General features: G+C 70.3%; 52 protein-coding genes and 4 tRNA genes (2 of these 56 only partly in view). 25 read left to right on the forward strand and 31 right to left on the reverse strand.

Annotation, left to right across the window (positions count from 1 at the left end):
• Positions 1-68, reverse strand: partial view of an MBL fold metallo-hydrolase gene (locus ACFWCH_RS14575; protein ID WP_378803715.1) — the 5' portion only. The gene continues 685 nt to the left of window position 1, outside the view; the window shows 68 of its 753 coding nt (coding positions 1-68); it begins with the start codon at positions 66-68; its stop codon lies beyond the left edge, outside the window.
• Positions 65-565, reverse strand: a complete 501-nt coding sequence (locus ACFWCH_RS14580; protein ID WP_240745332.1) for a DUF6098 family protein — start codon at positions 563-565, stop codon at positions 65-67. Before ACFWCH_RS14580 ends, ACFWCH_RS14575 begins: the two co-directional genes overlap by 4 nt.
• Positions 566-745: 180 nt before the next feature.
• On the opposite strand from ACFWCH_RS14580, the gene ACFWCH_RS14585 reads away from it, so the two are divergent.
• Together ACFWCH_RS14585 and ACFWCH_RS14590 are read left to right on the forward strand one after the other, a co-directional pair.
• Positions 746-1,894, forward strand: coding sequence for a zinc-dependent alcohol dehydrogenase (locus tag ACFWCH_RS14585; RefSeq protein ID WP_378803716.1), 1,149 nt, complete (start codon positions 746-748; stop codon positions 1,892-1,894).
• Between the two features lie 3 nt (positions 1,895-1,897).
• Positions 1,898-2,464 carry a hypothetical protein gene (locus ACFWCH_RS14590; RefSeq protein ID WP_136036113.1) on the forward strand — a complete coding sequence of 189 codons (567 nt, stop codon included), beginning with the start codon at positions 1,898-1,900 and terminating at the stop codon, positions 2,462-2,464.
• A gap of 60 nt (positions 2,465-2,524) precedes the next feature.
• Here the strand turns inward: ACFWCH_RS14590 and ACFWCH_RS14595 are convergent.
• From ACFWCH_RS14595 to ACFWCH_RS14605, 3 genes are all read right to left on the reverse strand, one after another.
• Positions 2,525-2,599 (reverse strand) — tRNA-Val (locus ACFWCH_RS14595).
• A 26-nt stretch (positions 2,600-2,625) separates the two neighbouring features.
• Positions 2,626-2,696, reverse strand: a tRNA-Cys gene (locus ACFWCH_RS14600).
• Positions 2,697-2,748: 52 nt separating this feature from the next.
• A tRNA-Gly gene (locus tag ACFWCH_RS14605) sits at positions 2,749-2,821 on the reverse strand.
• Positions 2,822-2,972: 151 nt separating this feature from the next.
• Between ACFWCH_RS14605 and ACFWCH_RS14610 the strand changes: the two genes are divergently transcribed.
• Positions 2,973-3,048, forward strand: a tRNA-Val gene (locus ACFWCH_RS14610).
• A 27-nt stretch (positions 3,049-3,075) separates the two neighbouring features.
• Here ACFWCH_RS14610 and ACFWCH_RS14615 read toward each other — a convergent pair.
• Together ACFWCH_RS14615 and ACFWCH_RS14620 are read right to left on the reverse strand one after the other, a co-directional pair.
• Complete coding sequence (locus ACFWCH_RS14615; RefSeq protein ID WP_378803717.1) at positions 3,076-4,740, reverse strand: alpha-amylase family protein; 1,665 nt, start codon at positions 4,738-4,740, stop codon at positions 3,076-3,078.
• Positions 4,737-5,702 carry a TIGR03885 family FMN-dependent LLM class oxidoreductase gene (locus tag ACFWCH_RS14620; protein WP_247638817.1) on the reverse strand — a complete coding sequence of 322 codons (966 nt, stop codon included), beginning with the start codon at positions 5,700-5,702 and terminating at the stop codon, positions 4,737-4,739. Before ACFWCH_RS14620 ends, ACFWCH_RS14615 begins: the two co-directional genes overlap by 4 nt.
• Positions 5,703-5,843: 141 nt before the next feature.
• On the opposite strand from ACFWCH_RS14620, the gene ACFWCH_RS14625 reads away from it, so the two are divergent.
• The 3 genes from ACFWCH_RS14625 (at position 5,844) to ACFWCH_RS14635 (ending at position 7,129) form a co-directional block, all read left to right on the forward strand.
• Positions 5,844-6,269, forward strand: a complete 426-nt coding sequence (locus tag ACFWCH_RS14625; RefSeq protein ID WP_136033078.1) for a GIY-YIG nuclease family protein — start codon at positions 5,844-5,846, stop codon at positions 6,267-6,269.
• A gap of 111 nt (positions 6,270-6,380) precedes the next feature.
• Positions 6,381-6,554, forward strand: coding sequence for a hypothetical protein (locus ACFWCH_RS14630; RefSeq protein WP_168387310.1), 174 nt, complete (start codon positions 6,381-6,383; stop codon positions 6,552-6,554).
• A gap of 17 nt (positions 6,555-6,571) precedes the next feature.
• The gene (locus tag ACFWCH_RS14635) at positions 6,572-7,129 is read left to right on the forward strand and encodes a dihydrofolate reductase family protein (RefSeq protein ID WP_136036110.1); all 558 of its coding nucleotides are present in this window, start codon (positions 6,572-6,574) and stop codon (positions 7,127-7,129) included.
• Between the two features lie 74 nt (positions 7,130-7,203).
• On the opposite strand, the gene ACFWCH_RS14640 is transcribed toward ACFWCH_RS14635, so the two are convergent.
• The 4 genes from ACFWCH_RS14640 to zapE all read right to left on the reverse strand — a co-directional run bounded on the left by ACFWCH_RS14640 (position 7,204) and on the right by zapE (position 10,709).
• On the reverse strand, positions 7,204-7,590 hold the full coding sequence (locus tag ACFWCH_RS14640; protein ID WP_136033075.1) for an SPW repeat protein: 387 nt from the start codon (positions 7,588-7,590) through the stop codon (positions 7,204-7,206).
• Positions 7,591-7,684: 94 nt separating this feature from the next.
• Complete coding sequence (locus tag ACFWCH_RS14645) at positions 7,685-8,284, reverse strand: type II toxin-antitoxin system PemK/MazF family toxin (protein WP_378803718.1); 600 nt, start codon at positions 8,282-8,284, stop codon at positions 7,685-7,687.
• A 19-nt stretch (positions 8,285-8,303) separates the two neighbouring features.
• A complete protein-coding gene (locus ACFWCH_RS14650; protein WP_136033071.1) occupies positions 8,304-9,542 on the reverse strand; it encodes an ammonium transporter in 1,239 nt (412 codons plus the stop codon).
• A 135-nt stretch (positions 9,543-9,677) separates the two neighbouring features.
• Positions 9,678-10,709, reverse strand: coding sequence for a cell division protein ZapE (zapE, locus tag ACFWCH_RS14655; RefSeq protein ID WP_136036109.1), 1,032 nt, complete (start codon positions 10,707-10,709; stop codon positions 9,678-9,680).
• 146 nt (positions 10,710-10,855) lie between these two features.
• Here zapE and ACFWCH_RS14660 point away from each other — a divergent pair, with 146 nt between their 5' ends.
• Positions 10,856-11,746 carry a sulfurtransferase gene (locus tag ACFWCH_RS14660; RefSeq protein ID WP_378803719.1) on the forward strand — a complete coding sequence of 297 codons (891 nt, stop codon included), beginning with the start codon at positions 10,856-10,858 and terminating at the stop codon, positions 11,744-11,746.
• Positions 11,747-11,765: 19 nt separating this feature from the next.
• Positions 11,766-12,197 carry a SufE family protein gene (locus ACFWCH_RS14665; protein ID WP_136036107.1) on the forward strand — a complete coding sequence of 144 codons (432 nt, stop codon included), beginning with the start codon at positions 11,766-11,768 and terminating at the stop codon, positions 12,195-12,197.
• Here the strand turns inward: ACFWCH_RS14665 and ACFWCH_RS14670 are convergent.
• The gene (locus tag ACFWCH_RS14670) at positions 12,181-13,335 is read right to left on the reverse strand and encodes an alpha/beta hydrolase family protein (protein WP_378803720.1); all 1,155 of its coding nucleotides are present in this window, start codon (positions 13,333-13,335) and stop codon (positions 12,181-12,183) included. The two genes, ACFWCH_RS14665 and ACFWCH_RS14670, sit on opposite strands and share 17 nt — an antisense overlap.
• 25 nt (positions 13,336-13,360) lie before the next feature.
• Between ACFWCH_RS14670 and ACFWCH_RS14675 the strand changes: the two genes are divergently transcribed.
• The 4 genes from ACFWCH_RS14675 to ACFWCH_RS14690 all read left to right on the forward strand — a co-directional run bounded on the left by ACFWCH_RS14675 (position 13,361) and on the right by ACFWCH_RS14690 (position 18,547).
• Positions 13,361-13,942, forward strand: a complete 582-nt coding sequence (locus ACFWCH_RS14675; RefSeq protein ID WP_378803721.1) for a DUF3000 domain-containing protein — start codon at positions 13,361-13,363, stop codon at positions 13,940-13,942.
• Positions 13,935-15,128, forward strand: coding sequence for an HRDC domain-containing protein (locus ACFWCH_RS14680; RefSeq protein ID WP_136033058.1), 1,194 nt, complete (start codon positions 13,935-13,937; stop codon positions 15,126-15,128). Before ACFWCH_RS14675 ends, ACFWCH_RS14680 begins: the two co-directional genes overlap by 8 nt.
• 75 nt (positions 15,129-15,203) lie before the next feature.
• Entirely contained in the window at positions 15,204-16,409 is a 1,206-nt protein-coding gene (locus ACFWCH_RS14685; protein WP_136033056.1) for a thiolase family protein, read from the forward strand.
• Entirely contained in the window at positions 16,406-18,547 is a 2,142-nt protein-coding gene (locus tag ACFWCH_RS14690) for a 3-hydroxyacyl-CoA dehydrogenase NAD-binding domain-containing protein (protein WP_136033054.1), read from the forward strand. Before ACFWCH_RS14685 ends, ACFWCH_RS14690 begins: the two co-directional genes overlap by 4 nt.
• On the opposite strand, the gene ACFWCH_RS14695 is transcribed toward ACFWCH_RS14690, so the two are convergent.
• Genes ACFWCH_RS14695 through ACFWCH_RS14705 form a run of 3 tightly spaced genes read right to left on the reverse strand, consistent with a single transcriptional unit; the run spans position 18,548 to position 22,746 of the window.
• Entirely contained in the window at positions 18,548-20,212 is a 1,665-nt protein-coding gene (locus ACFWCH_RS14695; RefSeq protein ID WP_378803722.1) for a GMC oxidoreductase, read from the reverse strand.
• On the reverse strand, positions 20,202-21,116 hold the full coding sequence (locus ACFWCH_RS14700) for a YegS/Rv2252/BmrU family lipid kinase (protein WP_206251200.1): 915 nt from the start codon (positions 21,114-21,116) through the stop codon (positions 20,202-20,204). The genes ACFWCH_RS14695 and ACFWCH_RS14700 overlap by 11 nt, the downstream gene beginning before the upstream one ends.
• 1 nt (position 21,117) lies before the next feature.
• Entirely contained in the window at positions 21,118-22,746 is a 1,629-nt protein-coding gene (locus ACFWCH_RS14705; RefSeq protein ID WP_378803723.1) for an FAD-binding oxidoreductase, read from the reverse strand.
• A 20-nt stretch (positions 22,747-22,766) separates the two neighbouring features.
• On the opposite strand from ACFWCH_RS14705, the gene ACFWCH_RS14710 reads away from it, so the two are divergent.
• Together ACFWCH_RS14710 and ACFWCH_RS14715 are read left to right on the forward strand one after the other, a co-directional pair.
• A complete protein-coding gene (locus tag ACFWCH_RS14710) occupies positions 22,767-23,360 on the forward strand; it encodes a TetR/AcrR family transcriptional regulator (RefSeq protein ID WP_136033047.1) in 594 nt (197 codons plus the stop codon).
• The gene (locus ACFWCH_RS14715; protein ID WP_378803724.1) at positions 23,357-24,814 is read left to right on the forward strand and encodes a glycerol-3-phosphate dehydrogenase/oxidase; all 1,458 of its coding nucleotides are present in this window, start codon (positions 23,357-23,359) and stop codon (positions 24,812-24,814) included. The genes ACFWCH_RS14710 and ACFWCH_RS14715 overlap by 4 nt, the downstream gene beginning before the upstream one ends.
• Before the next feature lie 19 nt (positions 24,815-24,833).
• Here ACFWCH_RS14715 and dxs read toward each other — a convergent pair whose 3' ends face one another.
• The 5 genes from dxs to dut form a co-directional block, all read right to left on the reverse strand.
• A complete protein-coding gene (gene dxs, locus ACFWCH_RS14720; protein WP_136036100.1) occupies positions 24,834-26,774 on the reverse strand; it encodes a 1-deoxy-D-xylulose-5-phosphate synthase in 1,941 nt (646 codons plus the stop codon).
• A gap of 156 nt (positions 26,775-26,930) precedes the next feature.
• Positions 26,931-29,765 carry an aconitate hydratase gene (locus ACFWCH_RS14725; RefSeq protein ID WP_136036099.1) on the reverse strand — a complete coding sequence of 945 codons (2,835 nt, stop codon included), beginning with the start codon at positions 29,763-29,765 and terminating at the stop codon, positions 26,931-26,933.
• Positions 29,766-29,918: 153 nt separating this feature from the next.
• On the reverse strand, positions 29,919-30,656 hold the full coding sequence (locus tag ACFWCH_RS14730) for a DUF3159 domain-containing protein (protein ID WP_378803725.1): 738 nt from the start codon (positions 30,654-30,656) through the stop codon (positions 29,919-29,921).
• Positions 30,653-31,240 carry a DUF3710 domain-containing protein gene (locus ACFWCH_RS14735; RefSeq protein ID WP_136033035.1) on the reverse strand — a complete coding sequence of 196 codons (588 nt, stop codon included), beginning with the start codon at positions 31,238-31,240 and terminating at the stop codon, positions 30,653-30,655. Before ACFWCH_RS14735 ends, ACFWCH_RS14730 begins: the two co-directional genes overlap by 4 nt.
• A complete protein-coding gene (dut, locus tag ACFWCH_RS14740; protein WP_136033032.1) occupies positions 31,237-31,707 on the reverse strand; it encodes a dUTP diphosphatase in 471 nt (156 codons plus the stop codon). Before dut ends, ACFWCH_RS14735 begins: the two co-directional genes overlap by 4 nt.
• A 12-nt stretch (positions 31,708-31,719) precedes the next feature.
• Here dut and ACFWCH_RS14745 point away from each other — a divergent pair, with 12 nt between their 5' ends.
• The gene (locus ACFWCH_RS14745; protein WP_136036097.1) at positions 31,720-32,184 is read left to right on the forward strand and encodes a DUF3093 domain-containing protein; all 465 of its coding nucleotides are present in this window, start codon (positions 31,720-31,722) and stop codon (positions 32,182-32,184) included.
• Positions 32,185-32,255: 71 nt separating this feature from the next.
• Here ACFWCH_RS14745 and ACFWCH_RS14750 read toward each other — a convergent pair whose 3' ends face one another.
• Entirely contained in the window at positions 32,256-32,549 is a 294-nt protein-coding gene (locus tag ACFWCH_RS14750) for a DUF4193 domain-containing protein (RefSeq protein WP_025103572.1), read from the reverse strand.
• A gap of 199 nt (positions 32,550-32,748) precedes the next feature.
• Between ACFWCH_RS14750 and sepH the strand changes: the two genes are divergently transcribed.
• Positions 32,749-33,792, forward strand: coding sequence for a septation protein SepH (sepH, locus tag ACFWCH_RS14755; RefSeq protein ID WP_378803726.1), 1,044 nt, complete (start codon positions 32,749-32,751; stop codon positions 33,790-33,792).
• A 27-nt stretch (positions 33,793-33,819) separates the two neighbouring features.
• Here sepH and ACFWCH_RS14760 read toward each other — a convergent pair whose 3' ends face one another.
• Positions 33,820-34,941: an alkaline phosphatase family protein gene (locus tag ACFWCH_RS14760; protein WP_378803727.1), complete on the reverse strand. Its 1,122-nt coding sequence runs from the start codon at positions 34,939-34,941 to the stop codon at positions 33,820-33,822.
• A 44-nt stretch (positions 34,942-34,985) separates the two neighbouring features.
• On the opposite strand from ACFWCH_RS14760, the gene ACFWCH_RS14765 reads away from it, so the two are divergent.
• Complete coding sequence (locus tag ACFWCH_RS14765) at positions 34,986-37,427, forward strand: DNA topoisomerase (ATP-hydrolyzing) subunit A (RefSeq protein WP_378803728.1); 2,442 nt, start codon at positions 34,986-34,988, stop codon at positions 37,425-37,427.
• Positions 37,428-37,481: 54 nt separating this feature from the next.
• Here the strand turns inward: ACFWCH_RS14765 and ACFWCH_RS14770 are convergent, their stop codons facing one another.
• Entirely contained in the window at positions 37,482-39,593 is a 2,112-nt protein-coding gene (locus ACFWCH_RS14770; protein ID WP_372490596.1) for a type IIA DNA topoisomerase subunit B, read from the reverse strand.
• A 180-nt stretch (positions 39,594-39,773) separates the two neighbouring features.
• Here ACFWCH_RS14770 and ACFWCH_RS14775 point away from each other — a divergent pair, with 180 nt between their 5' ends.
• Positions 39,774-39,992, forward strand: coding sequence for a hypothetical protein (locus ACFWCH_RS14775; RefSeq protein WP_136033021.1), 219 nt, complete (start codon positions 39,774-39,776; stop codon positions 39,990-39,992).
• 32 nt (positions 39,993-40,024) lie between these two features.
• On the opposite strand, the gene ACFWCH_RS14780 is transcribed toward ACFWCH_RS14775, so the two are convergent.
• Positions 40,025-41,065 (reverse strand): alanine racemase, encoded by a 1,041-nt coding sequence (locus ACFWCH_RS14780; RefSeq protein WP_378803729.1) that lies wholly within the window; start codon positions 41,063-41,065, stop codon positions 40,025-40,027.
• The gene (locus tag ACFWCH_RS14785) at positions 41,062-41,760 is read right to left on the reverse strand and encodes an alanine racemase C-terminal domain-containing protein (RefSeq protein ID WP_206251188.1); all 699 of its coding nucleotides are present in this window, start codon (positions 41,758-41,760) and stop codon (positions 41,062-41,064) included. Before ACFWCH_RS14785 ends, ACFWCH_RS14780 begins: the two co-directional genes overlap by 4 nt.
• Before the next feature lie 82 nt (positions 41,761-41,842).
• Between ACFWCH_RS14785 and ACFWCH_RS14790 the strand changes: the two genes are divergently transcribed.
• Positions 41,843-42,859, forward strand: a complete 1,017-nt coding sequence (locus tag ACFWCH_RS14790; protein WP_378803730.1) for a sugar-transfer associated ATP-grasp domain-containing protein — start codon at positions 41,843-41,845, stop codon at positions 42,857-42,859.
• A gap of 57 nt (positions 42,860-42,916) precedes the next feature.
• Here ACFWCH_RS14790 and ACFWCH_RS14795 read toward each other — a convergent pair whose 3' ends face one another.
• The 3 genes from ACFWCH_RS14795 to ACFWCH_RS14805 all read right to left on the reverse strand — a co-directional run bounded on the left by ACFWCH_RS14795 (position 42,917) and on the right by ACFWCH_RS14805 (position 45,957).
• Entirely contained in the window at positions 42,917-43,609 is a 693-nt protein-coding gene (locus ACFWCH_RS14795; RefSeq protein WP_205812673.1) for a coenzyme F420-0:L-glutamate ligase, read from the reverse strand.
• Complete coding sequence (locus tag ACFWCH_RS14800) at positions 43,609-44,847, reverse strand: RNA polymerase sigma factor (RefSeq protein ID WP_378803731.1); 1,239 nt, start codon at positions 44,845-44,847, stop codon at positions 43,609-43,611. The genes ACFWCH_RS14795 and ACFWCH_RS14800 overlap by 1 nt, the downstream gene beginning before the upstream one ends.
• 168 nt (positions 44,848-45,015) lie before the next feature.
• Positions 45,016-45,957 carry a proteasome assembly chaperone family protein gene (locus ACFWCH_RS14805; RefSeq protein ID WP_378803732.1) on the reverse strand — a complete coding sequence of 314 codons (942 nt, stop codon included), beginning with the start codon at positions 45,955-45,957 and terminating at the stop codon, positions 45,016-45,018.
• 114 nt (positions 45,958-46,071) lie between these two features.
• On the opposite strand from ACFWCH_RS14805, the gene ACFWCH_RS14810 reads away from it, so the two are divergent.
• The 3 genes from ACFWCH_RS14810 (at position 46,072) to sucB (ending at position 50,768) form a co-directional block, all read left to right on the forward strand.
• Entirely contained in the window at positions 46,072-47,547 is a 1,476-nt protein-coding gene (locus ACFWCH_RS14810; RefSeq protein WP_136036090.1) for a leucyl aminopeptidase, read from the forward strand.
• Between the two features lie 5 nt (positions 47,548-47,552).
• Positions 47,553-48,926: a dihydrolipoyl dehydrogenase gene (lpdA, locus tag ACFWCH_RS14815; protein ID WP_378803733.1), complete on the forward strand. Its 1,374-nt coding sequence runs from the start codon at positions 47,553-47,555 to the stop codon at positions 48,924-48,926.
• A gap of 66 nt (positions 48,927-48,992) precedes the next feature.
• Entirely contained in the window at positions 48,993-50,768 is a 1,776-nt protein-coding gene (gene sucB, locus ACFWCH_RS14820) for a 2-oxoglutarate dehydrogenase, E2 component, dihydrolipoamide succinyltransferase (RefSeq protein ID WP_378803734.1), read from the forward strand.
• Between the two features lie 8 nt (positions 50,769-50,776).
• On the opposite strand, the gene ACFWCH_RS14825 is transcribed toward sucB, so the two are convergent.
• Positions 50,777-52,213: a hypothetical protein gene (locus ACFWCH_RS14825; protein WP_378803735.1), complete on the reverse strand. Its 1,437-nt coding sequence runs from the start codon at positions 52,211-52,213 to the stop codon at positions 50,777-50,779.
• Between the two features lie 160 nt (positions 52,214-52,373).
• Between ACFWCH_RS14825 and ACFWCH_RS14830 the strand changes: the two genes are divergently transcribed.
• The gene (locus tag ACFWCH_RS14830) at positions 52,374-53,084 is read left to right on the forward strand and encodes a DUF4191 domain-containing protein (RefSeq protein WP_136030306.1); all 711 of its coding nucleotides are present in this window, start codon (positions 52,374-52,376) and stop codon (positions 53,082-53,084) included.
• 57 nt (positions 53,085-53,141) lie between these two features.
• On the opposite strand, the gene ACFWCH_RS14835 is transcribed toward ACFWCH_RS14830, so the two are convergent.
• Positions 53,142-54,329, reverse strand: a complete 1,188-nt coding sequence (locus ACFWCH_RS14835; RefSeq protein WP_136030304.1) for a RimK family alpha-L-glutamate ligase — start codon at positions 54,327-54,329, stop codon at positions 53,142-53,144.
• An 18-nt stretch (positions 54,330-54,347) separates the two neighbouring features.
• On the opposite strand from ACFWCH_RS14835, the gene ACFWCH_RS14840 reads away from it, so the two are divergent.
• The gene (locus ACFWCH_RS14840) at positions 54,348-54,836 is read left to right on the forward strand and encodes an ATP-dependent zinc protease (RefSeq protein ID WP_136036632.1); all 489 of its coding nucleotides are present in this window, start codon (positions 54,348-54,350) and stop codon (positions 54,834-54,836) included.
• 24 nt (positions 54,837-54,860) lie between these two features.
• Here ACFWCH_RS14840 and ACFWCH_RS14845 read toward each other — a convergent pair whose 3' ends face one another.
• Positions 54,861-55,289: an RDD family protein gene (locus tag ACFWCH_RS14845; RefSeq protein ID WP_372490597.1), complete on the reverse strand. Its 429-nt coding sequence runs from the start codon at positions 55,287-55,289 to the stop codon at positions 54,861-54,863.
• Between the two features lie 148 nt (positions 55,290-55,437).
• Between ACFWCH_RS14845 and glnA the strand changes: the two genes are divergently transcribed.
• Positions 55,438-56,239 carry the 5' portion of a type I glutamate--ammonia ligase gene (glnA, locus tag ACFWCH_RS14850; protein ID WP_136030300.1) on the forward strand. Its footprint extends 623 nt past the window's final position, so only the first 802 of its 1,425 coding nucleotides appear in the window; its start codon is at positions 55,438-55,440; the stop codon falls past the right edge of the window.

Here is a 56,239-nt window from a genome sequence, read left to right on the forward strand (position 1 = left end):
TTCACGTCGGCCACGGATAGGCGGAAGAACCCGGGCGCGACCTCTGACCAGCCGCTCCGCTCGCTCATGAATCGCCTCCCGCGTCGTCCGCGGGGCCGCGCCCCGCGTCGAAGTTCCGCTCGTACCGATCCCGCGCCTCGACGAGCACGGACGCGTCAAGGACCGCGATCGGCTCGACGTCGCGCAGCAGCGGTTCGCAATCCGGACCGCGCCCGCAGATCTCCCCGCGCAGGATCCAGGCGATGCGTGTCGGGTCCTTCTCCGCGAGGTGCTGATACTGGCACAGCTGCCGCGCAAGCCAGTCCTCCAGCGGCCTGGTCCACCAGCGCTCCGCGTCGAGGGGGTTCACGGACAGGCCCGGGAGCTCCAGTCCGCTCTCCGAGTCGAGGCTGGAACGGCGCCGGTCGTCCTCCGGCCCGTCGGAGTACCGTACGTGCAGGCCGCGGTAGGCGCGCACCACCGCGGCGAGTTGGGCGAGACGGGTGATGCGGCGAAGGCCGGTGGCGGGGTCACGCTCGGCCGAGATCGCGGGAGTGCACGTCTGCGCCGACGTCGTTTCGGACATGGCCCGACGGTACGGAGGAGGCGCCGGCGGAGCACGGGGATTGACAACACTCGGAGAAGGGCTGCCGTGCCCGGGCGCGTGAAGCTACTCCGGCTGGCTCTCGCCGTCAACGGGCTCTCGTTGCGCACCCGGCGGTCTTACCTTCGGGCCACCGCACCGAGCACTGCTGAGGAGAGAACAATGCGCGCCATGACGTACCGCGGACCGTACAAGGTCCAGGTCGCTGAGAAACCGGAACCGCGGATCGAGCACCCCAACGACGCGATCGTTCGGGTGACGCACGCCGCGATCTGCGGGTCGGATCTGCACCTGTACCACGGCATGATGCCGGACACCCGGATCGGGCACACGTTCGGCCACGAGATCGTGGGCGTCGTACACGAGGTCGGATCCTCAGTGCAGAGCCTCTCGGTCGGAGTCCGGGTGATGGTGCCGTTCAACATCGCGTGCGGCTCCTGCTACTTCTGCACCCGCGGCCTCTTCTCGAACTGCCACAACGTGAACCCCAATGCCACGGCCGTGGGCGGCATCTACGGCTACTCCCACACGACGGGTGGCTATGACGGCGGGCAGGCGGAGTTCGTGCGCGTGCCCTTCGCCGACGTGGGACCCTCCGTCGTGCCGGACTGGCTCTCGTCGGAGGATGCGCTACTGCTCACCGACGCGTTCTCCACCGGGTACTTCGGCGCGCAGCTCGGCGACATCGCGGAGGGCGACACCGTCGCGGTCTTCGGTGCCGGACCCGTGGGTCTGGCCGCCGCCCGCTCGGCCTGGTTCCTCGGCGCAGGCCGGGTGATCGTCCTCGACCACCTGGATTACCGGCTCGACAAGGCCAGGGACTTCGCGTTCGCCGAGACGATGCACATCGGCGAGGTCGGCGACCCCGTGCTCGCCATGAAGAAGGCGACCGGATACCTGGGTGCAGATGTGGCGATCGACGCCGTGGGTGCGGAGGCGGACGGCAACCTCATCCAGCACGTGACGGCGGCCAAGCTCAAGCTCCAGGGCGGCTCCCCCGTCGCCGTGAACTGGGCGATCGACTCCGTGCGCAAGGGCGGCACGGTGTCGCTGATCGGCGCGTACGGTCCGCTGGTGTCCGCTGTGCGTCTCGGCGACGCGATGAACAAGGGCCTCACGATCCGCGGCAATCAGGCACCGGTCCTGCGGCAGTGGCCGCGACTGCTCGAGCACATCCAGGCTGGTCACGTGCGGCCGAGCGAGCTCCTGACGCACCGCTTCCCGCTCGAGCACATCGCCGAGGCCTACCACGTGTTCTCCAGCAAGCTGGACGACTGCATCAAACCCGTCATCACGATCGGAGAGGACTGAGCCATGCCGTACGAAGCGCACAAGCCGACGCTGGCACCGACAGCGGACGAGCTCCGCGACCGCATCCCGGGCTGGGGCACCGACCTTCCCCCCGAGCACCGCCGCACGTGGCAGCAGCTCGAGGACTACGGCGACACGGGTGCGCACTGGACGCGCCCGGATCCGCAGCCCGGCAGGGAGGGACGGGAACACTCCATCGAGCACGCGATGGTGCCTCCGGTGTTCGGTACGGCGCAACCGCTGCACGGCATCTCCGGAAGTGTGCGTCGCTTCGCCTACGACCACTTCAGCGAGACGAAGAACACGCGCTGGCTGCTGCTCGTGATCGGCGACCGCATCGAGGCCGTCGGGGCGCACGTGCGATCCCTGGCAACGCCGCGGCCCGACAACCCGATCACGCAGACCGGCATCCTCGCGGAGCCGCGGCACCGTCCGCTCACCTCGCGGTTCGGGCGGGGACGGGTCGACGTCCGGCACACCTGGCTCGACCCGATCATCGTGGCAGGGCCCTGGGTCGTCGCCGTCGTGATGACGGTCTCCCTCGTACGCACGGTGTTCCGCCGCGGTTGACCAGACGGTCGAGCGCTTCCCTGAAACGCGAAAAACCCCCGGGATCCCGGGGGTTTTTGGTGGTGCGCGATACTGGGATCGAACCAGTGACCTCTTCCGTGTCAGGGAAGCGCGCTACCGCTGCGCCAATCGCGCCCGTTGGGGCTATTCAGTTTCAGGTGAGGTGGCGACGGGATTCGAACCCGTGTAAACGGCTTTGCAGGCCGGTGCCTAGCCGCTCGGCCACGCCACCGTGTGGATTGACCCCACGTGCTGCCGATCTTCGAGAAGACCTACTGCACTCGAGCGGATGACGAGACTCGAACTCGCGACCCCAACCTTGGCAAGGTTGTGCGCTACCAACTGCGCTACATCCGCATTTCGTTCCCGGTTGTCCCGGGCACTCATGAAACATTAGCCGATGAATCCCCGCCTGCCAAACCCGGACCGAATCTCGCGCGTGTCTCGCGGAGTGGTCATCGGAGGCTCCGAGCGTCCGGTAGTATCGGTTGACGTACCCCGCGGGTATGGGCGATTGGCGCAGTTGGTAGCGCGCTTCCTTCACACGGAAGAGGTCATCGGTTCGAGTCCGGTATCGCCCACCACATTCTCCTTCGCAGGCTCACTGCCCCTCAGAGGATTCGTCCGTCTCCCGGTCGCGATACGCGCAGCCAGCGGTAGCCGTAAGCCGGCACCTCGAGCTCCACGGCTCCATCGTCGTCGAGCGTGATGCGCTGCGCCTCCAACAGGTCGACCAGAGCCGTCCCCGCGGGTTCATCCGCGAGGCGGAACCGCGTCGTGGCTGGACGCTCGGCGAAGTTGTGCACCGCGATCATCCGGCCGAGGGCGGCCCGCAGCGAGTGCACGAGGAGCGCGTCCACCGGCTGCTCGACCACCGCGAACTCGCCCCAGCCCAGCTCCGGTGACACCCGGTACCGCGACGTGAGCTCGCGGAGGAAGTGCAGCAGCGACCCGCGGTCCTCCAGCTGCGCGGCGACGTTCACGTGCTCGGGCGCGTAGCCGTCTGCGGGTGGCTTCGACACCAGTCGGGAGGGGGCGGCGTCCGAGAACCCGCCGTTCCGGTCCGCCGACCACTGCATGGGGGTGCGCACGGACTCCCGCCCGGCGATGTCGATGTTCTCCCCCATCCCGATCTCCTCCCCGTAGAACAGCACGGGGGTCCCGGGGAGCGTGAACAGCAGGCTGTACGCCATGCGGATCCGGCGGGGATCGCCCTCGAGCATCGGGGGCAGACGGCGGGTGATGCCACGCCCGAACACCCGCTGCCGCTCGTCCGGGGCGAACGCCTCGAACACCTCCTGGCGCTCGGCGTCGCTCAGCTTGTCGAGCGTGAGCTCGTCGTGGTTGCGCAGGAAGTTCGCCCACTGCACCTCGGGACCCAACGCCGGCCGCGAGGAGAGCGCCTCGATGAGCGGCGCCGGATCGCGCCGCGCCAACGACAGGTACAGCGCCTGCATCGCCACGAAGTCGAACTGCATCGTGAGTTCGTCGCCGTCCGTGCCGCCGAAGTACTCGACCTGCTGGTCATACGGCAGGTTCACCTCGCCGAGCAGGATCGCCTCGCTCGAGCGTCGCTGGAGGAAGCGGCGCATATCCCGCAGGAGTTCGTGCGGGTCGGGGATGTCGGCTCCGACTGGGATCTCCAGGAAGAAGGGCACCGCGTCGACCCGGAACCCGGAGATGCCGAGCTGCAACCAGAAGCCGATCACCTTCGCGATCTCGTCGCGCACGCGGGGATTGGCCACGTTCAGATCCGGCTGATGCTCGTAGAAGCTGTGCTGGTACCACTGCCCCGACTTCTCGTCCTTCGTCCAGATCCCGTCGGCCTGTCCGGGGAACACCGCGTTCTTCTGGCCCTTCGGCGGTGCGTCGTCTCGCCACACGTAGTAGTCGCGGTACGGCGAGTCCACACTGCGGATCGCGGCGCGGAACCACGGATGCCGATCGGAGGTGTGGTTGATGACCAGGTCGACGATCACGCGCATGCCGCGGTCGCGCGCCGTGCGGATCACCTCCACGAGATCGCCGTGCGAGCCCAGGCGCGGATCGACGCCGTAGAAGTCGCTCACGTCGTAGCCGTCATCGCGGTCGGGGGTGGGATAGAACGGCATGAGCCACAGGCACGTCACCCCCAACTGCGCGAGGTAGTCGATGCGCTGCGCGAGGCCCCGGAGGTCGCCCACCCCGTCGCCGCTCGTGTCCAGGAACGTCTCCACGTCGAGGCAGTAGACGACGGCGGTCTTCCACCAGAGGTCGCTCGTGTCGGTGATCTTCACAGCAGCTCCTTCATCCGGGGCAGCACCGCATCGGCCGCGGCGGCCAGAAAGCCGGACTGCTCCTGTCCGACGTGGTGGAGGTACACGCGGTCGAAGCCGATCCCGGCGAGTGCGGCGACCCGCTCCGCGAGCGCCACGGGATCGTGCTCGACCAGTACCGCCGACCGCAGCGCCTTCTCGTCGACCGCGCCCACCGCGGCGTCGAAGTCCTCCGGCTGCTCGATGTTCCACGCGAGTGGCGGCGTCAGCACGCCCTGTCGCCACTGCGTGCGGGCGAGGTCGAGAGCCTCGGCGTCGGTATCGGCCCAGCTGACGTGCACCTGCAGGACGCACGGCCCCTCTCCGCCCGCCGACCGGTACGCGTCCACCACGCGGGCGAGCGCCGCGGGCTCCTGCGCCACAGTCGCCAGGCCCTGAGCCCACGATGCCGCCCATCGCGCCGTCTCCGCGCTCACCGCGGTTGCGAGCAGGGGCGGCGGCTGCGTGGGACGGCTCCACACCCGCGCCCGATGCACGCGCACGAGCCCGTCGTGCGTGACCTCCTCGCCGTCCAGCAGCAGGCGGATCACGTCGACGCTCTCCCGCAGCCGGCGGTTGCGGACCTCCTTGCTCGGCCACGGGTCGCCCGTGACGTGCTCGTTCATCGCCTCCCCGCTGCCCAGCGCCGCCCAGAACCGCCAGGGGAACATCTCCTCCAGCGTCGCGAACGCCTGCGCCATCACCACCGGGTGATACCGCTGTCCCGGCGCGTTCACCATCCCGATCGAGAAGCTCGTGCGTGCCAGCGCCGCCGCGATCCAGCTCAGCGCGAATCCCGACTCGCCCTGCTCCGGCAGCCACGGCGCGAGATGGTCGGAGCACATCGCGCCGTCGAACCCTGCGGCTTCCGCGGCGACGACGGCGTCGAGAAGCGCGCTCGGGGGGATCTGCTCGTGTGACGCGTGGAATCCGATGAAGGCCATATCGCGAGTGTGGCAACTCCGACCGCGCCGGGCGCCGTGCTTGACATGAACGCTCGGTGATGGCAGGAGCGTCCGTTCTCGGGCGGTGCGCCCGAGGGCGACCGTGGACCGCGTGTCGGCCACCCTCCGTAGGATGCCGCTGTGCCCACCCCCGGTCCCCTCCCCTCCCCGTGCGGCCTCTGCGGTCACCCCACGGGAGTCCGCATCGACGGGGCCCTGCATTGCGCGGCCTGCGGATGGCGCTACGGTGATGCGCCTGACCCCGACCTCCCGTTCCCCCGCATCGACGTCGTCTACTACCTCCGCTTCGACGAGCGGGTCAAGATCGGCACCAGCCGCCGGCCACGGCAGCGCCTGGCGAGCATCCGCCACCACGAGCTGCTGGCCTTCGAGCAGGGCGGGCGTGCCCTCGAGCAGCAGCGCCACCGCGAGTTCGCCGCGGAACGCGAGGGCGGAGAGTGGTTCACGCTCACCCCTCGCGTGCGCGCACACATCGCCGGGCTGCGCGACGCGGGCGAGCCGTGGCTGCTCTACGCACGCTGGCTGAGCACGGCACTCCGCGCCTGATCCCGTACCACCGCCTCGGCTCCCGCACCAGGGCCTGGTCGCCGGGCGGCGATCGCGAGAGCATGCCGACAGCGGGACGCGACCGGCGACCCGTGCACGAGAGGAGCCGACATGACCGGACGAGAGAACACCCCCGCCGACGACCTGAGCGCTCAGGACCCCCTCGCGGGCGACGGCAGCGGCGACCCGAACACCGACCGGGAGTTCCTGCAGGATCTGCCGCCCGCGCAGGTCGACACCGAGCAGGTCGCCGAGCACGCCGCGGACGACGACGAAGACGCCTGACCGCGGACGGAGGAGCCATGGGGACGCTGCGCTACTCGATCAACGTGACGCTCGACGGCTCGTGCCACCACGAGGCCGGGCTGCCGCCCGACGAGGAGTCGATGCGCTACTGGACCGCGCAGGTGCGTGAGGCCGACGCCATGCTGTTCGGCCGGGTGACGTACGAGCTCATGGAGTCCGCGTGGCGCCGCCCCGCCTCCGGCACGTGGCCGGAGTGGATGCGCCCGTGGGAGGTGCCGTTCGCCACGGCCATCGACCGCGCCCGCAAGTACGTGGTCTCGAGCGGCCTCGACGCGGTCGACTGGAACGCCGAACTGCTCCGCGGCGACCTCGTCCAGCAGGTCGCACGGCTCAAGACCGAGCACGCACGGCTGTCGGTGGGCGGCGTGACCCTTCCCGTCGCCCTCGCCCAGCACGGCCTCATCGACGAGTACGAGTTCCTGGTGCACCCGGTCGTCGCCGGACACGGGCCTCCGCTGCTCGGCGGGCTCACGGGGCAGCTGCGCCTCGAGCTCGTGGAGCGCCGGGAGCTGCGCTCGGGCGCCGTCGTCACCCGGTACCGGCCTGCGAGCTGACCGGCGTCCCGCGCGCACGGAGACGGCGGGCGGCCGCTGTCTGGCTGACCACCCGCCGCCGTTCCGCGGGGATGTCACGCGGTCGCCGCGCGCCCCCGGGTGGTCTGCGGCTGCGGCTGCGAGAACAGCACGACCACGATCACGGCCGCGCCCACGACCACGTGCGGAAGCCAGACGTTCAGGGGCTGGTCGGCGAACCCGAACAGCCACGGCGAGAGCGCCAGGAACAGGCTCGCGACGATGTCGAACACCAGGTGCACGGGCATCGGGATGAGCCCGAACGGACCCCATTCGTACTTCGTGAACAGACTGTAGACGATGAGCCCGACGCCGAGGACGATCGGGATGACGACGGCGGCACCGCCGACACTCGCGAAGCCGAACAGCCAGGGCGCGGCGATCAGGGCGATCCCGACGACGTAGTCGAGGATTCCGTGGACCTTGGTGGGGATGAAACGCATGATTCCTCCTTGTGTGGCGCCGCTGTGCGCGACTCACCAAGGGTTCGCAGCCATCGCCCGATCGGATTGGATGTCGCGGATCGGTGCGCGCGCGTCAGGCCCGCGCCCACCCGTAGCGGGCGGCCAGGGCCGAGGCGACCCTGGCGTAGCGCTGGCGGTCGAGCGCAGCCGCCTCCCTCCGCAACCCGCGCTCGTGCACGCTGTACAACTGCTCGATGTCCACCCACGACTCGCGACCCTGGGCGTCCCAGGCGCCGGAGCCGATCGAGAGGTAGTCGCGGTCGCCGTCATGCGGACGGCTGGTCATCCGTACGGCGTACACACGGTCGTCGGACTGCCGCCCGATCACGAGCACCGGCCGGTCCTTCCCCCGCCCGTCCTCCTCCTCGTACGGCACCCACGTCCATACGACCTCGCCGGCGTCGGGGGCCCCGTCCCGTGCCGGGGCGTAGGCGACGCGGAGCGCGCGGATCCGCGCGGGGTCGATCCTGATCGTCTCGGTCCCGGTGGTCCGCCCGGCATCGAGCGTGTCCGCCTGTCGCGGTGAGCCGTGGCGGGCGGCCTGCTCTTCAGGTGTGCGCAGACGCGCGGTCGGGCGCCTCGGACCGGAGGTGGTCCGAGACGCCCGACCGGAGTTCACCGCCTTGAGCAGGATCTCCGCGAGTGTCGTCAGGATGCCGTTGGTCTTGCCCACACGGTCACCCTAACCGCGATCACGCGTCCGCGAGCGCGTAGCCCTCCTCGCCGTGGACGACCTGGTCGACGCCGGCGATCTCGTCCTCGCTCGTGATCCGGAAGCCGATCGTCTTCTGGATCGCGAAGCCGATCACGAAGGCCACCACGAAGGAGTAGATCAGCACGCCGAGCGCGGCGATCACCTGGACCGCGAGCTGACGGGCGTCGCCGCCCACGAACAGGCCGGTGCCGGTGGCGAAGAAGCCGAGGTACACGGTGCCGATGAGTCCGCCGACGAGGTGGATGCCCACGACGTCGAGCGAGTCGTCGAAGCCCAGGCGGAACTTCAGCTCGACGGCCAGCGCGCACACCACACCGGCGACCGCGCCCAGCAGCAGCGACCAGCCGGGCGTGAGGTTGGCGCAGGCCGGGGTGATCGCGACCAGACCGGCCACGGCACCCGAGGCGGCGCCGACCGAGGTCGCCTTGCCGTCCTTGATGCGCTCGATCAGGATCCAGCCGAGGATCGCCGCCGCCGTCGCACCGAGCGTGTTCAGGCCGATGAGCCCGACGCCGCCCATGTCCTCCGCGAGCCACTCGGCGCCGGCGTTGAAGCCGAACCAGCCGAACCACAGCAGCGCGGCGCCCAGCAGCGTCAGCGGCACGTTGTGCGGCTTGAGGATGCCCTTCTGGAAGCCGATCCGCTTGCCGAGCACGAGCGCGAGCGCCAGAGCCGCCGCACCCGCGTTGATGTGCACCGCGGTCCCACCGGCGTAGTCGATCACGCCGATGCCGCTGTCCTCACCGAACAGCGTCGTGCCGAGGTTCATGATCCAGCCGCCGCCCCAGACCCACGCCGCCACCGGGAAGTAGCCGACCGTGGCGAACACGCCAGCGAAGATCAGCCAGCTGCCGAACTTGGCGCGGTCGGCGATGGCGCCGGAGATCAGGGCGACCGTGATGATCGCGAACGTGGCACCGTAGGCGACGCCCAGGAGCGCGACGTTCGATCCCTCGCCCGATGCCAGGTTCGAGAGGCCGAAGTCGGCGAACGGGTTGCCCGCGAACGCGGTCGGGCTGTCGACGGCGCTCATGGAGAAGCCGAAGAGAATCCACAGCACGGCGACGAGTCCGATGGAGCCGAAGCTCATCATCATCATGCTGACGACGCTCTTCGCCTTGACGAGACCGCCGTAGAAGAAGGCGACGCCGGGCGTCATGAGCAGAACGAGCGCCGTCGCGGTGATCGCCCACGAGATGTTGCCGGGAGCATCCATAAGGAAAACCTCACATCCGAAGTAATTGAGAGCTTCAGTGTGACCACGCACGGTTTCGCCCATGCGTGAGGTTTGTTTCCCCGCTGTTACAGCGTGCGCTCCGGTGTGAACATCGCGTTACGCCGCCCTTCGGGCTTACGCAGAATGCGTGAGGGCGTTGAGGCGGGAGATGGCGCGCAGGTACTTCTTGCGATATCCGCCGGCGAGCATCTCGTCGGAGAACACCGCATCCAGACCCAGGCCGGTCGCGACGATGGGGAGCTGCGCGTCGTACACCCGGTCGACGAACGCCACGAAGCGCAGCGCCTCGGACTGATCGGTCAGCTGGCGCACGCCGCGGAGGCCCACCAGCGCGAGGCCGTCGATGAGGCGGATGTACCGCGAGGGGTGCACCTGGGCGAGGTGCCGGATCAGGTCGTCGAACGCGTCGTCGGACGCGGGCCCCACGGCCCCGTCGATCGCTGCCGCGTAGGCCGCATCATCCCGGACGACCGCGTGGCCGTCGATCGCCCGCTGACGGAAGTCCACGCCGTCGATGCGCAGCGTCTGGAAGCTGTCGGACATCGCGTGGATCTCGCGCAGGAAGTCCTGCGCGGCGAAGCGCCCCTCCCCCAGCGCGTTCGGCGGCGTGTTCGACGTCGCGGCGAGCTTGGTCCCGGTGGGCACCAGCTCGCCCAGCAGCCGTGTCATGACCATGGTGTCGCCCGGGTCGTCGAGCTCGAACTCGTCGATGCACAGCAGATCGGCGCCCTTGAGCAGGTCGACCGTGTTCTTGTAGCCGAGGGCCCCGACGAGCGCCGTGTACTCGATGAACGACCCGAAGTACTTCCGGCGGGCGGGCATCGCGTGGTAGATCGACGCGAGCAGGTGCGTCTTGCCGACACCGAAGCCACCGTCGAGGTAGACGCCCGGCTTGAGCTCCGGCTCCTTCTTCGCCCTGCTGAACAGTCCCCCGCGCTTGACCGGGGCGCCGCGGCCCGAGAAGCGCAGCAGCGTCTGCTTCGCCTCCTCCTGCGAGGGATACGCGGGGTCGGCGCGGTAGCTGTCGAACGTGGCCTCGTCGAACTGGGGCGGCGGCACCAGGCTCGCGAGCATCTCGGGCCCGGTGACGGTGGGCGTGCGGTCGGTGAGGTGCACGGTGCCGGTGCGGGTGGTCGGGTCGGTCATCACGGTCCTGAATCAGGCGGCGGCCTGTGTCGAAGTCTTACGGATCCGGTGCCGGGGGCACGGGGAGCATCTATCGTCGAAAGAGACGGATCAACACTACGCCGTCTTACCCGACCGCTCGCCCGCTCACCCGCTACGGAGACCCCATGGCCATCGAGTTCGACTCCTCCTCCAAGTTCGCCGAGTATGCCGAGCCCGGACGGCTCGTGACGACGCAGTGGCTGGCGGAGCGGCTCGGCACTCCCGGGCTCGTCGTGGTGGAGTCGGACGAGGATGTGCTGCTCTACGAGACCGGCCACATCCCCGGTGCCGTGAAGGTCGACTGGCACACGGAGCTGAACGACCCCGTGGTCAGGGACTACGTCGACGGCGAGGGCTTCGCGGCGCTGCTGAGCCGCAAGGGCATCGCCCGCGACGACACGGTCGTGATCTACGGCGACAAGAACAACTGGTGGGCGGCGTACGCGCTGTGGGTGTTCTCGCTCTTCGGGCACGAGGACGTGCGACTGCTCGACGGAGGCCGTGACCGCTGGATCGCGGAGGGTCGCGAGCTGACCCGCGAGGTCACCGAGCGCCCGACGACCGAGTACCCGGTGGTGGAGCGCGACGACTCCGTGATCCGCGCCTACAAGGAGGACGTCCTCGCCCACCTCGGCAACCCGCTCATCGACGTCCGCTCCCCCGAGGAGTACAGCGGCGAGCGGACCACCGCCCCCGCCTACCCGGAGGAGGGCACGCTGCGCGCCGGCCACATCCCGACCGCCCAGAGCGTGCCGTGGGCCAAGGCGGTCGCAGAGGACGGCGGCTTCAAGAGCCGCGCCGAGCTCGACGCGATCTACCGCGACGGCGCCGGGCTGAAGGACGGCGACGACGTGGTGGCCTACTGCCGGATCGGCGAGCGGTCGAGCCACACGTGGTTCGTGCTGAAGCACCTCCTCGGCTTCGAGAACGTGCGCAACTACGACGGATCCTGGACCGAGTGGGGCAGCGCGGTGCGCGTTCCGATCGTCACCGGAGCCGAGCCCGGCACGGTCTGACCGTGGGACAATGGCGGGGATGAGCGCCACCGACCTGCCCGACACCCTCGCCGAGATCCGCGACGGGTTCCTGGAGACTCCCGAGGCCGACCGCCTCCTGCTCCTCCTCGAGTTCGCCGACGAGCTGCCTCCGGTGTCTGAGGAGGTCGCGAACCACCCCGAGATGTGCGAGCGCGTCGCCGAGTGCCAGTCGCCCGTGTACATCTACGTCGAGGTGAACGACGACATCGTGACGATGCACGCGACCGCACCGGAGGAGGCGCCCACCACGCGCGGCTTCGCGAGCATCCTCGTGCAGGGCATCACGGGCCTCACCTCCGACCAGGTCCTGGCGATCCCCGAGGACTACCCCCAGTCGATCGGGCTCACCAAGGCCGTGTCTCCGCTGCGCATCGGCGGGATGACGGGCATGCTCATGCGCGCCAAGAACCAGGTCAGGCAGAAGCGCTGAGACCCTGGTCCGCCAGCCACGACGTGATCGCGGTGCTCCAGCCCCGCTCGTCGTAGTTCCACAGCTTCGTGTGACGGGCGACGGTGAACCGCGGCATCGTGACCAGATCGGGTCGCGCCTCCTGCAACGCCCGTGACGCGTCGACGGGCACGAAGCCGTCGTCGTCGCTGTGCAGGATCAGGATCGGTGCGGCGAGCTCGTCGGCGCGCGCGACCATGTCGAGCCGGTCGAACAGGATCGGCTCGTCGGCGCCGCTCAACCGCGCCGTGAGCGGCAGCTGCAGGGCGCTCATCGCCAGGTCGGGCAGCGGGGGCCGGACGCGGAGGAGCTTCGCCTGGAAGCGCAGCACCGTGCGCCAGTCGACCACCGGGGACTCGAGGATGACACCGGCGATCCGGTGCCGGTTGCCCGAGCTCACGGAGGCCTGCAGCGACACCGCGCCGCCCATGGACCAGCCCATCAGCACGACACGCTCGGCGCCGTGGCGCAGCGCGTAGGCGATGGCGGCGTCAACGTCGCGCCACTCGGACGCCCCGAGGGCGTAGGCGCCGGCCCGCGTGCGCGGCGCTTCGCCGTCGTTGCGGTACGACACCACGAGGTTCGGCAGCCCGGCGGCGTGCAGCACGGGCACCGCGCGGAGGCACTCCGACCTGGTCGTGCCGCGGCCGTGCACCTGGATCACCCAGGTGGACGACGACGCCGGGAAGAACCAGGCGGGGCACGGCCCGGCGGGCGAGCCGATCAGCACGTTCTCCCACCGCAGGTGCAGCTCGCTGGGAGACGTGTAGTAGGAACCGCTGAAGGAGGCGCCGCGGTCGACGCTGGCGCCCGGCTCGATCTTGGTGAGCAGCTTGCGACGCACCGCCGTGCTGTCCGCGCTCAGCACGGCCCCCAGCTTCACGTAGCCGTAGGTCCCGGTGGTGGAGAGCCCGTAGCGCCCCGGCAGCTCGGTGTCGAGAGTGCGACCGAGCTCGATGGTCTGCGCACCGGTGTCGATCGCGAGGATCTCCGTGTCTGGCACCTTGCGCATCGGGGTGACCACGCGTCGCGCGACGGCGAGCACCAGGAATCCGGCGGCGGCTCCCAGCGCGAGGAGCGCGGGGACAATGAACTGGGCGGCGTGCCTGAGACTCTTCATCGCCTTCCGACTCTAGCCTGTTGCCGTGACCGCACATCCCGAGGCCGGGACGCCCTTCGACAGCGCCGTCGCCGAACTGCGCGAGACCGCGTTCCGCGATGACATCACGGTGCGCGAGATCCCGACGCCGCAGGGCCTCGCCCCGTTCGCGATCGCGCTCTCCGCCGATGTGCGGCCCGGCGAGGACGGCGACTCCGTGTACGGCACCGGCCGGTTCATCCTGCTCCACGATCCCGACGAGCCGGATGCCTGGGGCGGCGCCTGGCGCATCGTGATCTTCGCGCAGGCGCCGCTGGAGACGGAGATCGGCACCGATCCGCTGCTGGCCGACGTGACGTGGTCGTGGCTGGTGGACGCGCTCGACTCGCGCGGCGCGGTCTATCGCGCGCCGTCGGGCACCTCGAGCAAGACGCTGTCCAAGGGTTTCGGCGGCCTGGCCGACGAGGGCGACGGGGCACAGATAGAATTGCGGGCGTCCTGGACACCGGATGGCCCCTTCCGACCGCACGTCGAAGCGTGGGCCGAGCTGGTCGGCATGCTGGCGGGACTTCCGCCGGGCTCCGAGGGCATCGCCGTGATCGGCGCGCGAAAGGCTGTACGTGACTGAATACTCCGTGATCTCCGACACCGAGGAGTTCCTGGCGGCGTGCGCGGCGCTCGTGGCGGGCTCCGGCCCCGTGGCGGTCGACGTCGAGCGGGCGTCCGGTTTCCGCTACTCACAGCGGGCCTACCTGGTGCAGGTGTTCCGTCGCGACAGCGGCGTCTTCCTGTTCGATCCTCCGGCGATCGGTGACATGGGCGCACTGCAGACCGCGATCGGCGATGTGGAGTGGGTGCTGCACGCCGCGAGTCAGGACCTGCCGTCGCTGCGGGAGCTGCACCTCGAGCCGCGCACGATCTTCGACACGGAGCTGGCGGCGCGGCTGCTCGGTCACGACCGCGTCGGGCTCGCGGCGGTGGTGGAGGACACGCTGGGCATCACGCTGAAGAAGGAGCACTCGGCGGCTGACTGGTCGACCCGTCCGCTCCCCGCCGCCTGGCTCGAGTACGCCGCGCTCGACGTGCTGCACCTGGTGGACGTGCGCGACGCCCTGGTCGCCGAGCTCGAGGAGCAGGGCAAGACCGACTTCGCCGCCCAGGAGTTCGCGGCCACGCTGGCGCGCACGCCCAAGGCCCCGCGCGAAGATCCGTGGCGGCGCCTCAGCGGGTTGCACCAGGTGCGCGGCGCCCGTAACCTCGCCGTCGCCCGCGCCCTGTGGGAGGCGCGGGAGATGTACGCGCAGCAGCAGGACATCTCCCCCGGAAGGCTCGTCCCCGATCGCTCGCTCGTGGCGGCCGTGCTCGCCAACCCCGCGTCGAAGCAGGCGCTGGCCGGCATCAAGGAGTTCCAGGGTCGCGCGAGCCGCACCCAGCTCGACCGCTGGTGGCAGGCCATCGTCGACGGTCGCGCGGCCGAGCAGCTGCCGCGCGAGCGCGTCCCCAGCGACACCCTTCCCCCGCCGCGCGCCTGGTCCGACCGGAACCCCGAGGCGGACGCACGGTTGAAGGCCGCACGACCCGCGGTCGAGGCGGTGGCGGAGGAGCTGGGCATGCCCACCGAGAATCTCCTCACGCCCGACTACCTGCGCCGCGTGTGCTGGGACTCCCCCGGCACCACCGCGGCGGAGATCGGCGACGCCCTCGCCGCGCTCGGTGCGCGTCCCTGGCAGATTGAACAGACCGCACAGAAGATCGCGGACGCCTTTGTAGAGGCGGCGCAAGCGCCCGACACCACCTCCCCGACCGCTTCGTAGGTTCGATCCAACCGATTCCTCCCGGTTTTCACGGCTTCCTAGACTGAGGTCAACCCCAAGAAACCTGGAGGCAGAGTGGCCGAGATCTCGGACGTCTTCTTCGTCGATGGCGTGCGCACCCCGTTCGGGCGCGCCGGCGAAAAAGGCATGTACTGGAACACCCGCGCGGATGACCTCGCCGTCAAGGCGACCATCGGGCTGATGGAGCGCAACGCCGCCGTGCCGGCCGACCGCATCGACGATGTCGCCATCGCGGCGACCAGCCAGACCGGTGACCAGGGGCTCACGCTCGGCCGGTCCGTCGCGATCCTGGCCGGTCTCCCCCAGACGGTGCCCGGACTCGCGGTGGAGCGCATGTGCGCGGGCGCGATGACCAGCGTCACCACAATGGGCGCGTCGATCGGCGTCGGCATGTACGACCTCGCCCTCGCGGGTGGCGTCGAGCACATGGGCCACCACCCGATCGGCTCCAACGCCGACCCCAACCCGCGCTTCGTCGCCGAGAAGATGGTCGACCCTGGCGCGCTCAACATGGGTGTCACGGCGGAGCGCATCTTCGACCGGTTCCCGCACCTCACCAAGGAGCGCTCCGACCGCTTCGGCATGCTGAGCCAGCACAAGGTGCAGGCGGCGTACGACGCCGGCAAGATCCAGCCCGACCTGGTTCCCGTCGCGATCAAGGGCGCCGACGGCGCGTGGGGTCTGGCCACCGAGGACGAGGGCCGTCGCCCGCAGACCACGATGGAGGACCTCGCCGGGCTCAAGACGCCGTTCCGTCCGCACGGACGCGTCACGGCGGGCACGTCCTCGCCGTTGACCGACGGCGCGACCATGTCGCTGCTCGCCGGTGGGCGTGCGGTGAAGGAGCTCGGTCTCGCGCCGAAGATGCGCATGGTGTCGTTCGCCTTCGCGGGCGTGCAGCCGGAGATCATGGGCATCGGCCCGATCCCGTCCACGGAGAAGGCGCTCAAGAAGGCCGGACTCGACATCTCCGACATCGGGCTGTTCGAGCTGAACGAGGCGTTCGCGATCCAGGTGATCTCGCTCCTCGACCACTTCGGCATCGCCGACGACGACCCCCGCGTCAACCAGTGGGGCGGGGCGATCGCGCTCGGACACCCCCTCGCGGCCTCCGGCGTCCGACTGATGATCCAGCTCGCCGCACAGTTCGCCGAGCGTCCGGACGTCCGCTACGGCCTGACCGCGATGTGCGTCGGCCTCGGTCAGGGCGGCTCGGTCATCTGGGAGAACCCGCACTACGACGGAAAGAAGAAGAAGTGAGCTACGACGACGTCGACTTCTCGCCCATCCAGGCGCTGACGGAGGGCGAGGTGATCACGCACTCCCCCGTGCGCGACATCCGCCTCCCCTCCGGCAAGGTCCTCGCCCTCATCACCCTCGACAACGGCCGCGACCACACGCGCCCGAACACGCTCGGGCCAGCCACGCTCACCGAGCTCGGCGAGACGCTGGACGCGCTGAAGGCACGGGCGGCGTCCGGGGAGATCCAGGCCGTCGGCATCACGGGCAAGCAGTACATCCTGGCCGCCGGCGCCGACCTGTCCGACATCAGCAAGGTCGGCTCGCGCGACAACGCCCGCCTCATCGCGCAGCTCGGGCACCGGGTGCTCGGCAAGCTCGGTGAGCTCGGCGTGCCGTCGTTCGCGTTCGTGAACGGTCTGGCGCTCGGTGGAGGGCTGGAGATCGCGCTGAACTCCAGCTACCGCACCGTCGACGCCTCGGCCGCCGCCGTGGCGCTCCCCGAGGTGTTCCTCGGCATCATCCCCGGCTGGGGCGGCGCCTACCTGCTGCCGAACCTCATCGGCATCGAGAACGCGCTCGAGGTCGTCATCTCGAACCCGCTCAAGCAGAACCGCATGCTGAAGCCGCAGCAGGCGTTCGACCTGGGCATCTTCGACGCGATCTTCCCCGCCGCGAACTACCTCGAGAACTCGCTGACCTGGGCCGACGCGGTCCTCGGCGGCAAGAAGGTGGAGCGCAAGAACGAGCCGGGCAAGATCGAGCGGCTCACCAAGTGGCCGATCGCGATCAAGATGGCGCGCGGCATGCTCGAGTCGAAGATCGGCACCGTGCCGAAGTCGCCGTACGCGGCGCTCGACCTGCTCGACAAGGCCAAGAGCGGCACCAAGGCCGAGGGCTTCGCCCGCGAGGACGAGGCACTGGCCGAACTCGTGACCGGCGATCAGTTCGCCGCCTCGATGTACGCCTTCGATCTCGTGCAGAAGCGGGCCAAGCGCCCGGTCGGCGCGCCCGACAAGGCGCTCGCGAAGAAGGTCACCAAGGTCGGCATCATCGGCGCCGGACTCATGGCGAGCCAGTTCGCGCTGCTCTTCGTGCGCAAGCTCCAGGTCCCCGTCCTCATCACCGACCTCGATCAGGCGCGGGTCGACAAGGGCGTGGCGTACATCCACGACGAGATCGGGAAGCTGGAGGGCAAGGGGCGCCTCGACGCCGACACCGCCAACAAGCTGCGCGCGCTGGTCACGGGCACGACCGACAAGAGCCTGTACGCCGACTGCGACTTCGTGATCGAGGCGGTCTTCGAAGAGGTCGGCGTCAAGCAGCAGGTCTTCGGCGAGATCGAGAAGATCGTGGCGGAGGACACCATCCTCGCCACGAACACCTCCTCGCTCTCGGTCGAGGAGATCGGCGCGACGCTCGCTCACCCGGAGCGCCTGGTCGGGTTCCACTTCTTCAACCCGGTCGCCGTCATGCCGCTGATCGAGATCGTCAAGACGCCGAGCACCTCCGAGGCCGCGCTGTCCACGGCTTTCGTGGTCGCGAAGAACCTGGGCAAGAACGCGGTCCTGACCGCCGACGCACCCGGCTTCGTGGTGAACCGTCTGCTGGCCAAGGTCATGGGCGAGGCTGCGCGCGCGGTCTACGAGGGCACCCCGATCGCCGAGGTGGAGAAGGCGTTCGCGCCGCTCGGCCTGCCGATGGGGCCGTTCCAGCTGATCGACCTGGTCGGATGGAAGGTCGCCGCCCACGTGCAGGACACGATGGTGCACGCCTTCCCCGACCGGTTCTACGCGAACGAGAACTTCCACGCCCTCGCCGCGCTCGACCAGGTCGTGGAGAAGGACAAGGGCGGCCGGGTGGTCGGCTGGAGCAAGCAGGCCGAGAAGGTCATCAAGCCCGCACTCGGCAAGAGTCCGGCCTCTGCGGCGACCATCCTGCAGCGCGTGCAGGACGGCCTGGCGACGGAGATCAAGCTGATGCTGGACGAGGGCGTCGTGCCCGAGGTGGAGGACATCGACCTGTGCCTCATCCTCGGCGCAGGCTGGCCGTTCATCGACGGCGGCGCCTCGCCCTACCTCGACCGCGAGGGCGCTTCGGAACGCGCCTTCGGCGGCTCGTTCCACACGCCGCAGATCCGCGGCATCGAGAACCGCTGATCAGTCCGACGACGGGGGCCGTGCCGAGCGCGCGGCCCCCGTCGTCGCGTCCTGGGCAGGGCGCTCGTCGGGCTCCCCGTGGCGCGGCCAGTGCGACATCGCCCGTTCCGCCAGGGCGGTGATGGTGAGCGACGGGTTGACACCGGGGTTCGCGGGGACCGCAGCACCGTCCACGACGTGCAGCCCGGGATGGCCCCAGACGCGGTGGTACTCGTCCACGACGCCGGTCTCGGGGGCCGAGGAGATGACCGCCCCGCCGAGGAAGTGCGCCGTCAGCGGGATCCCGAACACCTCCGGCCACGACCCGCGCGCCTCGGCGCGGATCCCGCTCTCCTGCTCGAGCCGCGCCGCGATCGCCTGCGCCGCACGGTGTGCCTCCGGCAGGTGACTCGGGTTCGGCGCACCGTGCCCCTGCGCGCTGGTCAGACGCCAGCGCCCGAACCGCCGCCGCAGCGACAGCGTGAGGGAGTTGTCGGCGGTCTGCATGACGAGGGCGATGATCCCGCGCTCGCTCCACCGCCGGAGCGACCCGAGCCGGACCGCGGTGACCGGTGCGCGGAGGATTCCCCGCACGAGCGCTGCCAGGCGTCCGGGCAGCGACCTCTCCCCCGGCACGAGCACGGTGGCCAGAGCTCCCATCAGGTTCGACCCCGGACCGTAGCGGACGTTCTCGACGTGGGTGCGCTCGTCCACGTGGAAGGACGTCGTGATCGCCACACCCCGCGCGAGCTGAAGCTGCTCCGGAACGCGCACGGCCACGGCGCCGTCGAGCGCCTCGGAGTTCGTGCGGGTCAGGCGCCCCACGGCGTCGGGTATCCGAGGGAGCGCGCCGGTGTGCTTCATCCGGTGCAGCAGCTGCTGCGTGCCCCAGGTGCCGGCGGCGAGCACGACCTCCCGCGCCGTCACGGTGCGGGCCCGGCGCCGCAGCCAGGCCCCGCTGCGCACGGTCGTGATCGCGAAGCCGCCCGTCGCCAGCTCCCGCACCTCGGTGACCGTGCGGAGGGGCTCGATCGCGACCCCGCGTCGCTCCGCCAGCGCGAGGTAGTTCTTCACCAGGGTGTTCTTCGCGCCCACGCGGCACCCCACCATGCAGTTGCCGCACAGCGTGCACCCCGTGCGGTCAGGACCCTCCCCGCCGAAGTACGGATCGGGCACGCGGCGCCCCGGCTCGCCGAACCACACCCCGACGGGTGCCCGGCGGAAGCTCTCCCCTACGCCGAGGTCGTCCGCGGCGCCCGCCATGATCCGTTCGACCGGCCCGCTGTGCGGATACGCATCGACCACGCCGAGCATGCGCTTCGCGGTGGCGTAGTGCGGAGCGAGCGCCGCCCGCCAGTCACGGATCGAGCCCCACTGCGGGTCGGCGAAGAACGCCGGGCCCGGCTCGTAGAGCGTGTTGGCGTAGTTGAGCGAGCCTCCGCCCACACCGGCTCCCGCGAGGATCATGACGTGCGGGAGGCGGTGGATGCGCTGCACGCCGAAGCACCCGAGCGCGGGCGCCCACAGGTACCGGCGCACGTTCCAGCTCGTCTTCGCGAAGTCGTCGTCGGCGAAGCGCCGCCCGGCCTCGAACACGCGGACACGGTAGCCCTTCTCGCTCAGCCGCAGCGCCGCGACCGAGCCGCCGAAACCCGACCCCACGACCACGACGTCCTCATCGAACACGGGCGTCTCCCTCGCTCGGTGGGGTCATCATCGTCAGCGCACCCGTCCGCACGGAGATGGTGCAGACGTCCTCGCCCCGGCGCTCGCCGTCGGCGTACACCACGAGTCCGGGCGCGGCGACCGTGACGCGGCGCGCTGCCGTGTGCTGCACCTCGGGACGGGCCAGGTGTGCCCCGCGCAGCAGGAGGGGGAACAGCCGCACGAGTCGGGTGCGGCCGAGCGGTGCCACGCGGACGACGTCGAGCCGCCCGTCGTCGGGCAGGGCGCCGACGCACACCGGCATGCCTCCGCCGTAGCTGGCCGTGTTCCCGATGGCCACCAGCGTCCCCCGGGCGGTGATCGGCCGTTCGTCGTCAACCGTGACGGTGAAGTCGAGCGGCCGCAGCCGGACGAGCTCGATGAGCAGGGCCAGGTAGTACCGGAGGGCGCCGGAGGGCCAGCGCAGACGGTTGGTGCGGTCGCTCACCCTCGCGTCGAAGCCCAACGCCACGACCGTGAGGAAGGCGGCACGACCCGCGGGCGTCTCGACCTCACCCACGTCGATCGCCCGGGGCGTGCCGGTGAGGGCGAGTTCGACGGCTGCGGCGGCGTCGTGTCGCGGCAGGCCGAGCGCGCGGGCGAGGTCGTTGCCCGTCCCCGCGGGCACCAGGGTGATCGGGACGGCGGCGGCGCACACGACATCGAGGATCCCCGACAGCGTGCCGTCCCCGCCGACCACCACGAGCCCGTCCGGCCCGCCCACGAGGGCTTCAGACGCCAGCGCCGTTGTGTCCGCCGCCGAGTCCCCGGCGTAGAGTCTGACGCTCGCGCCGCGCTGTCGAAGGTGTGCCACTGCGAGCTCGGTCAGACGGCGGCCGCGCCCCTTGCCCGCGCGGGGGTTCGACAGCACCGCGATGTGGCCCACGTCAGTCCCCCGCCGGGAGGGCAGCGGGGATCACGGCGCCCGGGTTCAGGAGCGCCTGCGGGTCGAGCTCGCGCTTGATCGCCGTGAGGATCCGCATCCCGGCCGGTCCGAGCTCCTGCGCCAGCCAGGGCGCGTGATCCCGTCCGACCGCGTGATGGTGGCTGATGGTGCCCCCGTGCGCGAGGATCGCGTCGTTCACGCGTGCCTTGACGGTCGTCCACACCGGGAGCGGATCGCTGCGGATCCCGGCCAGGACGGTGAAGTACAGCGACGCCCCCGTGGGGTACACGTGCGAGACGTGGCACATCACGGTCGACCGGGCCCCCGCGTCGCGGAAGCCCTCGCGCAGGGCGGTCTCGACCGCGGCCTTCAGCGTCGCGAGCCCCGTCCAGGTGGTGGCGGTCTCGAGGGTCTCGCAGAACACACCGGCGTCGAGCAGGGAGTCGCGCAGGTAGGGCCCGTCGAATCGGCCGGCCGCCCACTCCTCCGCATCCCCTGCGCCCGACGACGTCCCGCCCGCCGCGCGCAGCAGCGCGGTCGTCCGGGCGCGCCGCGCGTCGATGTCATCGCCCTCGTACACGGTCACGACGCTGGCGCCGCGCGCGATCGCCTTCCCGATCCGGCCGACCTGCGCGAGACCGACGGCGGTCTCGGCCTCGTCGGACAGACGGATCACGGTGGGACCCGCGCCGTGCTGCGCGACGCGGCGGAGTCCGTCGACCCCGTGCGCGAAGTCGGGGAACGACCATGACTCGAACACCCGCTCGGCCGGCACGGGGTGCACGCGCACGCGGACCTCGGTGATGACGCCGAAGATGCCCTCCGACCCCAGGAACAGCCGGATCAGGTCGGGTCCCGCGGCGGATCCGGGAGCCCGGCCGAGCTCGAGGTCGCCCGTCGGTGTCGCGACCCGGAGCCCGGTGACCATGGTGTCGAAGCGTCCGTACCCTGCGGAGTTCTGGCCCGACGAACGCGCGGCCGCGAAGCCGCCGATGGTCGCATAGCGGAAGCTCTGCGGGTAGTGTCCCAGCTCGAGCCCGTGCGCTGCCAGCTGCGCCTCGGCGTCGGGGCCGGTGGTCCCGGCCGCGAACACCGCCTCGCCGCTGAGCGCATCGACGCGCAGCAGGCCGCGCAGGCGGCGCAGATCCAGGCTGATCACGGCGCGGTGGGGTCCGCGCTCCGGATCGAGCGCGCCGACCACGCTCGTGCCCCCGCCGTAGGGGATCACCGCGATGTCGCGCTCCCCGGCCACGGCGAGGCATGCCATGACCTGAGCGTGGTCGGCGGGGAGCACGACCCCGTCCGGCACGCGTTGCTCGTGCTCGCGGCGCCGCAGCAGGTCCGGGGTGGAGCGCCCGCCGGCGTGACGGATCCTCGCCTCGTCCGCGTGGTCCACCCCGTCGACGCCGACGACGGCCGCGAACGCCGCCCGGTCGTCGTCGGTGAGCGCGCTCGGTCGGACGCGCACCTCCGCGAGCGACGGCGGCGGCGCAGGGCGGCGCACTCGCCCCAGCAGCAGCGGGATCAGGGCTCGCACGGCGCGCGGAAGCTCCTTCGCCTTCGCCGGATCACCCCAGCCGTTCCACCGCATGGGCTCCCGTTCGGCGGCCCTGCCGATCTCGTCCTGCATGCGTTACAGTGTGACACATCATGGAAGAACGTCAACCTGTCGGAGTCCCACCCGTGTGGGAACCGACGCAGACGCGGGTCCTCGACGCGGCCGACGAGCTCATCGTGCGCACCGGCATCCACGGGGTCACGATCGCCGCGCTCGCGCGCCGCTCCGGACTCAGCCGTCCGACGATCTACCGCACCTGGAGCGATGCCGACGACGTGGTGCGCGCCGCTCTGCTGCGGCGCGTCGGAACCCTCATCGGACGCTTCTCCGCGGTCGCGGACACCCGAGCCGCCCTGGTCGACGACATCCTGACGTTCACGGCCCTGTTCCGCGCCGACGACGTCTACGCCCGGCTGCTCGACGAGGAGCCGGAGGCCTTCACGCGCTACACGCTGCAGCGCGTCGGGTCGAGCCAACGGCTCATCCTCGGCTGGCTCGCCGCAGCCATCGGACGGGGCCAGAAGCACGGGTCCGTGCGGGCCGGAGCGCCCGAGGAGATCGCCGTGATGCTGCTCCTGATCGCCCAGTCGGCCGTGCTGTCGCACGCGACCGTGGCCGACCTGATCGACGAGGACGCGTGGGAGCGCGAGCTCCGCGCCGCCGTGGACGGACACCTGCGACCGTGACCGACCCGGCCACCGCCCTCCACGCCGCCCGCCGCCGACGCGATCTCGCCGCGGGAGCGGAGGAGACCTGCGACGTACTGGTGGTCGGCGGAGGCATCACCGGCGTCGGTGCGGCTCTCGACGCCGCCTCACGCGGACTCCGCGTCACACTGATCGAGGCCGAAGACCTCGCGTTCGGCACGAGCCGCTTCAGCTCGAAGCTGGTACACGGCGGACTGCGCTACCTCGCCACCGGTGATGTCGCCACCGCGAACGAGAGTGCGCTCGAACGACATCTGCTGATGACGGTGATCGCGCCGCACCTCATCCGTCCGCTGCCGCAGCTGCTGCCGTTCGCCGCCGGGGTGACGCTCCGCCAGCGCTCCGCCGGTTCGATGGGCATGGCCATGGGCGACGCGCTGCGACTGCGCGCCAGGACGCCGCGTCGGGTGCTGCCACCGCCGCGACTGGTGGGGCCGCGCGAGGCCCAGCGGCTGTTCCCCGCTCTGCGTCGCCGTGACCTGCGCGGCGGCGTGCTCGGCTTCGACGGGCAGCTGGTCGATGACGCCGCGCTCGTGGTCGCTGTCGCACGGACGGCGGCGGGGCGGGGCGCGCGCATCCTCACACGGGTGCGGGCGGAGGAGCTGCACGACGGTGGAGCGACCGTCGTCGACACGCTCACGGGCGAGCGGCTCGAGCTGCGCGCCCGGGCCGTCGTGAACGCCACCGGCGTCTGGGCGGGAACGCTCGACGACAGCATCCGCGTGCGCCCGAGCCGCGGCACGCACCTCGTGCTCGACGCGGACGACCTGGGCCGCCCGACCGCGGCGTTGACCGTTCCCCGGGAGGGCTCGATCAGCCGCTACGTGTTCGCGCTGCCGCAGCGCCACGGGCGGGTGATCGTGGGGCTGACCGACGAGGACGCCGCCGGGCCGGTCCCGCGCGTCGCCGCGCCCACCGAGCCCGAGATCGCGTCGCTGCTCGCCACGCTGAACCGACTGCTGGCGACCCCCCTCACGCGAGACCACGTCCGCGGGGCGTTCGCCGGACTGCGGCCCCTGGTGGACAACGGCGCCGCGTCGTCCGCGGACGTGTCCCGGCGGCACCTGGTGCACGTCTCCCCCGGCGGGTTCGTGTCGGTGCTCGGCGGGAAGCTCACGACCTACCGTCGGATGGCCGAGGACGCGGTCGACCTCGCCCTGCGTCACCGCGGGATCGACGCACCGCCCAGCAGCACCGCGGCTCTGCGGCTCGTGGAGGACACGGGCGCGCGGTGGGGTGCACCGGACGACACGTCGGATCCGCCCGCACTCTCACGCGCCGCGGTCGAGTTCGCCGTGCGGTGCGAGGGCGCGCTGACCGCGGACGACGTCCTGGAACGACGCAGCCGCCTCGCGCTGGTCACCGCCGACGCGGAGCGCGCACGACCGACCGTCGAGCGCATCGTCGCGGAGACCCTCGCCGATCTGGACTGATCCCGCCGCGGGCCCCGGATCAGTGGCGCTCGTGCAGCGGGAGGTCGATCGTACCGGTCTCTCCCGCGTGGCGCGCCTTGGGGATGCGCGTCCCGAGCACCTGCGCCACCACGTCCTGGGCGATCTTCGACGCGGTGAGCCCCGCATCCGCGAGGATCTGGTCGCGCGACGCGTGGTCGAGGAACTCGTCGGGCAGCCCCAGCTCGTCCACGGCCGTGTCGATCCCGGCCTCGCGCAGCACCTGGCGCACGCGCGTGCCGATGCCGCCGACGCGGATGCCGTCCTCCAGGGTGATGACCAGGCGATGACGAGCGGCGTGCTCGACGACCGACGGCTGCACCGGGATCGCCCAGCGCGGGTCGAGCACCGTCGCACCGATGCCCTGCGCGCGGAGGCGGTCCGCCACATCGAGGGCGAGCTCGGCGAACGGGCCGATCGCGACGATGAGCACGTCTTCGCTCTCCCCCCTGGCCAGCACGTCGACTCCGTCAGCGAGGCGCTCGATCGCCGGGAGGTCGGGCGCGACCTCCCCCTTCGGGAACCGGATCACGGTGGGCGCGTCCTCGACGGCGACCGCCTCGTCCAGCGCCTCGGTGAGTCGCACGCCGTCGCGCGGCGCGGCGATGCGGATGTGCGGCACGATCTGCAGCATCGCGAGGTCCCACATGCCGTGATGGCTCGGACCGTCGGGACCGGTGACCCCGGCCCGGTCGAGCACGAAGGTGACGCCGGCACGGTGCAGCGCGACGTCCATGAGCACCTGATCGAAGGCGCGGCCCATGAAGGTCGCGTACACCGCGACCACCGGGTGCAGCCCGCCGTAGGCGAGTCCGGCCGCCGAGGCCACGGCGTGCTGCTCGGCGATACCCACGTCGTAGACCCGATCCGGGAAGCGCTCGGCAAAGGGGGCCAGGCCGGTCGGCCGCAGCATCGCCGCGGTGATCGCGATCACGTCGGAGCGCCGTTCGCCCACGTCGACCAGCGCGTCGGAGAACACGTCGGTCCATCCGCGCCCGCCGGAGGACAGCGTCTCCCCGGTCGTGGGGTCGATGCGCCCGACCGCGTGGAACTGATCGGCGTCGTCGTCGCGCGCGGGCTGGTACCCGCGCCCCTTCTCGGTGATGGCGTGCACGATGACGGGCGCGCCGTACGACTTCGCGAGCTCCAGGGTCTCCAGCAGGGCCGGGAGGTCGTGGCCGTCCACCGGGCCGAGGTACTTGATGTCGAGGTTCGAGTAGAGGGCCTCGTTGTTCGTGAAGCGGGAGAGGAAGCCGTGCGTGCCACCCCGCACCCCACGGAACACGGCCCTGCCGACGGGGCCGAACGCGCGGAACAGACGGTCCGACTTGTGGTGGAGGTCCTTGTACGCGGCCGCCGTGCGGACCCGGTTCAGGTACCGCGACATCCCGCCGATCGTGGGTGCGTAGGAGCGGCCGTTGTCGTTGACGACGATCACCAGGTTGCGGTCGTTGTCGTCGGAGATGTTGTTCAGCGCCTCCCAGGTCATGCCGCCGGTGAGCGCACCGTCGCCCACGACCGCGACCACATGGCGGTCGGCGCGTCCGGTCGCGGTGAGGGCGCGGGACACGCCGTCTGCCCAGCTCAGCGAGCTCGAGGCGTGGGAGGACTCGACCACGTCGTGGGGGCTCTCGCCGCGCTGCGGGTAGCCGGCCAGACCGCCGCGCACGCGCAGTCCGGAGAAGTCCTGGCGCCCTGTGAGCAGCTTGTGCACGTAGGACTGATGCCCGGTGTCGAAGATGAAGGGGTCGTCGGGAGACGAGAACACGCGGTGGAGGGCGATGGTGAGCTCCACGACGCCGAGGTTCGGCCCCAGGTGGCCCCCGGTACGGGAGACGTTCTCGACGAGGAACGTGCGGATCTCGGAGGCGAGTTCTTCCAGTTGCTCTGGCGACAGGCGGTCCAGGTCGCGGGGTCCAGAGATGCTCGGAAGAATGGGCATCTGCGCCTCCTCACAGGCTTCGACAGAGACGCCCGTCACGGGTGCGAGCGCCTACCGATCCTACCTCGCGGAGTCGGAGAAGCCGCCGAGGACGACGCCCCCTTGACACGGCGAAGGGGCCCGTGTCCGTAGACCCGGGCCCCTCCGTGAGACGCGTCAGACGAGCGAGCGCAGCACGTACTGCAGGATGCCGCCGTTGCGGTAGTAGTCCGCCTCACCGGGGGTGTCGATGCGGACGACCGCATCGAACTCGATCGGCTGCTTGCCCTCGGGCGAGTGCTCGCTCGGGGTGGCGGTGACCTTGACCGTCTTCGGGGTGACGCCGTTGTTGAGCTCCTCGAGGCCCGTGATCGAGACGATCTCGGTGCCGTCGAGGCCCAGCGACTCCCAGCTCTCGCCCGCCGGGAACTGCAGCGGGACGACGCCCATGCCGATGAGGTTGGAGCGGTGGATGCGCTCGAAGCTCTCCGTGATCACGGCCTTGACGCCCAGCAGGCTCGTGCCCTTGGCCGCCCAGTCGCGCGACGAGCCGGAGCCGTACTCCTTGCCGCCGAACACGACGAGCGGGGTGCCCTGCTCGGCGTAGTTCATGCACGCGTCGTAGATGTACGACTGCGGACCGCCCGGCTGGGTGAAGTCGCGCGTGAACCCGCCCTCGACGACCTGACCGTCGTTGACGGCCGAGACCATGAGGTTCTTCAGACGGATGTTCGCGAACGTGCCGCGGATCATCACCTCGTGGTTGCCTCGGCGCGAGCCGAAGGAGTTGAAGTCCTTGCGGTCCACGCCGTGCTCGGTGAGGTACTGCGCCGCCGGGGTGCCCGGCTTGATGTTGCCAGCGGGCGAGATGTGGTCGGTCGTGACCGAGTCGCCCAGGGTCGCCATGACGCGCGCGCCCTGGATGTCCTGCACCGGGGTGAGCTCCATCGTCATGCCATCGAAGTACGGCGCCTTGCGCACGTAGGTCGAGTTCTCGTCCCACTGGAACGTGTCGTCGTCGGGCGTCGGCAGGTTGCGCCAGCGCTCGTCGCCGTCGAACACCGTGGCGTACTGCTTGATGAACTGGTCGCGCGAGATCGACGAGTCGACGATCTCCTGCACCTCTTCCGGCGACGGCCAGATGTCCTTGAGGAACACGTCGTTGCCGTCGGCGTCCTGACCCAGCGCGTCGGTGTCGAAGTCGAAGTGCATCGATCCGGCGAGGGCGTACGCGATGACCAGCGGCGGGCTGGCCAGGTAGTTCATCTTCACGTCGGGGCTGATCCGGCCCTCGAAGTTGCGGTTGCCGGAGAGGACGGCCGTCACGGCGAGGTCGTGCGAGTTGATCGCCTCCGACACCTCCTCGATCAGCGGGCCGGAGTTTCCGATGCAGATCGTGCAGCCGTAGCCGACGGTGTAGAAGCCGAGGCCCTCGAGATCCTTGTCGAGGCCGGACTTCTCGTAGTAGTCGGTGACGACCTTCGAGCCGGGGCCGAGCGTCGTCTTGACCCAGGGCTTCTGCTTCAGGCCCTTCTCGCGCGCCTTGCGTGCGAGCAGACCGGCCGCGATCATGACCGACGGGTTCGACGTGTTCGTGCACGACGTGATGGCGGCGAGGGTCACAGCGCCGTTGTCGAGGATGTACTTCTCGCCGTCCGGGGTGGTGACCGGCACCGGGTTGGAGGCGTTGACCGGGGCGCCGCTGCTGATGTGCACCGGACGCGTGGTCGGCTCCTCCTCGCCGGGGACCTGCCCGGGGTCGGACGCGGGGAACGAGTGCTTCGACTCGAGGTCGACGATGTCCTCGCTGGTCGAGGGCGAGGCGTAGGCCAGGATGTCCTGCTCGAACTGCGACTTGGCCTCGGACAGCAGGATGCGGTCCTGCGGACGCTTCGGGCCGGCGATCGACGGGACGACCGTGCCGAGGTCCAGCTCGAGGTACTCGCTGAACACGGGCTCGCGCGACGCGTCGTGCCAGAGCTGCTGCTCCTTGGCGTACGCCTCGACAAGCGCGACGGCTTCCTCGCTGCGGCCGGTGAGGCGCAGGTAGTCGAGCGTGACGTCGTCGATCGGGAAGATCGCGGCGGTGGAGCCGAACTCCGGCGACATGTTGCCGATCGTGGCGCGGTTCGCGAGCGGCACCGAGGCGACGCCCTCGCCGTAGAACTCGACGAACTTGCCGACCACGCCGTGCTTGCGCAGCATGTCGGTGATGGTGAGCACGACGTCGGTCGCGGTCACACCGGCGGGGATCTCGCCCGAGAGCTTGAAGCCCACGACGCGCGGGATGAGCATCGACACGGGCTGGCCGAGCATCGCGGCCTCGGCCTCGATGCCGCCGACGCCCCAGCCGAGCACGCCGAGACCGTTCACCATCGTGGTGTGCGAATCGGTGCCGACGCAGGTGTCGGGGTACGCGCGCAGCACGCCGCCGACCTCGCGGTCGTAGATGACCTTGGCCAGGTGCTCGATGTTCACCTGGTGGACGATGCCGGTGCCGGGCGGGACGACCTTGAAGTCGCTGAACGCCGTCTGGCCCCAGCGCAGGAACTGGTACCGCTCGCCGTTGCGCTCGTACTCGATTTCGACGTTGCGCTCGAGCGCGTTCTCGGTCCCGAAGAGGTCGGCGATGACGGAGTGGTCGATCACCATCTCGGCGGGCGAGAGCGGGTTGATCTTGTTGGCGTCGCCGCCGAGCGCCGTGACTGCCTCGCGCATCGTGGCGAGGTCGACGATGCAGGGCACGCCGGTGAAGTCCTGCATGACCACGCGCGCCGGCGTGAACTGGATCTCGGTGTTCGGCTCGGCGGTGGCATCCCACGAGCCGAGCGCCTCGATCTGCGCCTTCGTCACGTTCGCGCCATCCTCGGTGCGAAGCAGGTTCTCCAGCAGGACCTTGAGGCTGAAGGGAAGCTTGTCGAAACCGGGCACCGTGTCGATGCGGAAGATCTCGTAGTCGGTGCTGCCGACCGTCAGGGTGCTCTTGGCACCGAAGCTGTTCACCGTGGACACGAATCCGTCTCCTTCTATTCGGATGGGAGCGACAGGCGCCTCCATCTTGCTCGCCCGCGCACCCCGGCGGCTAGGAAGGCGGACCTAACCAGTCTGCTCCCCGCGACGCGTGGGCGAAAGCCCGCGATTTATCTTGATGTCGAGATAAATCTATCACGCCGCGGCGGCATCCTCGCGCGAAGGCGCGCGGGGATACAGCGCACGGACCACCAGCCAGGTGACCGCGATGAGCGGCGCGAACAACGGCAGTCCCATCACCAGCTTGAGCGTTCCGAGCGCCGTCACGTCGCCCGCGAGATACAGGGGGAACTGCACGGCCAGTCGCGCGAAGAAGAGGGCCGCCCACGCGATGCCGAGCCAGAAGAAGGCGCGACGCTTGCGGCGGTCCGTCCGCCACGCGGTGCCCTCGCCCATGAGGAAGCCGGCGGCCAGACCGATGACCGACCACCCGATGAGCGCCGACACGAGGATGGCCGACCCGTACACGGCGTTGGTGATGAGCCCGGGGACGAAGTTGTCCTCGCCGCGCCCGGTCCAGAGCGCCAGTCCTGCGGCGGCGACCGCGGCGATCAGGCCGCCGAGCGCCGCGGACGGTGGCGACTTCTGCACCAGGCGCACGATCGTGAAGATCGCGGCAAGCCCGACGGAGACGCCGAGCGGAAAAATCAGCGGCTGCGGGCGGAGGGTGAAGAGGATGACGAACGCGAGGCTCGGGAGCACCGATTCGACGATGCCGCGCCAGCCGCCCATCGCCGACCACACGACCGTGTGCGTGCGCGCGCTCTGCGCGGGATCGAGGCCCGCCTTCCTGGCCGCTCCCCCCAGCGCGGCACCCAGGATCTCCGACGCGGTCTGCGGGCGCTCCGGCTCCTCGGGAACCGGGGAGCTCACGCCGAGCCCGGGGTCGCCGGCATCTTCAGGGGGATGAGGTCACGCGGGGGCATGGGGGCGCCGCCACGCACGACGACGATGGAACGGAACAGGTCCTCCACCTTCGCGGCCGCCTCGGGATCGGACGCCGCCGCCCCGCCGATCACACCGCGCAGGAACCACCGCGGGCCGTCGATGCCGATGAAGCGTGCCAGACGCAGGCCGGAGCCCTCGGCCGCCGTGGCCGGGACCTCGGCGAGCAGCTCCTTGCCCAGCGGGCCCTCCCGCTCCTCGACCCGTCCGCCCTGCGCCTTCACCTGATCACGCAGCTGCACGCGGGTCTCGTCCCACAGGCCGCCCGATCGGGGTGCCGCGAACGGCTGCACCTGCAACGAGGACTCCGCGTAGTCGAGTCCGACGGCGACGATGCGCTTGGACTGCTCCTCGACCTCGAGGCGCAGGTTCAGACCCTCGCGCGGAAGGATCTTGATCCCGCCGAGGTCGATGTACGGGCGGACCGGGTTCGCCTCGGAGTCGTCGAAAGGACCCTCCGTGGCGCGGTTCTCCGGCGCCGACTTGGAGGGGGTCGCGTTGTTGTCGCTCATCTCGCCTGTCCTGCTTCGTTCGCGGTGGCCTGTGCCTGGTAGCCGGTCGATCCGAATCCCCCGTCGCCCCTGACGCTGTCCGGGAGCTCCTCGACCGGCAGGAACCGGGCGCGGGTCACGGGCATCACGATGAGCTGGGCGATGCGATCGCCGACGGCCACATCGTACGCGCTGTGGATGTCCGTGTTGATCAGGCTCACCTTGATCTCACCCCGGTAGCCGGCGTCGACGGTGCCCGGTGCATTGACGATGGAGATCCCGTGCTTCGCCGCGAGACCACTGCGCGGAACGACGAAGGCCGCGTAGCCGTCCGGGAGGGCGATGCGCACGCCGGTCGGGACGAGAGCCCGCTCCCCCGGCTCCAGGTGCACGGCCTCCGCGGCGACCAGATCGGCGCCCGCGTCACCCGGGTGCGCATAGCCGGGGACCACTGCGGCGATAATGGGGACATCAACGGAATCGGTCACCCCATGAGGCTAATGCAGAACCCCGCCACCGCCGCACGTCCCCGCTACCGGGAGCGGCTCGCACCGAGCCTCTGGCTCCTCGTCACCGTCGCTCTCGCCGGACCGATGGTCTCGCTCATCTTCGTCCCGGTCGGATCGACGGTCGCGCTCGTCCTCGGCGCGCTGGTCTCCGCCGCGCTCGTCCTCGCGGTCATCGGTCTTGCCCCGGTCGTCTCGGTCGAGGACGGCGTGCTCCGCGCCGGTCGCGCGCACATCGACGTGACCCACCTCGGCGAACCGCTCGCGCTCGATGGAGCAGACGCACGTCACGCCAGAGGACCCGGACTCCCCGCCCGCGGGTGGCACCTCATCCGCGGCGGTATCGACGGCCTGGTCGTGGTGCCCAACCTCGACGACGCGGATCCGGTCGTGGCGTGGACCATCTCGACCCGCACCCCCGACCGCCTCGCTGCGGCGATCCGCGCCGCGAAAGGCTGAGTCACCCGCCAACGACAGCGCGCCCCTGACCGGATGGTCGGGGGCGCGTCATGCGTCGCTCGGAGGACTGCTCAGGCAGCGCACTCCTTGCAGATGGGGCCGTCGGGTCCCTCGTGGTCGAGCTGCGAACGGTGCTTCACGAGGAAGCAGCTCATGCACGTGAACTCGTCCTGCTGCGCGGGCAGCACGACGACGTCGAGCTCGAGGTCGGAGAGGTCCGCGCCCGGCAGGTCGAAGTTCGAGGGGTTGTCGGAGTCCTCGTCCCCCGTCGTGCCGGACAGCTTGTCCGGCACACGCTCCTTCAGGGCTTCGATCGACTCGGAGTCGTCTTCACTCTTTCGGGGAGCGTCGTAATCGGTTGCCATGCGGTGAATCTCCACTTTCATGGTGCGAGTGGGCGGGTGTGCCGTCGGGTAATCGGCGGCCATAGTTTGCATGACGGTGGGGCATTTCGCAAATGCCTCCGCATGCGACAGGGCAAACTCACGGCACGCCCGCGATATTCCCTGTTCCGCCCCCTCCCCCGTGACACCATGAACGCACACCCATCAGAGGGGCATTCGCATGGAAAACGTCACCATCGTCGGCACTGAAGCAGGAGTCCTCGTGCTCGCGACCGAGTCGGGCGAACGCTTCGCGCTGCCCATCGACGACGTGCTGCAGCGGGAGATCCGCCGCGCCACCCGACAGGCCGAACCGACCGTCCAGAAGCTCGCCGCGAGCCCGCGCGACATCCAGGCGCAGATCCGCGCCGGTCTCACCGCACCCGAGGTCGCCGAGCTGCTCGGTATCGCGGTCGACGACGTGGTCCGCTTCGAGGGGCCGGTGCTCGCCGAGCGCGAGCACATCATCGGCCAGGCTCTCGCCGTGCCCGTGCTCATCGGCAGCGAGGTCGAACCGGACGCCCAGCCGACGTTCGGCGCGGCCGTGCGCGCCAAGCTCGCAGAGGTCGCGGCGACATCCGAGCGCTGGGCGAGCTGGAAGGAGGACACCGGCTGGATCGTGAAGCTCGAGTTCACAGCCAACGACGTCGATCACGACGCCCGGTGGAGCTTCGACCCCCGGCGCAGCGCGCTCTCGCCCCTCAACGCCGACGCCACTCAGCTCTCCCGTCAGGGCTCGCTCCCCGAGGGACTGATCCCCCGGCTCCGCGCGGTGGAAGCCGACCGGACGACGTCGCCGTACAAGGACGACAGCCGTTTCGACTCCGGTGCGTTCGGACCGCGCCTCGTGCCCGCCCCGGAGGCGGAGGTCGAAGAGCCGTCGCTGCCGGAGCGCTCCGCCCCCGCTGTTCAGGACGCGGCGATCAACCGCGCCCCCGACTCCAGCGCCCCGAGCGCCGAGACCGCCGACCTGCTGGAGGCCCTGCGACGGCGTCGGGGTCAGCGTGAGTCGTCACCGCTGCTCGAGGAGCATGAGGAGAGCCGCGAGGAGTCGAGCCCGATCTCCCTCTTCGAGGCCTTCGACGATGTCAGCGAGCCGGAGACGACGGAACCGGAGTCGCCGCGCAGCCCCGCCGAACCGGCGGAGAGCGGCGGCCGTCGTCGTCGGCGCAACGCCATGCCGTCGTGGGACGAGATCGTCTTCGGGGCGCGCACCGACGAGTGAGCCGCGCTTTCGGTGGTGAAACCGGCGTCACCGTGCGAACGCACCGAGGCGGATGAGCGGCACCCGCGTCTCCTCATCGGTCATGGCACCGTGCTGTCCGATCATGCCGCGATTGCGCTGATCCGCTGCGGTGCCGTCGTACACCGCCCAGGCCGCGCGCGCGATCACGAGCACGTCCCCCACCCGGGCAGCCGCGGCCTCCGTCACCGCGGGACCGAACAGGCCGGCCCTGATGGCGTCGTCGCGCGTCACGACATCGGCGGCGCCCTCCAGGTCGGTGCGCAGCCGGGAGAGCACCGCGCTCTCGTCGGCGGCCGGCTCCAGGTACACGTGCAGCATGCGCGGCTCGCCGCCCAGGTGCCGCACCCCGCGCAAGTGCGGTTCATCGAGGACCGCCTGCCGATGGACGGGGACATCGACCATGCCGTGGTCGGAGGTCACCAGGACGCCCACGCCCGGAGGCACACGAACGCTCAGGGCGGCATCGATGCGCTCCAGCGCCGAGACCCACTCCGCGGAGGCGATCCCGTAGCGGTGCCCCGCCTTGTCGACCTCGGGCAGATAGCAGTAGACGAAGGAGCCCGGATGGTCGTGGGCGAGAGCGAAGGCCGCCTCGACCCGATCCTCCGGGGTCAGCGCGGGGACGAAGGTCGCGCCGCGCAGCGTCGCGCGCGTGAACCCGCTCGTGGCGTACGCGGCGAGCCCCACGGCGAACGTCTCTCCGCCCGCGGCGGACTCCCGCTCGAAGACGGTCGGCACCGGCTGCCACGCGAGCGGGTCGAGCCCGTCGCTCTCCCACCCGCTGAGCTGGTTCACGAGCACGTCACGCTCGCGGTCGAGGACGCGGTACCCCACCAGCCCGTGCTCGCCAGGCCACGCGCCCGTCACGATGCTGGTCAGCGCGGCAGCCGTCGTCGACGGGAACACGCTGTGCGCGACATCCCGCTTCGTCATCGCCCCGCTGAGCGTACGCGCATGACCGGAGTGGCCGCGGAGACCGAGCGCGCCCAGGCCGTCGACGACCACCAGCACGACCGACTCCGCGCGCGGGAGCAGCTCCGACTCGCCGCGGAGAGCGGCGCTCAGGTCGCCCGCCACCCCGACGACGCTCCGGGCGCTGGGCGAGGCGGACGGTAGCATGAGGGACATCCGAGCCAGTCTGACACAGGCTCCCGTACGCCCCCAGGAAGTCCATGCCGAAAACCCCGCCGTCCGAGCCCGTCGACGAACGCATCCAGGACATCGATCTCTCTCACGAGATGCAGGGCTCCTTCCTCGAATACGCGTACTCCGTCATCTACTCCCGCGCCCTTCCGGACGCGCGGGACGGGCTCAAGCCGGTGCAGCGCCGCATCCTGTTCCAGATGGCCGAGATGGGTCTGCGCCCCGACCGCGGTCACGTCAAGAGCGCGCGCGTCGTCGGCGAGGTGATGGGAAAGCTGCACCCCCACGGCGACTCCGCCATCTACGACGCGCTCGTGCGGCTCGCCCAGGAGTGGGCGCTGCGCGTGCCGCTCGTCGACGGGCATGGCAACTTCGGCTCACTCGACGACGGCCCGGCGGCCGCCCGGTACACCGAGGCACGACTCGCGGCCGCCGCACTCTCCCTCACGGAGAACCTCGACGAGGACGTCGTCGACTTCATCCCCAACTACGACGGCCAATTCCAGCAGCCCGCCGTGCTGCCCGCGGCCTTCCCGAACCTGCTGGTCAACGGCGCCAGCGGCATCGCCGTCGGCATGGCGACGAACATGGCCCCGCACAACCTCATCGAGGTCGTGGCCGCAGCCGTGCATCTCCTCGAGCACCCGGACGCCACGACGGAAGAGCTGATGGAGTACGTGCCCGGCCCCGACTTCCCCTCGGGCGGCATCCTGATGGGCCTCGACGGCGTGAAGGACGCGTACACCACCGGCCGCGGCGCCCTGAAGGTCCGCGGCAAGACATCGATCGAGCCGCTCGGCCCCCGCCGCACGGGCATCATCGTCTCCGAGCTGCCCTATATGGTCGGCCCCGAGCGACTGATCGAGAAGATCCGGGACGCCGTCCAGGCCAAGAAGCTGCAGGGCATCAGCGACGTCACCGACCTCACCGACCGCAACCACGGACTGCGCGTGGCCATCGGCGTGAAGACCGGGTTCGATCCGAACGCGGTCCTGGAACAGCTGTATCGGCTGACACCGCTGGAAGACTCGTTCAGCATCAACAACGTCGCCCTGGTGGACGGGCAGCCGCGAACCCTCGGCCTCAAGGAGATGCTGAGCGTCTACGTCGGGCATCGCATCGAGGTCATCACCCGCCGCAGCCGCTACCGCCTCGCCCGGCGCGAGGAACGTCTCCACCTCGTCGAGGGCCTCCTCATCGCGATCCTCGACATCGACGAGGTCATCCAGGTCATCCGCTCCTCCGACGACTCGGAACAGGCGCGCACCCGCCTGCGCTCGGTCTTCGATCTCAGCGAGCCGCAGGCCGAGTACATCCTCGAGCTGCGGCTGCGGCGCCTGACCAAGTTCTCCCGCATCGAGCTGGAGACCGAGCGCGACGCGCTGCTCGCCGAGATCGCGAACCTGCGCGAGCTGCTCGGCAGCCCCGCGCTGCTCCGCGCCGCCGTCGCCCGCGAGCTCGACGCCGTGGCCGAGGCATACGGGACCCCGCGACGCACGCTGCTGCTCAACGCGGCTCCGCCGAAGCCCCGCGCCGCCAAGGGGGCCGCCGACCTGCAGATCGCCGACGCGCCCACCACGCTCGTGCTGTCCACCACCGGTCGTGCCGTCCGGGTCGACCTGGGCGACGGCCAGGAGCTCACGGCCCCCACCCGCCGGAGCAAACACGACGCCATCCTCGCCACGGTCGAGACCACGGTGCGCGCCGAGCTCGGTGCGCTCACGAGCAGCGGACGGGTCGTGCGCTTCTCCCCCGTCGACCTTCCGTCGGTTCCGGCGAGCTCCGTCCAGCTGGCGGCCGGCGCCCCGCTGCGCGACTACCTCGGCATCACCACGAAGGGCGAGCGCATCCTCGGGTTCGTCCGCTTCGACAGCGACACGCCGATCGCCCTGGGCACCGCGCAGGGCGTCGTGAAGCGCATCGTGCCGTCGGCGCTCCCCGTCCGCCCGGAGCTCGAGGTGATCGGCCTCAAGCCCGGCGACACGGTCGTGGGTGCGGCGGAGTCCCCCGACGACGCCGAGCTCGTGTTCCTCACCTCCGATGCGCAGCTGCTCCGCTTCGCTGCCGCGAGCGTGCGACCGCAGGGCGCTGCCGCCGGAGGTATGGCCGGCATCAAGCTCGGGGCCGGCGCCACGGTGCTGTTCTTCGGGGTGGTCGCACCGGGGGTCGACGCGGTCGTGGCGACCGTGTCGGGTGCCGAGAGCATCCTGCCCGGAACCGATCCAGGACGCGCGAAGGTCTCGTCGTTCGCGGAGTACCCCGCCAAGGGACGAGCGACCGGCGGGGTGCGCGCCCACGCCTTCCTGAAGGGCGAGGACCGGCTGACGGTCGCGTGGGTCGGTCCCAACCCGCCGCTCGCGGTCGACCCGACGGGTGCCGTCCGCAAGCTCCCGGAGTCCGGCGCCCGACGCGATGCCTCCGGTCAGCCCATCGACGGCGTGATCGGCAGCATCGGGCGCACGATCGTCTGAGCGCGCGAGGAGCCGTCGAGCGGGGTGCCCGGGCTTCGGGCTCCCCGCTGCGTGTCAGGCGTCGATGGACTCGCGCGACAGCCGGTCGGCCGAGTCGATGATGAACTCGCGCCGCGGAGCGACCTCGTTGCCCATCAGCAGCTCGAACACGCGACCGGCGGCCTCCGCGTCCTCCATACGGACGCGACGGAGCAGACGCCCGGAGCGGTCCATGGTCGTGTTCGCCAGCTGCTCGGCGTCCATCTCCCCGAGACCCTTGTAGCGCTGGATCGGCTCGTGCCACCGCTTGCCCGCCTTGCGGAGCTTCGCCAGCAGCGCGTGCATCTCCTGCTCGGTGTACGTGTAGATCGTCTCGTTCGGCTTGGACCCCGGGTTGATCACGATGATGCGGTGCAGCGGAGGAACGGCGGCGAACACGCGGCCGTGCTCGATCAGTGGTCGCATGTACCGGAAGAACAGCGTGAGCAGCAGGGTGCGGATGTGGGCGCCGTCGACGTCGGCGTCGCTCATCAGGATGATCTTCCCGTAGCGCGCCGCCTCGATGTCGAACGTGCGACCCGAGCCCGCTCCGATCACCTGGATGATCGACGCACACTCCGCATTGGAGAGCATGTCCCCGACCGAGGCCTTCTGCACGTTGAGGATCTTGCCGCGGATGGGCAGGAGTGCCTGGAACTCGCTGTTGCGCGCGTTCTTCGCCGTGCCGAGAGCGGAGTCGCCCTCCACGATGAACAGCTCGCTGCGTTCGACGTCGTTGGTGCGGCAGTCGACGAGCTTCGTGGGGAGCGTGGACGACTCCAGCGCGTTCTTGCGACGCTGTGTCTCCTTGTGCGCCCGCGCGGACACCCTGGCCTTCATCTCGGACACGATCTTGTCGAGGAGCTGCGTGGCCTGGCTCTTGTCGTCGCGCTTCGTCGAGGTGAAGCGCTGCAGGAGCTCCTTGCGCATGACCTGGGCGACGATCTGCCGCACCGCCGGCGTGCCGAGCACCTCCTTGGTCTGGCCCTCGAACTGCGGTTCTGGCACGTTGACGGTGAGCACGGCCGTGAGCCCGGCCAGCACGTCGTCCTTCTCCAGCTTGTCGTTGCCGACCTTCAGCCGGCGGGCGTTCTGCTCGACCTGCGCGCGGAGAACCTTCAGCAGCTCCTGCTCGAAGCCCTGCTGGTGCGTGCCGCCCTTGGGCGTGGAGATGATGTTGACGAACGAGCGGATGCGGGTGTCGTAGCCCGTGCCCCAGCGCAGTGCGACATCCACTTCGCAGACGCGCTCCACCTCGGTCGCGACCATGTGGCCGTCCGCCTGCAGCACGGGCACCGTCTCGCGGAACGTGCCCTCGCCCTGGATGCGCCACGTGTCCGTCACCGGCGGGTCGATGGCGAGGTAGTCGACGAACTCGGAGATGCCGCCCTCGTACAGGTACGACGTCTCGATCGGCCCGGCGGGAGCGCCGTCGTCGCCGACGGGCGCCGTACCGGCGCGCTCGTCGCGCACCACGATCTCGAGGCCCGGGACCAGGAACGCCGTCTGTCGCGCACGCGTCTCCAGCTCAGCCAGCTGGAACGCGGCATCCTTCGTGAAGATCTGCCGGTCGGCCCAGTAGCGCACGCGCGTGCCGGTGACGCCGCGCGGCGCCTTGCCGATGACCCGTAGCTCGCTCTTCTCCTCGAACGGCGTGAACGGCGCGTCGGGCCGCTTCTCGCCGGAGTCGCGGAACACGCCAGGCTCGCCGCGGTGGAACGACATCGCATAGGTCTTGCCGCCGCGATCGACCTCGACGTCGAGACGCTCGGAGAGGGCGTTGACCACCGAGGCGCCGACGCCGTGCAGTCCACCGGACGCGGCGTACGAGCCGCCGCCGAACTTCCCGCCGGCGTGCAGCTTGGTGTAGACGACCTCGACGCCGGACAGCCCGGTGCGCGGTTCGACGTCGACCGGGATGCCGCGGCCTCGGTCGTGCACCTCGACGCTGCCGTCCTCGTGCAGGATGATGTCGATGCGCGACCCGTTGCCGGCGACGGCCTCGTCGACGGAGTTGTCGATGATCTCCCACAGGCAGTGCATGAGCCCGGGCGAACCGTTCGAGCCGATGTACATGCCCGGTCGTTTGCGGACCGCCTCGAGTCCTTCGAGCACCTGGAGATGATGGGCGGAGTACTCGGCATTCACAATCTCCGAGTCTATTCGCGCGGGCGCCGTGGACTCGGCCGACACTCCCCACGCGTCGGCAGTCGGCGCCGGCCCGTACGCGCTGAGCGAAACACGCCGACAACCGGGCATGCCCACAGGCGGGGCGTGGTTGTATTGAGCACGACCAACAAGGACGCCGACACCCGAGGAGGCCCCGAGATGAATGCAACGACCGAACGTGAGACCTCCGCTGTCGAGTTCCGGCTGACCGCGATGGACCGGTGCGACTCCTGCGGTGCGCAGGCCTACATCGCCGCCGAGGTCAACGGCTCCGAGCTCCTGTTCTGCGCCCACCACGGCCGCAAGTACGAGGAGAAGCTCCGCAGCGTCGCCACCAGCTGGCACGACGAGACCGCTCGCCTCGTCGAGACGGTCTGATCGCGCGGGTGGAGTGAGCCGGACCCGCCGGCTCAGTCCACCGGCACGCGACGGATCCGCGGACTCAGCCGCGTGAGGATCTCCTCGCCGACCGTGTCGATCCGTTCCGCGAGCGTCGTGGCCGAGGACTCGCCCGCCTCTCCGGGACCGAAAACCGTCACCTCGTCCCCGACGGACAGTCCCGCCCATCCCTCGATCTGCGCGAAGAACGGTTCGATCCGTTCGAGCGCGCGTGCTCCGGCCGGCGTGCCGACCCGGGCCCCGACGAGCGTCGATGGCAATCCGTCGAAGGCGCCGACCTCGATCACCGCGCGACCCTCCTCCACGCGTGCGACCGGCGCCACCAGTCGCGCGACCGGGCGCACACCCTCCAGCTCGGGCCCGTCCGCGGAGCGGATCCCGTAGCAGAACGCACCGATGCGGGCGACGGTGCCCCGCAGCTCGGGACGCCACCACGACGCGGCGGACGCGGTGAGGTGAAGGGCGGCCGGTGTCGGGCCCGTCCCCCCGGCGGCGCGGACCGCATCGAGGAACACGGCCTGCGCGTCATCGTCCTCGCGATCGCTCGCCTCCGCGATGTGGCTCCAGATCCCCTCCAGGGACAGCAGTCCGGCAGCCTCTGCAGCCCGAGCCTGCGCGATCGCCCCCGGCCAGTCCTCCGGGAGCACGCCGTTGCGGTGCAGGCCCGTGTCGATCTTCAGGTGCACGCGCGCGACAGCCCCGAGCGCCTCGGCCCGCGCGATGATGCGGTGCAGGTACTCCACAGTGCCCACGCCGAGGTCGATCCCCTGGAGCAGCGCCTCGTCGATCTCCGCATCCGTCGAGGTGGCCCACGCGAACACCCTCGCCTCAGGCCCAACGAGCCGTCGCACGTCGAGGCCGCCCCGCACGTCGTAGCTTCCGAACGACGCCACCCCCGCCTGTACGGCCGTCTCCACGGTCCAGGTGAGGCCGTGGCCGTAGGCGTCGTCCTTGAGCACGAGCATGAGCTCGCATCCGCCGAGGCGGGAGGTGACCGCCGCGATGTTGTCGCGGAGCGTCCGCGCGCTCAGCCGCAGCTCGGGGCGGCTCATGCCTCCCACCCCCGCACGGCATGCGAACCGGCGACGGCGACCAGCTCCGCGGCGGACATGTCCGTCGCCGAGGACCATCGGACGATCTCGTCTCGGGCGGGTCCGGTGCCACCGAAGTACGTCACCTCGGCGCCGACCGGGGCCTCCGTGCCCTCCAGATCGACGACGCAGACGTCCATGGCCACGCGGCCGACGATCGGGCGGAGGATGCCGTCCACCTCGACCAGGGCGACGTTGCCGAGCGCGCGCACGATGCCCTGGGCGTACCCTCCGGTCACGAGCGCGACCGTGGTGTCGCCCGACGCGCGGAACGTGTAGCCGTAGGAGACGGCGTCGCCCGCGCGCAGCGGCTTGGTCGACATCACGCGTCCCGTCAGCCGCAGGACCGGTGTCGCGTCGTGATTGCTGCCGGGGAGGCCGTAGAGGATCGACGGGTCGATGTCCGGTTCCCCCGTGGTGACCCCCGCGATGCCCTCCAGCCGCAGCATCTCCACCTCGCCCTCGCTGTCCACGCGCACCTCGCGGGCACCGGCCACCGTCACGGCGTGGGCCACGGCGAGCAGCCCGTGACCCCAGGCGTCGCGGCGCAGGTCTGCTCGCACTCCCCCCTCGCGGACGGCCGCAACCGCTGCGGCGGTGAGGGCGGAGCGGGAGATCAGCGCCCGCGGAAGCGCACTCGAGGTCGTGTCACACACGTGATCCAGCCTAGCTTCGTGTTCCGGGATCCCGGTGTGACTCCCCCGTAGACTGGACGGCATCCCCAACCCCCGGAGCTCCATGACTCGTCTTTCTCTCGCGCCCCGCATCCGCTACCTCCTCGGCCGCGCCCGTCGCATCGACGTCGGCTCCGTTGTCGAGCGAGCGAAGGAGGCCTCTGCACAGCACCACAAGCCCGTCCCGACGATCGTCGTGGACATGCTGTGGTCCGCCGCGCGGCACAACGTGGGGTTCCAGGACTACATCGACTACGACTTCGCGATGCTCACCCGTGCCGAGCGCGACACCTACATGACGCACCCCGTGTCGAACCAGCTCTCCCAGAAGTACGACCACCCGGACTTCCGGTGGATCTTCCAGGACAAGATCGAGTTCAACCGGAAGTTCTCCGAGCACCTCCATCGCGAGTGGCTGGTGGTCGAAGAGGGCAACGCCGCCGAGGTGCGCGCGCTCACGGAACGCCTGGGGACCATCGTCACCAAGGAGCCGGTCGGCCAGGCGGGCACCGGTGTGCACCGGTACCACGCGGCCGATATCGACGACTGGGATGCCTTCCACCGCGGGCTGCTGAGTCGCGGCGAGCTCCTCATCGAAGAGGTCATCCGACAGCACGACGACCTCGCCGCCGTCTGCCCTGGCACCGTGAACACGACCCGCATCACCGCGTTCTTCGACGGCGAGAAGGCGCACATCCTCGCGATGGCTCAGAAGTTCGGGCGGGGCGCCGTGAGTGATCAGATGACTTTCGGGGGCTTCTACACGATGCTCGACGAGAACGGACACGCGGTCGGCGCGGGGTACGACTCGCACGGCCACGTGCACGAGACGCACCCGGACTCGGGCTTCCGCATCGCGGACTTCCAGCTGCCCTTCATGGACGAGGTGCGAGCCTTCATCGACCGCGTGGCCAGGGTCGTGCCCGAGGTGCAGTACGTCGGCTGGGACGTCGTCGTCACGCCGGGCGGTCCCGTGCTCGTCGAGGGCAACTGGGGCGCCGGCGTGTACGAGAACAAGCCCAGCGTCACCGGGATCCGCACCGGCCACAAGCCGCGCTACCGCGAGGTCATCGGGTTCTGACCACCACGACAGAACGCCCCCGGATTCCTCCGGGGGCGTTCTCGTCGAACCAGCAGATCAGACCGCGCGGACGATGCCGAGCGGCGTGGACTCCAGTCCCTGGCCGAGCGGATTGTCGCCGAGGATCTTCACCAGCCGGGCTTCGCCGGCCTTGTCGAGCGTCGATCCGAGGATGTTGCCGCCGAGGTCGTTGATGTCCACCACCGCGACCTCCACCTGCCCACCGAGCAGGCCCTTGAGCCGTGCTGCGACGCCGTCCGGGTCCTTCGGGCCGAGCACCACGGCCTGGTTGTACGGCGGGATCGTGTGCTTGGTGGGGCCATCGATCGCGCGCGCCTTGTCCCCGGCGATGCGATAGAAGTCGCCCTTTCGTCCGAACGCCTTGGTGACCGCCGAGACGGCGGCGGCGAACAGGATACGCGGCGTGCCGCACTCCCGCAGTGCCATCTCCATGGTCTCGGGCATGCCGAGCCCGATGCCGTAGGGCGTGCGCGTGACGTACTTCGAGAGGAACAGCGCGAGCTTGCGCGGCGTGATCTCGTCCAGGCGGTACGACCGACCCTGCGTGATCGCCACGATCTTCTCCGTGACGAACAGCAGGTCTCCCGGCTGCACGGCGTCCTTCGCGTATTCGGTGATGACCGCGTCGAGGTCGTCGTCCGGCATCACCACGCGGGTGCGCAACGGGATGCGCGCGTAGCTCGTGCCGTCGACGCTGGTCTCGAGCGCCTTGCCCTCGTTCGCCTGCATCACTCGAGGTAGTCCCGCAGCGACTGCGAGCGGCTCGGGTGGCGCAGCTTGGCCATCGTCTTCGACTCGATCTGACGGATCCGCTCACGCGTCACGCCGAACGTGTCACCGATCTGGTCGAGCGTCTTGGGCTGACCGTCGCCGAGGCCGAAGCGCATGCGGATCACGCCCGCCTCCCGCTCCGAGAGCGAGTCGAGCAGCTGCTCGAGCTGGCGCTGCAGCATCGTGAAGCCCACGGCATCGGCGGGGACGACCGCCTCGGTGTCCTCGATCAGGTCACCGAACTCGCTGTCGCCGTCTTCACCGAGCGGAGTGTGCAGGGAGATGGGCTCACGGCCGTACTTCTGCACCTCCACGACCTTCTCCGGGGTCATGTCGAGCTCGCGGCTCAGCTCCTCCGGGGTGGGCTCACGACCCAGGTCCTGCAGCATCTGCCGCTGCACGCGGGCGAGCTTGTTGATGACCTCGACCATGTGCACGGGGATGCGGATCGTGCGGGCCTGGTCGGCCATGGCGCGCGTGATCGCCTGACGGATCCACCAGGTCGCATAGGTCGAGAACTTGAAGCCCTTGGTGTAGTCGAACTTCTCGACGGCGCGGATCAGACCGAGGTTGCCCTCCTGGATCAGGTCGAGGAACTGCATGCCGCGACCGGTGTACCGCTTGGCGAGCGAGACGACGAGCCGCAGGTTCGCGCCGAGCAGGTGGCTCTTGGCTCGCTGGCCGTCGCGGGCGACCCACTGGAGGTCGAGACCCAGCTGACTCGACTTCTCGGCCGGGGTCATCGCGGACAGCTTCTCCTCGGCGAACAGACCCGCCTCGATGCGCATCGCGAGCTCGACCTCTTCGGCCGCGTTCAGCAGCGCGACCTTTCCGATCTGCTTCAGGTAGTCCTTGACGGGGTCGGCCGTGGCGCCGGTGATCTGCGTCGAGTAGACGGGGACGTCCTCGTCGTCGTTCGACGAGATGACGATCGCGCCGGTGGGCAGCGGCTCGGTGAACGCCGGCTTGGCGTCCTCCTCCTCGTCGTCCCCCGTGCTCTCCTCGGCGGAATCGGTCGCGGCGTCGTCTTCCTCGACGACGTCCTCCGACTTCTTCTTCTTCGCCGCGCCGCGCTTGGCGGCACCGCGCTTGGCGGGCGCTGCCTCGTCGAGGTTCTCGACCTCGATCTCCTCGTCGGGCGTGGGTTCTTCGGCGGCCTTCTTCGTCCGTGTGTTCTTCGTCGTGGCAGGAGTCACGTTTCGCCTTTCACGGAGCCGATCACGGGCCCCGGGACATTTCGGACACTAGTAAGACCCTTGTCAAGTCCGGAGTTCGAAAACGCCGATTGACAACGGGTCGGACTCCTAGTATCGCACACGTGTGGCGCTCCGGATGCAATCCGGCGAAGTTCGCGTCGATCCGGCTCAGCCGCGGCCGGGCTTGTCCTCGTCGCCCGACGGTCGCGTGGCCAGGTAGCGCTCGAGCTCCGCCGCCAGCTCGTCCGCGCTCGGCAGGTCGCGCTCGCTGAACCCGCCCTCGTCGTAGCTGTCGTCCTCGGGGTCGCGGCCTGCCATGTAGGCGTCGTAGCGGCGCTCCAGGTTGTGGACCATCTGCTGCAGCTCGTCGTTCGCCGCGACCTGCTCGTCCACCCTGGCGATGTAGTCCTCCCGGCGCTCGCGCACGGCGTCGAGCATGAGCACCAGTCCCGTGGATGCCATGAGCTTCTCGGCCGCGGCGCTGACCGCGTCGGGGTTCTCCGTCTCGGCGAGGTAGTGCGGCACGAGCAGCACGAAGCCCACCACTCGTTCGCCGCGCTCGGCGAAACGGAACTCCAGCAGATGCCCCGCGGTCGCCGGCACCTGCGTACGCGGGCGCCACACCGAGTGCGAGACCACGAGGTCACGGCGGTTGCCGCTCACCGTCGTGCCGATGGGGCGGGTATGCGGCACGGGCATGGCGATCGAATGCACCCAGTGCAGTCCGGATGCCTCGTATTCCGCGGCGAGGTCGAGCACGGTCTCGGCGAAGGCGTTCCAGGCGAAGTCCGGTTCGTAGCCCGCGAGGAGGAGGAACGGGCGACCGAGGGCGTCCGTCGCGAGCGAGAGCTCCAGCCGAGGCGGCCGGAACTCGGAGAGGTGGTCCTGATCGAAGGAGATCACCGGACGGCGGGCCCGGTAGTCGAGGAGCACATCGTTGTCGAAGATCACGAGCGGCTGCGGAGATGTGGACTCGCGGAGGTGGTCGATCAGTCCGGACACCGCGCTCCCGGCATCCGTGAAGCCGGTCAGGAGCACGACGAGGGGCAGTCCGTGCGGCACCGTCGGCGCGTTCGCGACGCGTTCGTGGATCTCTCCGGAGAAGGGCATGACTCCATGCTACGAGCAGGTCCCGACGAGGGGCCCCGGGCCGTCTCGCTGAGAGCGAACACGCGGGGGCACGCGGGGCCGCCCGGTCGCAGAGGTCCTCCTAGGATGGAGAGCATGACGCTTCCCGTGCTCTCGCACACCACCGATCAGTTCCCCGGAAGCGCTGCTGATGCCGCAGTGCTCGTCGTTCCCGATCTCTCGGATTCGGCCGAGTCGCTGGGGGCCTACCCCGGCCTCGCCGAGGTCCTCGAAGGCATCGGGTTCACCGGTGCCGCCGGATCGTTCGCCCGCGTGTACGCGCCCGACGTCTCCACCCTGCCGTTCGCCGTCGTCGGTGCAGGGAAGAGCATCGACGATGCCGCGATCCGCAGCGCCGCCGGTGTCGCCCTCCGCTCGCTGACCGGGTTCCCGCACGTCGCGCTCGGGCTCGCCTCCGGCCTCGACGGCCACGCCGCCGCCGCCGCCGAGGGGGCCGTGCTCGGCGGTCACCGCTTCGACGGCTACCGCACCGAGAAGGGCAAGGCGCGCGCCGAGCGGATCACCGTCCACGCGGACCTCGACGACGAGACGATCACCCGAGCGCAGACCCTGGGCGAAGCCGTCGCGCTGATCAAGGATCTGGTGAACGTCCCCGCGGAGTGGCAGAGCCCCGCGCAGCTCGCGCAGAGCGCGGCCGACAGCGTCGCCGAGCTCGATGTCACCGTCGACATCTTCGACGAGGCCGCGCTGGCGGAGCAGGGCTTCGGCGGAATCCTCGGGGTCGGGCAGGGGTCCGACCGGCCGCCGCGTCTGGTCCGCCTCGACTACTCCCCCGCAGACGCCGTGCGGCACCTCGCCCTGGTCGGCAAGGGCATCACGTTCGACACCGGTGGTCTCTCCCTCAAGCCGGCCGCCTCGATGGTGGGCATGAAGTTCGACATGGCCGGGGCCGCGACGTCCCTGGCCGCCCTTCGCGCCATCGCCCGGCTCGGGCTCCCGGTGCGCGTCACCGCCTGGCTCTGCATCACCGACAACATGCCGTCCGGCCGCGCCCTGCGCCCCGGTGATGTCATCCGCATCCTCGACGGCACGACGGTCGAGGTGCAGAACACCGACGCCGAAGGGCGCCTGGTCCTCGCCGACGGCCTGGTCGCCGCCAGCCGAGAGCACCCCGACGTCATCATCGACGTCGCGACGCTGACCGGTGCGATCGTCGCCGCCCTCGGACACCGGCACACGGGCGTGTTCGGCGACGACGAGACGGTGACGCGGTTCCTCGCCGCGGCGGAGCAGACCGGAGAGCCCGCCTGGCACATGCCGCTGCCCTCGTACATGGAGGAGTCCCTCGAGTCGCCGATCGCCGACCTGCAGAACGCGAACATGGGCGACCGGATGGGCGGCGCCTCGTTCGCCGGTCTGTTCCTGCGACGCTTCGTCGGACCGGTCTCGGACGCCGAGGACGCCGCCCGCATCCCCTGGGTGCACCTCGACATCGCGGGCTCCGGCGAACACGCCGGTGCGCCGTACGGCTTCACGGAGAAGGGTCCAACGGGGGCGATGGTCCGATCGATCGTCGCCTTCGCCGAAGCAGCATCCCACACGGAGGCATAACACCGATGACAACCCACACCTTCGACATCGTCGTGCTCGGCGGTGGCAGCGGCGGCTACGCGGCCGCGCTGCGCGCCAGCGAACTCGGCAAGTCGGTCGCGCTGATCGAGAAGGACAAGGTCGGAGGCACCTGTCTGCACCGCGGCTGCATCCCGACCAAAGCGCTGCTGCACGCGGCGGAGGTGGCGGAGCATGTGCGCGACGCCGCAGCGGTGGGGATCTCGGCCACCCTCGACGGCATCGACGCGGCGGGCGTGCGGGCATACCGCGAGGGCATCGTCGCGAAGAAGTACAAGGGGCTCGAGGGCCTCGTCAAGGCGCGTGGCATCACCACGGTCACCGGGACGGGACGGCTCAACGCAGACCGGAGCGTCAGCGTCGGCGACGACGTGTACGTCGGGACGGACGTCGTGCTCGCCACCGGCTCGTACAGCCGCACGCTTCCCGGGCTCGACATCGGCGGCCGCATCCTGACCAGCGAGCAGGCGCTCGCGCTCGATGTGATCCCCGAGCGCGTCATCGTGCTCGGCGGCGGTGTGATCGGCGTGGAGTTCGCGAGCGTCTGGCGCTCCTTCGGTGTCGAGGTCACGATCGTCGAGGCGCTGCCGCACCTCGTGCCGAACGAGGACATCGCGATGAGCAAGGGGCTCGAGCGCGCGTTCCGGCGCCGCGGCATCCAGTACTCGCTCGGAGTGCGGTTCCAGCAGGCCACCCAGGACGACACGTCCGTCAGCGTGACCCTCGAGGACGGCACGGAGCTCACCGCGGACTACCTGCTCGTCGCAGTCGGTCGCGGTCCCGCCACGGCCGATCTGGGCTTCGAGGAGGCGGGCGTCGTCCTCGACCGCGGGTTCGTCACGGTCGACGAGGAACTGCGCACCGGGGTTCCCGGGGTGTGGGCGGTCGGCGACATCGTCCCAGGGCTCCAGCTCGCCCACCGGGGCTTCCAGCAGGGCATCGCGGTGGCCGAGCGCATCGCCGGCCTCTCCCCCGCGACGGTCCCCGACGTGCAGATCCCGAAGGTCACGTACTCCAGCCCCGAGGTCGCCTCGGTCGGGCTGACCGAGGAGGCGGCCGTGGCCGCGCACGGCGCCGACGCGGTGTCGTCCTACGAGTACAACCTCGCCGGCAACGGCAAGAGCGAGATCATCGGAACGGGCGGCCTCGTCAAGGTCGTCCGCCAGAAGGACGGCCCGGTGCTCGGCGTGCATCTGATCGGTGACCGCGTCGGCGAGCTCATCACCGAGGGTCAGCTCGCTGTGGCCTGGGAGGCGCACCCCGAGGACATCGCTCCGCTCATCCATGCGCACCCCACGCAGAGCGAAGCGCTCGGCGAGGCCTTCCTCGCGCTGGCCGGAAAGCCCCTGCACGCCCTCTGAGCACCAACCGGTGCCCGAGTCACTAAGCTAGACAAGCGTCATACAACTTCTGAAGGAGACTCAGTCATGAGCACATCCGTGGTCCTCCCCGCTCTCGGTGAGAGCGTCACAGAGGGTACGGTCACCCGCTGGCTCAAGCAGGTGGGAGACACCGTCCAGGCGGACGAGGGCCTGCTCGAGATCTCGACCGACAAGGTCGACACCGAGATCCCCTCCCCGGTCACCGGCGTGATCGAGGAGATCCTCGTCGCCGAGGACGAGACCGTCGAGGTCGGTGCCCTGCTCGCTCGCATCGGCGACGGCAGCGCCGCAGCCCCGGCGGGCGACGCGCCCGCTGCGGCCGCCCCCGAAGCGGAGGCCGCCCCTGCCGAGGCCCCTGCCGCGACCGAGACTCCTGCTGAAGCGCCGGCTCCGGCCGAGGCTCCTGCGGCCGAGACTCCCGCTCCCGCCGCCGAGGCTGCGCCGTCCGGTGACGCCACCGACATCGTGCTTCCCGAGCTCGGCGAGAGCGTCACCGAGGGAACGGTCACCCGCTGGCTCAAGCAGGTCGGTGACTCGGTCGAGGTCGACGAGGCTCTTCTGGAGATCTCGACGGACAAGGTCGACACGGAGATCCCCTCGCCCGTCGCCGGCGTGCTCCAGGAGATCGTCGCGGCCGAGGACGAGACCATCGCGGTCGGCGCCGTCCTGGCCCGCGTCGGTTCCGGCGCTTCCCAGCCTGCCGCCACCGAGGCACCTGCCGCGCCGCAGGCCGCGCCCGAGGCGCCCGCCACCCCGGCACCCGCTGAGGCTCCGGCCGCACCGCAGGCGGCTCCCGCCCAGCCCCAGGCTCCGGCCGCGGCCCCTGCACCTGCTGCCCCTGCTCCGGCGCAGGCCGCACCGGCTCCCGCAGCGACCGAGGCTCCCGCTCCGAAGCTCTCGCTGCCGACGGAGAACGACAACCTCTACGTCACCCCGCTGGTGCGCCGTCTGGCCGCACAGCAGGGCGTGGATCTCGCTTCCGTGACGGGTACCGGTGTCGGCGGGCGCATCCGCAAGGAGGATGTGCTCAAGGCTGCCGAGTCCGCATCGCAGGCTCCGGCCGCCACGAATGCGGCTCCGGCTCCCGCACCGCTCGAGGTCTCCCCGCTGCGGGGTACGACCCAGCCGATGTCGCGTCTGCGCAAGGTGCTCGCCAAGCGCGCGGTCGAGTCCATGCAGCAGACGGCGCAGCTCACCACGGTTGTGGAGGTCGACGTCACCGCGCTGGCGGAGTACCGCGACAGCGTCAAGGGCTCGTTCCTCGAGAAGACCGGCGACAAGCTCTCGTTCCTGCCGTTCTTCGCGCTGGCCGCCGCCGAGGCGCTGCAGGCCTTCCCGATCGTGAACGCGACGGTCGACGGTGAGCAGATCGTCTACCCGGCCACCGAGAACGTCTCGATCGCGGTCGACACCGAGCGCGGGCTGCTCACTCCGGTGCTGCGCGACGCCGCGTCGAAGAACATCGCTCAGATCGCTCACGAGATCGCCGACCTCGCGGCCCGCACGCGCGACAACAAGCTGAAGCCGGACGAGCTGGCCGGCGGGACCTTCACGCTGACCAACACCGGTTCCCGCGGTGCGCTGTTCGACACGCCCGTCGTGTTCCTTCCGCAGTCCGCCATCCTCGGCACCGGCACGGTCGTCAAGCGTCCGGGTCTCGTCAGGGTCGGCGGAACCGACGCGATCGCGGTCCGTTCGTATGTGTACCTCGCTCTGTCGTACGATCACCGCATCATCGACGGTGCCGACGCGGCGCGCTTCCTCGGTGCGGTGAAGGCGCGCCTCGAAGCGGCGCAGTTCGCCCCGCAGCTGGGCGCCTGACCGAACGATCATTCTGGCTGGTCCGCGACGTCGTACACGTCGCGGACCAGCCATTTGTCGTCCTGCCGCACGAGTACGACCATCGCGGTGGGACTCGCGGCGTCCGCCTCCGCCGGCCGAGCGACGCGGGTGACCGCGACGTCGCCGTACTCGTCGACCAGCTCGACCGTGAGCTCACCGCTGAGCGCGCGCACGGCGTCGACGGTTCCTGCGGAACCGGGCGCGATCGCGGCGACGCACTCCGTGACCCCGGCGGAGTGACAGGCCTCAGCGGCGGAGACGAGCGTCGGGACGGCGGCGGCGGGGTCGCCCGCCTCCGCGACGCGCGGCGTGGGGGCAGCAGACGCGTGCTCGGGTCCTGTCGTCGATGACCCGCCTTTCGCCCGACCATCCCCGGTCGACGTCGGCGTCGGCGCTGTCCCCGCCGCGGTGGAGGCACCTCGGGCGTCGCTCCCGCCGTCGCCGCTCGGCCACATCAGCCCGCCCACGAGCACGACGGCCGCACCCGCTGCCGCGATCAACAGCAGTCGGCGACGCGGTGCGCGGGGAGCCGCGGCCCGATCCCGCCCCTTACCGCTCGTCGCCCGCCGCACGCGGACGGCCTCCCTGGCGTCGGCGATCCGCGACGCGATGTTCTCCCGCAACATCCGCACGGCGCTGCGGACTCTCGCCCGGGTGGTCCGTGGGGTACGGACCGCGGACCTCCGCGTCGCGAGGCTCCTCCGGGTCGGGGCGACCCCGCCCGCAGCGGGCTCGACGACGCGGGAGAGGTCGCGCGCCCGCACCGGCTTCGTCGTCTGATGCTCCAGGGGACGTGGGGACACGAGGGCGAGAAGCTCGCACTCCCACTCGTCGAGAAGCCGCCGCGGGACCCGGGGGTGCTCCAGTCGTTCGCGCAGTCCATCCCCCACCCGGTCGAGAACACGCCTCAGCGCTCGATCGGTCTCGCCGTCCCTGAGCGTCTCGACGATCGACGCCGCTGCGGACCGGATCCCGCTCCCCTCACCGATGACGAACAGGGGTCGCCCGCCGTCGGTGAGCCACCACGTACCCTCGACGCCGCTGCCCACGCGCGCCAGTTCACCGATGCCGCGCAGCAGACTCACCGCCACCGTGCACACCTCACCCTGACGCAACCGCTGCCCCGAGGCGGACCGTCGGTCGATGAACGCCTGCAACCGATCGGTGCACCAGGGCAGCAGCACATCGTGGCCGTCCGCACGTCGGACGATGTCCAGCGGTCCGGCGACGTGCTGTGCGCCCGCGAAGTGCCAGCCCGCCCATCCCGCGAGCTCCTCGCTCGGACACCGCACCGCCACGCCGTCGCCGCTGGTGACGAGCGCCCCCGCGAAGGGGGTGTCCGGCGACGACAGCATCCGCAGCGTGCGGTGCGCTCGTGCCAGCAGGGGCGGTGGGGCCGTCTCGATCGTCTGGGCGTCGGTCATGCGCCCATCTCACCCGAGGGACCGTGCGCCCGGAGCCATCCACGGCGTGAGCGGAAAGGCCCGCCGGCTGCGGCTGGCTGTGCAGAGCGAGTCCTCGTGCTGCTCCGCTCCGCGCGAACGACGACATCGTCAGGGTCTGGGACTCGGTAGGCTGGATGTCATGGCAAAGCGTGCTCCCGAACCCGAGAAGCGTCCTGGGTTCTTCTCCCAGATCAAGTCCCTCTTCCGGTTCACGCGCGAGGCCTACCCGTGGCTCCCCTGGGCGCAGGCCGGCATCCTCGTCGGCGGCATCCTGCTCGGCCTCGTCGCCGGCTACCTCATCCCGCCGTTCCAGGTGTGGACCCTCGTGCTCTGGGGCATCACCGGCCTCATGCTGGGCGTGCTCGGCGCGCTGTTCCTCATGACGCGACTGTCGACGTCGGCGATGTACACCAAGATCGACGGCATGCCCGGCGCGACCGGTCACGTGCTGAGCACCAGTCTCGGGCGTCGCTGGCAGGCATCGGAGACCCCGGTGGGGATCAACCCGAAGACCCAGGAGGCCGTGTACCGCACGATCGGTCGCGGCGGCATCGTGGTGGTCGGCGAAGGTGCCCGCGGCCGCCTCACGCGCCTGGTCAACGAGGAGCGGAGCAAGGCGCAGCGCGTCGCGCACGGTGTCCCCGTGACCGTGCTCTACGTCGGGCACGGCGAGGACGAGGTGCCCATCGCCGACCTCGCCAAGACCATCAAGAAGCTTCCCAAGGCCATCGACAAGGCCACCATGGCCGCGGTGATCCGTCGCGTCGACTCCGTGTCGCAGTCGCTCTCGTCGCTGCCGATCCCGAAGGGCATCGACCCCACCAAGGTGCGCCCGCAGCGTCCGCGCTGACCCGCACACCGCACGATCGACGCGCGGCCGTCCTCCTCGGAGGGCGGCCGCGCGTCGTCACTCCGACAGCGGCTGCTTCGGCAGGCGCCGCACCTTCGCCCGGCGACGACGACGCTCCGGGATCATCGAGCGCATCTCTTCGAGCTTGCCGAAGCAGAACAACCGGTCGTCCGCCTCCAGCACGACGTGCTTGCGCGGGTTCGGGATCACGCTCACCCCGCGGTGCAGCGTGAGCACGGTGATGTCACGCTCCCACAGTCCGGCTTCACCCAGGGTCTTCCCCACCAGGTCGGCGGCGCCGTGCACCATCAGTTCCGCCACGCCGTACCCCGTCGACACCGTCAGGCGCTGTCGCACGTCGATCTCGGGGAACGCCACCTGCCCGGCGATGTAGTCGATGATGGCGCCGGCGACGTCGAGCTTCGTGGCCGTCTCGATGCCCTGCAGTCCCGGCGAGGAGTTCACCTCCATGACGAGCGGTCCCTCGTCGCCCTCGAGCATGTCCACTCCCGCCACCCGCAGCCCCATGATCTGCGCCGAACGGACGGCCGCCCGCTCGTACACCGGGTCGAGCTCGATCGCCTCCACCGATCCGCCGCGGTGCACGTTCGAGCGGAATTCGTCGCCGGCCGCCGACCGCCGCATCGCCGCGACGACGCGGTCGCCCACGACCAGCGCACGGATGTCGCGCCCACGACTCTCGGAGATGAACTTCTGGATGAGCACGTTCTGCTTCGTGGAGTGCAGGGTCTCGATGATCGCCTCGGCGACCTTGACCTGTGGGGCGAGGATCACGCCGATCCCCTGCGTGCCCTCGAGCAGCTTGATCACGACCGGGGCACCGCCGACGCGCTCGATCGCCGGGCGCACATCGGCGCGGTTGCGCACGAAAGCGGTGGGCGGCATCGCGATGTTGTGCCGGGAGAGGATCTGGTTGGCGCGGAGCTTGTCGCGCGCGCTCGAGATGCCGTTGGCGGTGTTCGGGGTGTACACGTCCATCTGCTCGAACTGGCGGACCACCGCCGTACCGAAGTAGGTGATCGAGTTCCCGATGCGCGGCAGGATCGCGTCGTAGTCGCTCAGCTGGCGTCCCCGGTAGTGCAGGTCGGGTTCATCGGAGGTGAGGTCGATCGCGAAGCGAAGGGTGTTCAGCACCTTGACGTTGTGCCCCCGCTGCAGCGCGGCGGCCCGGAGGCGCTGGGTGGAGTACGCCTGCGGCGCACGGGACAGCACTGCGATCTTCACGGGGGATTTCCTGCCAGGATGTATCAGGTGAGTAGGTCTACCCATTCAAACACCCTCACGGGGTGGCGAGAGTGGGTCAGCCTGCCCGATCTCGGCGTCGACTGGATCAAGGCGAAGATCGACACCGGCGCGCGCACCTCATCGCTGCACGCGTTCGACGTGCACGAGTTCGAGCGTGAGGGCGAGGCGTGGGTCCGCTTCCGGGTGAACCCGTGGCAGGACAGCCAGGACGACGCGGTCGTCGTCGAGTGCCCTGTGCACGATCGCCGCGCCGTGCGCAGCTCGTCCGGGCACGCGCAGGAGCGTCTGGTGGTGCAACTGATCATCCGCCTGGTCGACCGCGAGGTGCTGGCCGAGGTCACCCTCAGCAACCGGGACGAGATGGGGTTCCGCATGCTCATCGGTCGCGAGGCCCTGCGTCACGGCTACGTCGTGGACCCCGCGCGCTCGTTCCTCGGTGGAAGGGCACCGCGCGAGGCACGCCGCCGCAACCGGGGACGCGTCTGAGGCAAGCGGGCGACCCGACGCTGCTCAGGCGCGGATGAGGACGGTGCCGACCGCCTTGTCGTGCAGACCGCGCTGATCCGCATCCCAGACGACCGCCGGGATCACGACGAGCAGCAGCAGCGTGCGAACGACCGGCCGCCACAGCCCGATCCAGGCGCCGTCGAGACGCACCAGGCGCATGCCGAGGATGCGGTGACCCGGGCTACCCCCCGCGGTGGGGATGAACAGGATCTGCAGGACCGCGAACACCAGCAGCGGGGCGAACTGCGTCAGACCCGCCTCGGACGGCAGCGCGAACTGGTCGAACCCGAGGAAGCCGGTGGCGATGATCGTGGCGGCCGCGTAGTCGATCACGAGAGCGCCGATGCGTCGTCCGGGACGGGCGATGCTTCCCGTTCCCGACTCCGGGAGTCCGAGTCGTTCACCGGGGTACCTGTTCACCGCATCCGTCACCACACCAGCCTACCGAGCCCTCGGAACCGCGCCTTCCGCCCTCACGCTGTAACACGCTCGAAACAAAGCGGATACCGTGGAGAAATCCCCCGTCCGTACTGTGCAGAGTGGCCCCGAAGCCATCGATCCGCATCACAGGAGTCGTTACATGTTCAAAGATTCGTCCGAGGTACTGGCCTACATCAAGGAGAACGACGTCAAATTCCTTGACATCCGGTTCACCGATCTCCCTGGCGTGCAGCAGCACTTCAACATCCCTGCGGCGACGGTCGACGAGGCCTTCTTCACGGACGGGCAGCTGTTCGACGGCTCCTCGATCCGCGGCTTCGCGAGCATCCACGAGTCGGACATGCAGCTCATCCCCGACGTGACGACGGCCTACATGGACCCGTTCCGCGAGGCGAGCACCCTCGTGATGATCTTCGACATCTACAACCCGCGCACCGGCGAGATCTACTCGAAGGACCCGCGTCAGGTCGCCAAGAAGGCCGAGAAGTACCTCGCGTCGACCGGTATCGCCGACACCGCGTACTTCGCGCCCGAGGCCGAGTTCTACATCTTCGACGACGTGCGCTACTCCGTCACGGCGGGCGAGAGCTTCTACAAGGTCGACTCCGAGGAGGCCGCGTGGAACACCGGTCGCGAGGAGGAGGGCGGCAACCTCGCCAACAAGACCCCGTACAAGGGCGGCTACTTCCCCGTGAGCCCGGTCGACAAGACGGCCGACCTGCGCGACGACATCACGCTCAAGCTGATCGAGGCCGGCTTCATCCTCGAGCGCTCGCACCACGAGGTCGGCACGGCGGGCCAGCAGGAGATCAACTACCGCTTCGACACGATGGTGCACTCGGCGGACGACATCCTGAAGTTCAAGTACATCGTGAAGAACACGGCCGAGGAGTGGGGCAAGGTCGCCACCTTCATGCCCAAGCCGCTCTACGGTGACAACG

This window comes from Microbacterium sp. NPDC060132 (assembly GCF_042729675.1).
In the GTDB taxonomy this organism is placed as follows: domain Bacteria; phylum Actinomycetota; class Actinomycetes; order Actinomycetales; family Microbacteriaceae; genus Microbacterium; species Microbacterium sufflavum.

Bases quoted from the DNA above. Each gene is read 5' to 3' on its own strand.
- ACFWCH_RS14580 (WP_240745332.1), bottom strand. From the start codon at position 565: ATGTCCGAAACGACGTCGGCGCAGACGTGCACTCCCGCGATCTCGGCC.
- ACFWCH_RS14585 (WP_378803716.1), top strand. From the start codon at position 746: ATGCGCGCCATGACGTACCGCGGACCGTACAAGGTCCAGGTCGCTGAG.
- ACFWCH_RS14590 (WP_136036113.1), top strand. From the start codon at position 1,898: ATGCCGTACGAAGCGCACAAGCCGACGCTGGCACCGACAGCGGACGAG.
- ACFWCH_RS14620 (WP_247638817.1), bottom strand. From the start codon at position 5,702: ATGGCCTTCATCGGATTCCACGCGTCACACGAGCAGATCCCCCCGAGC.
- ACFWCH_RS14630 (WP_168387310.1), top strand. From the start codon at position 6,381: ATGACCGGACGAGAGAACACCCCCGCCGACGACCTGAGCGCTCAGGAC.
- ACFWCH_RS14635 (WP_136036110.1), top strand. From the start codon at position 6,572: ATGGGGACGCTGCGCTACTCGATCAACGTGACGCTCGACGGCTCGTGC.
- ACFWCH_RS14640 (WP_136033075.1), bottom strand. From the start codon at position 7,590: ATGCGTTTCATCCCCACCAAGGTCCACGGAATCCTCGACTACGTCGTC.
- ACFWCH_RS14650 (WP_136033071.1), bottom strand. From the start codon at position 9,542: ATGGATGCTCCCGGCAACATCTCGTGGGCGATCACCGCGACGGCGCTC.
- zapE (WP_136036109.1), bottom strand. From the start codon at position 10,709: ATGACCGACCCGACCACCCGCACCGGCACCGTGCACCTCACCGACCGC.
- ACFWCH_RS14660 (WP_378803719.1), top strand. From the start codon at position 10,856: ATGGCCATCGAGTTCGACTCCTCCTCCAAGTTCGCCGAGTATGCCGAG.
- ACFWCH_RS14665 (WP_136036107.1), top strand. From the start codon at position 11,766: ATGAGCGCCACCGACCTGCCCGACACCCTCGCCGAGATCCGCGACGGG.
- ACFWCH_RS14670 (WP_378803720.1), bottom strand. From the start codon at position 13,335: ATGAAGAGTCTCAGGCACGCCGCCCAGTTCATTGTCCCCGCGCTCCTC.
- ACFWCH_RS14705 (WP_378803723.1), bottom strand. From the start codon at position 22,746: ATGCAGGACGAGATCGGCAGGGCCGCCGAACGGGAGCCCATGCGGTGG.
- ACFWCH_RS14710 (WP_136033047.1), top strand. From the start codon at position 22,767: ATGGAAGAACGTCAACCTGTCGGAGTCCCACCCGTGTGGGAACCGACG.
- dxs (WP_136036100.1), bottom strand. From the start codon at position 26,774: ATGCCCATTCTTCCGAGCATCTCTGGACCCCGCGACCTGGACCGCCTG.
- ACFWCH_RS14735 (WP_136033035.1), bottom strand. From the start codon at position 31,240: ATGAGCGACAACAACGCGACCCCCTCCAAGTCGGCGCCGGAGAACCGC.
- ACFWCH_RS14745 (WP_136036097.1), top strand. From the start codon at position 31,720: ATGCAGAACCCCGCCACCGCCGCACGTCCCCGCTACCGGGAGCGGCTC.
- ACFWCH_RS14750 (WP_025103572.1), bottom strand. From the start codon at position 32,549: ATGGCAACCGATTACGACGCTCCCCGAAAGAGTGAAGACGACTCCGAG.
- sepH (WP_378803726.1), top strand. From the start codon at position 32,749: ATGGAAAACGTCACCATCGTCGGCACTGAAGCAGGAGTCCTCGTGCTC.
- ACFWCH_RS14760 (WP_378803727.1), bottom strand. From the start codon at position 34,941: ATGTCCCTCATGCTACCGTCCGCCTCGCCCAGCGCCCGGAGCGTCGTC.
- ACFWCH_RS14765 (WP_378803728.1), top strand. From the start codon at position 34,986: ATGCCGAAAACCCCGCCGTCCGAGCCCGTCGACGAACGCATCCAGGAC.
- ACFWCH_RS14775 (WP_136033021.1), top strand. From the start codon at position 39,774: ATGAATGCAACGACCGAACGTGAGACCTCCGCTGTCGAGTTCCGGCTG.
- ACFWCH_RS14780 (WP_378803729.1), bottom strand. From the start codon at position 41,065: ATGAGCCGCCCCGAGCTGCGGCTGAGCGCGCGGACGCTCCGCGACAAC.
- ACFWCH_RS14790 (WP_378803730.1), top strand. From the start codon at position 41,843: ATGACTCGTCTTTCTCTCGCGCCCCGCATCCGCTACCTCCTCGGCCGC.
- ACFWCH_RS14795 (WP_205812673.1), bottom strand. From the start codon at position 43,609: ATGCAGGCGAACGAGGGCAAGGCGCTCGAGACCAGCGTCGACGGCACG.
- ACFWCH_RS14805 (WP_378803732.1), bottom strand. From the start codon at position 45,957: ATGCCCTTCTCCGGAGAGATCCACGAACGCGTCGCGAACGCGCCGACG.
- ACFWCH_RS14810 (WP_136036090.1), top strand. From the start codon at position 46,072: ATGACGCTTCCCGTGCTCTCGCACACCACCGATCAGTTCCCCGGAAGC.
- lpdA (WP_378803733.1), top strand. From the start codon at position 47,553: ATGACAACCCACACCTTCGACATCGTCGTGCTCGGCGGTGGCAGCGGC.
- sucB (WP_378803734.1), top strand. From the start codon at position 48,993: ATGAGCACATCCGTGGTCCTCCCCGCTCTCGGTGAGAGCGTCACAGAG.
- ACFWCH_RS14825 (WP_378803735.1), bottom strand. From the start codon at position 52,213: ATGACCGACGCCCAGACGATCGAGACGGCCCCACCGCCCCTGCTGGCA.
- ACFWCH_RS14830 (WP_136030306.1), top strand. From the start codon at position 52,374: ATGGCAAAGCGTGCTCCCGAACCCGAGAAGCGTCCTGGGTTCTTCTCC.
- ACFWCH_RS14840 (WP_136036632.1), top strand. From the start codon at position 54,348: ATGTATCAGGTGAGTAGGTCTACCCATTCAAACACCCTCACGGGGTGG.